Consider the following 45,068-nt stretch of genomic DNA (forward strand, 5'->3'; position numbering starts at 1 on the left):
ACGCCCGCGGGCAGCATGTGATTGACGTGTTTCTGATAGAAGCACTGATGTGCGGAGCCTTCCGGACAACGCACGAGGCTTAACGGACGGTCTGCAATATGCGGCAACATCTCTTCCGAAACGGCCCGTAGGTAATCCATGAGTTCTCGTTTGGTGACGCCGCTTTCGGGGTCAACGACTTTGTCAGGATGCGTTAGCCGCAGGTTCGGCGCGGTGTTTGTCGCGTGATCTGTCGTGCGCTTGGCTCGCTTGGAATCGATGGAGACCACCTTTGCGGATTTTGCTTTTGCCTTTACGTCTTCCTCAGGTTCGAGCAGTGTCTGTACGTCTTTCTTCGTGTCCGTGGTCGACGCAGATTTGTGTTTTGCGGACGGCGGTCCCATTTCGCGATGGACTTCTTTCGCGGGTTTGTCTTCGCGAAGCCCCTGGAAGGCGGCCTGTCGCACGAGATTGTCAGCGGTCCATGTGGCGAAGCGAACCTGCGCTACGAGTTGAGGCTTGACCCAATGCGCGTCCTTGCGACCTGCGGCATCAATGGCAACGAAGGGATTGGACTTGGTTTCGATGGCGTCGAGCTTGTCACGGAGTAGTTTGTGCGTCTTATGCGTGAAACCAGTGCCCGTGCGGCCTGCGTAGATGAGTTTGCCATTGTCGTCGTAGTAGCCGAGGAGTAGGGAGCCGACGCCGCGGCTGCCGTTGGATAAATCCACCCAGCCGCCGATGACAAATTCCTGTTCTAACACGCACTTTGATTTGAGCCAGAGAGCATTGCGACCGGAGTGATAGGCTGCGTCTGCTTTCTTCGAGATGATGCCTTCCGCGTGAAGTTCGCAGGCGGAGCGGAAGATCTTTGCTCCGTCGCCTGCGATGTCTTCGCTCAAATGCAAGGTGTCATCGCTATCCGAAAGCATGGAGCGGAGAAGGCGTTTGCGTTCCTTCAGCGGGAGTTCTCGCGTGTTGTGGCCGTTGAGGTGGAGCAAGTCAAAGACGAAGTATGTGAGTGGATGTTTCTCATTGTTTTCGAAGGAGGCCTGAAGATGCGCGAAGCTGGAGATGCCCTTTGCATCAAGGACAACTACTTCACCATCGAGGATGGCGTCCTGCACCGGCAGCGCCTGAATCGCTTCCGCAACCGCTTTCATGCGATGTGTCCAATCGAGGCCACTGCGGGTGAATAACTGTACATGCGTTCCTTGTTTGCGGGCTTGCATGCGATAGCCGTCGAGCTTAATTTCATGCAGCCATTCGGTGCCGGACGGTGGTGCGGTGGCCTCTTGTGCGAGTTGCGGCTTGATGAAGTCTGGCAGTTTTTCTTTGGGTAGTTTTGCTAAAGAACTGTTATTGAATGGTGCTGCTTTCTTGGCAGATGAGGTTTTTGTTGTGCCGCGTGATGCTGCGTCTGCATCATGCGCACGTTGGCGATACCACGCCTGTCCTTCGGTAGCGGTTTCCTTCGAGTTCCAAACATGAGTGCTCGCTTCTGCGATCTGCTGGAGGGAACGGCCCGTCACGGCTGAGTCTGGCATCTCTTCGGTGATGGCGGGGTCATTGGTCGTGCGCTCGTATTCGTCGTGTTCCTTGATCAGCAGCCAGTTTGGTTTTGATTCCTGTGCAGCCTTGCCACCCATGCGAACGAGCGTCCAGTTGCCGTGCATCTTCGTGCCGTTCAGAGCGAATTTCAATGAGCCTTTGCGCAGACCCTCGTCCACGTCGACGTGCGGCTCCCATGTGCCCTGATCCCACACCATGACGGTGCCGCCGCCGTACTGGCCGCGTGGGATGATGCCTTCGAAGCCGCCATATTCCATGGGGTGATCTTCCACTTGCACGGCGAGACGTTTATCGGCGACGACGTAGCTGGGGCCTTTGGCGACGGCCCAGCTTTTTAGTACTCCATTCCATCCGAGGCGAAAGTCGTAATGCAGGCGTGTGGCGGCGTGCTTCTGGATAACGAAAGGGAGTGAGGCTACAGAAGTCGATTTCTGCTTGCCGCTTGGTTCCTCGGTTACGGAAAAGTCGCGCATGGAACGGTAGCGCGCAAGCTGTTCATCAACGGCATCGCCTGCGGTTGGCTTTGCCTGTTTCTTCGAAGCGGTTTTCTTGGCTGCCTTCTTTGTCGCCATGCCTCACGTCCTTCTGCAAAGAACAGATGCCTGCAAGCGGCGAAGGCGCGGCCTGATTCGCCGCGCCTTTTCGCATTTCTGTTTCCCAATTGGCTAAGCCGACTTGCGCCGCGCTGTCTTCGCCGGTTTTGCACTTGCAGAGGCCTTCTTGCGATGCGTTTCGGTCGCCTGTTCGCGTTTCGGCATTTCTGCGACGTTGGAACGCTTCTTGGCGGGTTCTTTCTTCGAAGACTTCTTGCCCGGAGGCGGCGTGTTTTCGCCCTCGTCGGTGGCTTTGCCTGAGAGGGAACTGCGCAGAGCGTCCATCAGGTTGATAACCTTCGCGCGTTTGGGCTGTGGTTCTTCCACTGGGATGGGCTCATTGTGAATCTTCGCGTCAACCAGCTCCTTCAACGCGCCTTCGTACCCGTCTTTGTACTTCTTCGGATCGAACTTTGCGGTCTTCTTCTTGATCAATTGCTCTGCAAGTTCGAGCTGATCCTCATCTACAGCTACTTTCGGAATGTCCGAGAAGTATTCCTTTGCATCGCGCAGTTCTTCGGAGTAACGCATGGTGTAGGCCATCAGTCCGCGGCCTTCATCGTCCTTGCTGGCCATGAGGGCGACGATGTGTTCGCGACCACCGAATGCGATCTTGCCAAGAGCAACTTTGCCTGCCTTCTGCATCGCCTCGCGTACTACCGCGAAGGCTTCTGCCTGTGCATCGCCGTCAGGTGCAACGAAGTATGGTTTTTCAAAGAAGGCGGGGTCAATTTCGCTTTCGTCTACGAACTGTTCCACGGCAATGTTGTGTTTGGAAGGCACCCGCAGGTTGGCGATTTCGCTGGGCTCAATGAGGACGTACTTGCCCTTGGTGTATTCGTAGCCCTTGACGATGTCGTCCTTGCCCACGGTGGCGGCTTGTTCGGACATCTCTTCGTCGCCATTTTCCATGGTGGATTCCAGCACCTTCTGGTGGCGTACACGCTCGCCTGTGGAGCGGCTGACCTGGTGAAAGCGGATCTGGCTTTTGGCTTCGGTGGCGACGAAGAACTTTACCGCAAACTGCACCAGCGAAATCTGTATGGTTCCTGACCAGTAGGGACGCGCCATTGCGAAAGACTCCTCAGTTGTCTGATTCCGTTCGGGCACAGGCAGGATGTCTCTTTACTGCATCAATGTCAATGCAGTTATGGATTGATGATTAACCGAAAAGTTAATGCGTGCTAGAGAATCACGCGTTCGAACTGGAGGCCTACGGTGCCTGCGTTGTTGAAACGGACGACGACTTCGGCACCTTCTGAGGTCCAGGTGACGCCGGTCCAACTGCCTGTAGTGATCCAGTCGCCTGCTTTAAGGCCGCCCGTGCGCGCCGCACCTTCATTTGCCAAATAGACCAGCAGGCGGACGAGGTCCGTGCCGCCGGGGTTGGAGCCGGTATTTTCAATGCGTACCACTCCATCCGCCGTGACGACGACATGTTCCTGCGACCAGTCAATCTCCTGCCAGCCGGAAATGCGGGGACCGGCGACAAATCCGCCGTGGATGGCCAGGTCCGCCAGCATCTGTTCGCGAGGCAGGGCGAGCGGGTCAACGTAAGAGGATTCAAGCACTTCAATGGCTGGGTAGGCACCGTCCATGGCGGCAATGACTTCTTCCCGCGTGTAAGGCGTGGAACGCGGCGGAAGTGCGGTACCCACGCGGAAGGCGATTTCCGCCTCAATGCCGCGCAGGCGATGCGTCATGCCACGAAAGACTGTGCCGTTTGTACCCATCCACGCTGCGGGCAGCGGGCAAAAGAACGGGACACCTTCCGGCGATGCCGCGCCGACCTTCCATCCGCCGATGGGCGCGAAGGCTGCAGCCAGGATGTCCTGAATGGCGAAGGATTCTTCCTCGGTGGCGGGTACGACGACCTCGGGAAGGGCGGGGATGGGGGTGGCTGTGCGCCGCGCTGTCAGGAGATAGTCTGCTGCCTGTCGTAACACTGCCTCGCGCGCTGCCGATATTGCCATTCCCTTAACCACCTTTCATGCCATACGGTTTGTTCTTTCAGTCTTTCGCACGAATATCTTTCGTGCAAACGAATTGAGATGCATTCCAGTGATTACAGCGTCATATGATGGGGGCTGCATTGTGGTGAGCCGTATCGGAAGGGGACGCTATGCTGATTGGCAAAGCACCGGAATTCAAGTCGTCTGACATTACGCCGCGTGAGAAGTTCCTCAATCGCCGCAACCTCATCTTTGGAGGATTGGCTGCGGCGGGCGTTGCCTACGAGTGGCATAAGAAGATGCCACCGCTCTATACGCCTGCTGTGGAAGCGTCGAGCAAGCTGGTCACAGTCCCCGGCAAGTTCCCGCCCGTAAGCGATGCGGTTACTCCTGCAGGCAAGGCGACCAGCTACAACAACTTCTACGAGTTTGGTACGGACAAGGGCGATCCCAAGGCGAACGCCGGCAAGCTGCGTGTGCGGCCATGGACCATCAAGATTGAGGGGCTTTGCAATAATCCGAAGACTGTAGACATCGATTCGTTGTTGAAGTTCAAGCCCCTGGAAGACCGCACGTATCGCTTCCGCTGTGTGGAGGCGTGGAGCATGATCATTCCGTGGGTGGGTTATCCGCTGGCAGAGCTGATCAAGTTTGCCGACCCCAAGCCACAGGCGAAGTTTGTGGAGTTCACATCGCTGGCGGATCGCTCGCAGATGGAATTGCCTGGTGGTTTCGACTGGCCGTACAAGGAAGGTTTGCGGATGGATGAGGCGATGCATCCGTTGGCATTGTTGACGTTTGGTTCTTACGGACAGACGTTGGAGAATCAGCAGGGCGCACCCGTTCGCGTGATTGTGCCGTGGAAGTATGGGTTCAAGTCTGCGAAGTCGATTGTGAAGATTCGCTTTACGGATAAGCAGCCAGAGACCACGTGGAATGACATGGCTTCAAACGAATACGGGTTCTATTCGAATGTGAATCCAACTCACAACCATCCGCGTTGGAGCCAGGCACATGAACGACGCATTGATACCAGCGTCTTTCCCAAAACGATTGCGACGCTGCCGTTTAATGGTTATGGCAACGAAGTCGCCAGCCTGTATAACGGCATGGATCTGAACCGGTATTTCTGACGCATGTCCAATCGCACGATTCGCATTCTGAAAGTACTTGTGTTTCTCGCTGCGCTGGTGCCGGTGGCGGGAATCATCTGGCAGTTCCAGACGAACAATCTAGGCGCCGATCCGGTGAATACGCTCACGCATGAGACGGGTGACTGGACCGTGTACATGCTGTTGGCTTCGTTGGCGGTAACGCCATTGCGCAGACTTTCGCCGACGCTGGCATGGCTGATCCGTTTTCGTCGAATGCTGGGGCTATGGGCTTTTTTCTGGGCGACGTTGCACCTGCTGACATATGTGCTGCTGTTCTCAGGCTTTGATCTTCCGGGCGCATTCACGGCGCTGCGCGCAGGCGATCTACACACCATTGTCGCGGACTGGAAGGCTGTGTGGCCGACGATGGTGGAGGACATTCAGAAGCGTCGCTTCATCCAGGTGGGCATGCTCGCGTATGTGATCTTGCTGTCGCTCGCAGTGACGTCGCCGCAGTGGGTGTTGCGCAAGATGGGCGGCAAGTCCTGGCAGACGCTGCATCGCACGGTGTATGGCGCAGCGGTGCTTGGCATCGTTCATTACTGGTGGCTGGTGAAGGCAGGGAATCGTGCGCCGATGAAAGATACGGTGGTGCTTGCGGTAATGCTGCTGGCTCGGCCTGCTACGAAGTGGTTGCAGGAACGGCTAGCTACGCGGCGAAAGCTTGCTGCGGCATGATTCTTCGCTTGTCATTCTGAGAGAAGCGAAGAATCCCGATGCTTTCTGGTTGCCGATTCTGCGGAAGGGTTCTTTGCTAGAAAGCTTTGGAGTGCATCAGTGCCGTCAGCATCGTAGAGATTCTTCGTCGCTTTGCTACTCAGAATGACGGCTGAGGTTCGTATGGATTGTTTAGTTGATGCCTTCGATCAGGCTGTGCGTAATCGTCGCAGCTTGCGGATCGTTTGCGGCGGCTAGAGTGTATAGCTCGCGATGACCATGTTTTTCCCAGAAGGGACGCACCTTCTCCAGAACAGGGAGTTGCGAGGTGTGCTGCTCAAAGGCTTCGTACTTGCGTTGCTTTACGGATGAGACATCAAGCTCTACTGTCCATGGCGCAGGCTGCTGTGGTTCGCGGTCTGGAAGTGTGAAGTCCGTGCTTTGGTGATAGAGACGCTGCGCCACCCATGGTTCCAGGCCAAGTTCTGGAAAGCGCTTGGAGCGCGCTGACCAATGGAAAGCAGCAGAGGTGAAAGCGCAGACGGCTGTGTGGTCTGCGTGGACGTTCAATGAGCCGTCGAGGCCGAAGGTAAGTACTACGTTCGGCTTCCATGTGCGCATGCGTTCTACGAGACGCTTTGCCGCGTCGATCAACGGAACGGTTTCGAGTTTGCCGTCGTGATAGTCCATCAGTTCGTGCTTTGTTACGCCAAGGACATCGCAGCTGCGCGCAAATTCATCGCGACGCATGCGGCCAAGATCAGTACCGTTGCTGGAGGCACCGCGATTCGTCGCAGCCTGCCCGTCAGTGAGGCAGATAACGTAGGTTTCCCAGCCTGCGTTTGCGGCAAGTGCAAGAGCGCCTCCAAAGGCGAAGCATTCATCGTCTGGGTGTGCGATCACGCACATCAGGCGCTTTGGCATGGTTCCATCTCCTCTGCAAATTCGGCGTCGTCAAAGAGCAGGCCGGTGGTGGCAATGGCGCCTTCCAGCGCGTCGTCGCCGAAAAACTTCGCGACGGGCGCAAAGGAGCGGCGATGCCACTTGGTGGGGCCATGTTCTTCGAGAGCGCGGCGGTGTTCCGGTGTGGCGTATCCCTTGTGCGAGTCCAGGCCATACTGCGGATGGTCAAGGTGCATTGCGCACATCAAAGCGTCGCGATGTACTTTGGCAAGGACGCTGGCAGCGGCAATGGAAATAGAGAGGGAATCGCCGTAGATGAGTTTGGTTTGCGCGCTGGGATGGTCAATGCGCATGGCGTCGATGAGTAGATGATCTGGCGAGCATCCGAGTGCATCCACTGCGAGTCGCATCGCCAGGCGCGACGCCTGATAGATGTTGATGCGGTCAATGGTTTCGGCATCGACTTCCGCGACGGCGTAAGCGATGGCACACTTCACGATTTCCTTGCGCAGCTTCTCGCGCTCTTCGCGGGTAAGTTGTTTTGAGTCGCGGAGACCGAGTTTCTGCAGGCGCGTGGTGCGTTCTGGGAGGACAACCGCACCGGCGACGACGGGGCCGAAAAGTGCGCCGCGACCTACTTCATCCACCCCAGCGATGCAGACGAAACCGTGGTAACGGAGCGCCTGTTCCGGCGCGTCCGAACAGACCAGCGTGCGTAGCATCTGCTCCTTGGTCTGGCCTTCGGCGATGAAGGACCGTTTGCGGCGAAAAAGGGGATCTGTCCGTTCCATCTGGCGCGATTCCAGTGTAACGGTTTTCGCTTGGTGGCTAAATGGCATGAAAGAAGCCGATGGCAACGCCACCGGCTCCGGCGAACAGAAAGAAGGGCTTACGAGACGATGCCGCTCAAAGTGGTCGGCTGGTGATCGTCAATGCGGGTTCCGGGGCGGACGGTGGTATTGTCCGCAAACGTGAGTGTGTAGCCCCGCTCAAATACAACGTCGCGATAAAAGCGAACGTTTGTGCCAAGGCCTGCAAAGATGTGGTGGCCCAGCATGGAGCGGAAGCGGAGACCCAGCCACAGATTCTGCCCCAGCACGGTGCGGTCAAATCCTCGCCAGAACCAGATGAGCGGCTTGATGGGGTTGAAACGAACGCGATCCAGATCGTCTTCCATTTCGGCGGGCAGCGTTACGTTGCGCGGATCAATGGATTCGGCGAGCACGGACATGGGAAGTTCGCTGATGAGGGCAGCATTCATACGGCCGCCGTGGGGTCGACCGAGGATGAGCATGTGCAATTCGTCCCGGACGATTTCGCTGCGGCGTACACAGTTGGTATTGCGTGAGAATTCCGCGTTTAAATGAGCCAGCCAACGTCGATAGATGGCTTCGGCCTCAGGCATGGGGCGGGGAATCTCTGGGTGGGCCTGTGTGTCTTGTTGTGGTTCCTGCACTGTGGCGGTGGTCATCGGCTGGCTCCCTGTGCTGCGCTCAACCGTTATACGCCTTTGTCCGGTTCTGTTTCATCTGCTGATTTCGCAACGATAAGATGGTGACGTTTGAGGATGGAGACTAGAAGCGGGATGAATCGACGCGAATTCGTATCCGGTTTGGGCGCGGCTGTAGGCGCCGCAAGTGTTGGGGCACACGGCGCTCCGCTGGCCAAGGGGCCGCGGAAGCCGAACCTGATCTACGTATTTGCCGACCAGTTGCGGTATCAGTCCTGCGGCTATGCTGGCGATGAGTATGCGCGTACGCCGAACATGGACAAACTTGCCGCAGAAAGCTGCAACGTGCATCAGGCAGTGGCCTCCACACCGGTATGCGCACCCTACCGTGCTTCGTTGATGACCGGGAAGTATCAGTCGAGCACGGGCATGGTCATCAATGAGATTCGGCTTAGTCCCGAACATAAGTGCTTTGGTCATGTGTTGACGCAGGGCGGTTATAAGACTGGCTATATCGGTAAGTGGCACTTATGGGCCAACCAGCTTGGGCATCACAACCTGATAAAGAACGGATTCACGCCGCCAGGGCCGTATCGTCTGGGTTTTGATGGCGAATGGGCGGCTTATAACTTCAATCATTATTATTTCCACTCGCCGTATTTTCTGAATAACGCGGAGCCACATATCCGGCAGGGATATGAGCCGGATGGGCAGACGGATATGGCGATTGATTATGTGAAGCGACACGCGCACGGCGATGAGCCGTTTGCGCTGTTTCTTTCGTGGGGGCCACCACATTATCCGTGGGGTTTGGATAATGTTGATCCAAAGTGGAGCGAGCAGTTCCGCGATGTAAATATTCCGCTGTCACCGAATTACTCGACGAAAGAAGATCCGTACTGCGATGCGTGGCAGAAGTTGCCGAAGGATTTCGAAAAGAACGTTCATGACTGGATGCGCACCTACTATGCGCAGACGGCGAGTCTGGATGCTAATCTCGGACGACTGATACGAGCGGTAGAGGCGGCTGGTATCGCAGACGATACTATTTTCGTCTTTACCTCTGACCACGGTGAGATGTTCGGTTCGCATGGGCGTCAGGCGAAGCTGATTTTTTATGAAGAGGCTGCGCGTATTCCGTTTCTGGTGCGATGGCCGAAGAAAATCGCGAAGAAGTCTGTGACGGATGTGCCGTTGTGTACGCCAGACATTATGCCGACTCTACTGTCGATGATGGGCTTGCCCATTCCCGAAACGGTTGAAGGTCAGGATTTGAGTGCGGCTTTATTGCAAGGCAAATCTGGCGTGAAGGACGTTGCGCATATGCAGGGCATGGGAGCGACTGCTGCGTGGACTGATGGTTCGGAATGGCGGGCGCTTCGCGATAACGAATACACCTATGCGGTCTACCGCAAAGACGGCAAGGAACTGCTGTTCAACAATCGCCGTGATCCTTATCAGATGGTGAATTTGGCAGAGGATCGAGCGGCAGATGCGACACTGCAGCACTATCGTGGTGTTTCGCAGACGTGGCGGAAAGAACAGAACGATACGTTTGAAGCGTGTAGTTGGTATGAGCGGTGGACGAAGGATCGCAACATTATCAACACAGCAAAAGGCGTAACGCAGGACCTGGACGCGTTGCATCGCATCACGGCGAAGTACATACCGGAAGCCGTTGGGGATAAGCCCGTAAGTCGGTGGCCGGTTGGTTAAATCGGTGTGCAAATAAGAAGCCCCGGAGTTGCTCCGGGGCTTCTTATTTTTGTGTGGTTCTATTCGATTGCGAAGATCGCGAACACAGTAGAGGAACGCTCTACGCGACGATTGGAGATGCTGAGCGGACGCACGTCTTTGGCCATCGGTGCAGCCATGGCACGCATTGCCATCACGGGGCGTACCACCGTTTCCTGCGGCTGGTTGGAGGCGTAGAGCAGCGTGCCGACTTTGATATGCAGACCTTCTGCCATGCGTGCGGCGATGGCTTGTGCATGAGCGAGGGCCTTGGCCGACGCTGCGGCTTCAAGTGTTGCCGGATCCTTCATCTCCCAGCCGATGCTGCCGCTCTGGTTGGCGCCAGCCTTCACTGCGACGTCGAGCACGTGGGCAGCGTCGTTCGGTGTGGTGCGGACGGTCCAGCTCTGCGTAATGCGGAACTTCATGTTCTTCAGCGACGCGGGAAGGTTCTTCAACTCATATTCATTGAGCGGCTGCAGGTTCTGGTCCTGGCTTTCAATGGTGTCGGCAGGAATATGCGCTGCAGCCAGCGCATCGCTGATGGCATTGGAGCGGCGCGAGCCTTCGGCATAGGCGCTTTGCTCATCTTCGCCATAGGCCTGATAGCCAATGTTGACGACGGCTTGATCGGCCATGGCATAGGCGCTGTCGGTGGCGCTGACGGTGATGCTGCGGTTGTCCTTGTTGATGGACAGCGTCTGGCTGACCTGCGCAAAAGACGTAGCGGCAAACAGGGTTACGGCAACGGCGGCAATCATGGTCGATCTCATGCTTCTTCCTCCCGCTGCAGAAGCTTCTGCAGCGTTTCTTTGTGCTTGGACGTACGTCGCTGGGAGCGCGTCTTGTCGTCGGGCAGAACTATTTCCGGTGGCGGCGTACCAACGCGTTCACGCGCATTTGCCTTGACCGCTTTCGTGGTGGAGAAAACTTCTTTCTTGGCCTTACTCATCGATGTCTCTCATAACAAAGATGCACTCTGCAGGATGAAAGGATTATGCTCCTTCATGGTGAATCGATTTTTTATTCGCCGTAGGGGAGGACCGCATGGAAGAGCGCGATTTTTTTGATGAACGAACGGAGCCGCGGACACATACGCTGGTTTGCTCGAAGTGCGGAGTTGCCGGGGAATACCAGTTGAACTGGTTGGTTCGGAGAAAAAAGCGACAGTTATCAGGACGTGCCGATGATCGGGACCGCGCCCGCTTTGCCAAGGCCCAGAACTACATGGTGCTGAGGGATGACACGGCAAACTGTACGAATCCGCGCTGCCGGAAGCGGTTTGAAATCGCCGGGATCAAGACCATGGCGTTTATCGACTAGGTAATAGCAGTTTTGCAAGACGCATTGCACCGGATGTGGTGTAATAACCATGTAGATTTCCGCAGGAGAACCAAGTTCCGATGAGCCACGCACCTGTTGTCGTTTCCGAGCGCCACCTGACCACGGAAGAAGTTGAAGCGCTGGACCGCCGCCGCCGCCGCGGTCACCTGCTGCTGATCATCGGTCTGCAGACGGCAATTGTGACGGCTCTGGTGAGCGTTCTGTGGGTTGGACAGGATCTGGCGCAGTCGCCAGGATGGTCGCACCCGATCTTTTACTGGGCCTGCATTACCGGCACCGTGTCGATTGTGTGCCTGCTGAGGGGAATCAGCCTGCGCCGTGGATTCCACGAGTTCACCAGCTACTAGGCTGTTTCCTCCAATGACTTTGGCGGCCCGTGCTTCGGCACGGGTTTGCTTTTTGAATGAAGTTTCCTAGTCGGGATAAATCCACCGTGGCCGTAGCGCAGATCATTCCGGAGATAGCGACAGTGCCCCCGCCTTTGGGTGCAGAAGGGCGTTTGCGCGACAGCTTCGGAAGAGCCATCACCGATCTGCGAGTCGCGGTAACGGACCGTTGCAACTATCGCTGTGTTTACTGTCGGACAGGGGATTTCGTCGGTGGCTATTCGGAACTGCAGCTAGCGGATTACGCGCACATGGTGCAGGTGCTGGTTGGGCTGGGAGTGGAGAAGATCCGGCTGACGGGCGGTGAACCGCTGTTACGAACGGATCTGCCAGAACTTATCCGCAGCATACGTTCGATGCGTCGAGCCTTCGATGATAAGGGGCTGCCGACCGGCGATGGCGGTCCGCTGGATATTGCATTGACAACCAACGGTCACTCGTTGGCGCCGATCGCGAAAGACCTGAAGCAGGCTGGACTCGACCGCATTACGGTGAGCATGGATGCGGTGGATGAGGCGACATTCGCACGAGTGACACGGGTGCCGCGTGCCTTTGGGCGCGTTCTTGACGGCATTCATGCGGCGCAGGATGCCGGACTGGCGCCGGTAAAAGTGAATTGCGTTTTGCTGCGCGGTTGGAACGACGATCAGGTGGAAGCGTTCGGTGAGTTCGCACGCCGCGAGAATGTGGTTCTGCGATTTATTGAGTTCATGCCGCTGGAAGAAGATCGTACGTGGTCTCGCGATGCAGTGGTGACTGAGGCTGAAATCCTGGAGCGGCTGGGTGCAGTGTGGCCCCTGATTCCGTTGTCTCCCAATAGCGCCAGCGAGACAGCGCGCCGTTATGGATTTGCTGATGGTCGCGGAGAGATCGGGATTATTGCGCCGGTGTCACGGCCGTTCTGCGGACACTGTTCGCGACTGCGTTTGACCAGTGATGGCAAGCTGAGAACGTGCCTGTTCTCACAGGTAGATCACGATCTCCACGAGAAGATACAAGACGGAGTCGCGGGCGCGGAATTAGAGGCGTACATTCGAAGTGTGGTGCGAGGAAAAGAAGAGCGACACCATATTGGCGAATCAGGATTTGCAAAACCATCACGTTCCATGGTGCAGATCGGCGGATGATCTGCAGTGCGCAGTGAGTTTTCCAATTCATGTCATTTCACTGAGACGGTGGTGCGTGTTTTACTCATTGAACAATTGTGTTGCGCGGTGAAACGCGGCTAAGGGAAATCCATAGAGCAGTACACCCAGGCCCAGGATGATACGAAGAAAATCTCAGAAAGACCTCGAACTCGAGTTTGCGCAGGCATGGCAGCAGGACTATACGCGGCTGTTCCATGATGTAGCGCGGGCGCTGACGTCCACGCTTGAGTTGGAGATTGTCCTTACCACCGTCATGACCAAGATGGCCCAGGTCTTCCAGCCTGAGCGATGGTCCATGATGTTGGTGGATAAAGAAAAGAATGACCTGTTTTATGCCATCGCGGCGGGTGAAGATTCAAACAGTCTGCGCGGTTTGCGCGTTCCTATGGGAGAAGGCGTTGCCGGGTGGGTGGCGTCGACGGGAAACCCGATTGTGGTTCCCGACACGACGATCGATCCGCAATGGCAGGACTTTTCGAAACGCAATCCTTCATTGAACATTCAGTCGATCGCCTGCGTTCCGGTACGCTCTTCTGAAGGTGTGCTGGGCGTGATCCAATTGCTGAACAGCAAGGTGGATCTGCTGAGTGACTTTTCCATTCAGTTCTTGCGTGTGTTGTGCGATTTCAGCGCTATTGCGATTCGTAACGCTGCCGACATGAAGCGCATTCATCTGCTGTCCATTACGGATGATTGCACTGGTCTATTCAATGCGCGTCATTTGTACACGCTGTTGGAAGAACAGCTTTCCCGAACAGACAAAGCACCGTTCAGTCTGCTGTTCATGGATCTGGACCACTTCAAGAGCGTCAACGATACACACGGGCATCTGGTGGGTAGCCGTCTGCTGGCCGAGATGGGCGAGATGATTCGTGGCGTGATCGGACCGGATATGCCAGCGTTTCGCTACGGTGGCGACGAGTTTGTCGTGCTGCTTCCCAACCACGATCGGCTGCAGGGACGTGAGATGGCGATGCGGCTCTTCCGCGCACTGCGTGAGCGGTCGTTCCTGGAAGACAAAGGGCTTTCGTTGCGCCTTCGTGGGTCGTTCGGTATGGCAACGTATCCAGACGATGCGCTTACCGTGGAGGGCATCATCAAGGCTGCAGACGACATGATGTATCACGTGAAGGGAACGACGCGTGACAATCTTGCTATCGCGGGCCTGGGTTCCATCATGAAGGACGGCGAACTGAATCTACGAGAATCTAAGGTAAGGAGCGTCGCGGCGCCAGCACGGGAGCACGTCGCGCTTCCGGCAGGATCGCATCGCGATTAGCCGGCGCCATGGGATGCACGCCAAAGTCCCATACACCGGTGTTCACGGTCTTCTCGTCGATCACTTCCATCAGAGCGTATTCGCCCATGCGAAGCGGCTGCTTCGCGACGATCTTCAGCCAGTGACCTCCGGGCAGCAGTGACGTAGTAGTTTCCACGATGTCTGCCTGCTGTTTCGCGCTTCCGAGAAGGCCGATGGAGAAGCTGGTGACCACACGAACGTCGCGGCGCACATCAACGGCCACGATGACGTACTGGCTCTTGGGTGACGGTGTATCCACCTTGCGGCCACCGTTGTTTTCGGTGTCCACGTGGAAGGCTCCGCCTCCGTTGTACGTCGGGTCATCGTCATCCATACGGACGTAAAACTCGGGATCATTCACATGGAGTTGCACCGGTGCACTCTGGCCTTTGATCTCGATGAGCTGATGCGCGTGTGAGAGAGGATTGATGGTCTGGCGCAGGATGTTGTGCGCTGTCTGCCGGTTCAATTCGCCATCGGTCTGCTGCAGGATGGCGAGTTGCGGCTGGCCATGATACGTGTCCAGCGCGAGAACGGAATCGGACTCTGGCAGATGCAGGTCTTTGGCGACTTCCGGTGTGCGTGCGGCGCGGTCTGCTTCTTCTTTGGCTAACTCAGGATCAATCTGCACGGCGGGAACGCCATTGCGTTGAGCGTCAGCACGCTGTTCCCATTGGTGTGTTGCGTCCAGGTCGACTAAGCGAACGGGAATGGCTTCCTGTTGGGCTCCACGCTCCGCCGAGAGGTAATACACGTAGTCGCCCTTGATCGTGTATGAGAGCACTACCTGAAAGGTGCCGTCCTTCAGGTAAAGACGTGTGCGATGCAATCCTTCACCGGGCGAGGTTTCACGCTGCAATGGCGCGGAACCCTGCGCATACAGTTGCGCGCGAGGCAATAGCGACAGGGCAATCAGCGTGCAGATGGAAACGTACTTCATCTCAGTGAGTTAGACGCTTAAAAAGCGTACAGGCTGCATCGATAGGATGCAGCCTGTAATTGCTATGTGAACAGATTAAATCTGCGAGCTTGCTAGCGGGTTCAAATAGAGGTTCGTGATGTTGCTGACGATCTCCGGATCGGTGTAACCGGGCTTGTGCGATAGCACCTTCCAGTCAGGATCTTTGCCGAAGACGGACCAGTGCTCATTCAATTCCGCTACGTCGGTAAAGGTGAGCATATAAGTCAGGCTGGGCAGACGTTCGCCGGTCAGGTCATGCGCAAAGAAGACGGGAGTGAGTCCGGTACGCTGGAAGATGCCGATTTCCGCTGTTTCAAACATCTCCACTTTCTTCATGTGAGCCGCCATGCTGGGGCTCTCGTACGTGCGGAGCTGGAACATGCGCTTGCCGGGCTTGGGCGCGACGAGCTTTGGAAAGCCGCCAAAAGCAGACAGCATACGTACTTCTGAACGCTGGAAAGCGGGTGCCGTAGCAGGAGCAGTCCAGAATGCAGTCGCAGCCTTTGCAAACTCGGCATCATCCGCCAGCAGCAAATCCAGGGTCAGCAGTTGCTCTGCGGAAGTGGATGGGATGAGCGCGTAGTAGGTAGGGGTCTCAGGGCCGATGGAGAGAGCGAATGTTCCCACCTTCGCGATGCCCATGCGGTTCAATGCCGGAATCAGGGCGTGCTGAAGGTAATCCTGCATCAGCATGGGCTGTGGACCATTGCGAAGGCCGTAGCGGCGCAATTGGTAGAACTCGGTGGGAGCCTTTACGGTTTCCGCCGCTGCGTGAAGGGATTCAGATGTCATGGATGCCATGCCTGCGGCTGCTGCCGCACTTGCAATAAAGTTGCGCCGGTTCAATGGAATTTGCCTCCGGGAATCGTTTCCGAATTCCTGCACTGCTCACCTTAGCAGGTCTGAGACGTCCGTGCGGTCATCGACTTTTCATGTTCCCCGGGGGTGACAAATACGTCCTTCAGGCATCAAAATGCGTGTGCTCAGGAACTGCCTGCGGGTGGTCACCGGGGCAGGAGGTAAAAAAGTAGTGGCAAAGGCAAAAGCAACATTTGCAGCAGGTTGTTTCTGGGGCGTAGAAGCCCGTTTGGCAGAGATTTCCGGGGTTTTGGAAACGGCCGTTGGATATGAGGGTGGCACTTTAGACAACCCAACTTATAAGGACGTCTGTACCGATCAGACGGGCCATGCGGAGGTGGTAGAGGTCACCTTCGATCCCAGCCGCGTGAGTTATGACGCGTTGCTCGATCATTTTTTTGCGCTGCACGACCCCACGCAGCTCAACCGGCAGGGTCCGGATTGGGGTACGCAATATCGCAGCGTCATTTTCACCCACAATGAAGAACAACATCGTGAAGCGATTGCCAAGATTGCCGAACTGAATGCCGCTGGTGTCTTTCGCGGTCCGATTGTCACCGCGGTGGAACCTGCCTCCAGCTTCTGGAAAGCGGAAGAGTACCACCAGCGGTACCTGGAGAAACGCGGCATGGTTGCCTGTCACATTTAACAGGGATTGTTGTTTCACCCGCATTGCGTCCCGTGGCTGATATCCTCATCCACGGGACGCGATGAACTATCTGCTGAAGTCAGAACCTGACAAGTATTCCTACGACGACCTGCTGCGCGATGGCGAAACCGTTTGGGACGGCATCAAGAATCCGCAGGCGCTCATGACGCTTCGCAACATGAAAAAGGGCGAACACTGCGTCATTTACCACTCCAACGTTGGCAAAGAAGCTGTGGGAACGGCTATTGTGCAAAGCGTGGATGCGACCGATCCGAAAAATCCAATCGTAAAGCTGAAGGCAGGCAAGCGACTGAAGCGCCCCAAGCCACTTGCGGAGATTCGTGATGCCGGCGTGTTTCAGGGCAGCATTATGTTCCGGCAGTTTCGGCTGAGTGTGGTGCCGCTGACGGATGAGCAGTATGACTGGCTGATTGCGTAGCTATTAGCTCTTGGCTTTTAGCAGGACGATTGAAGATTTGAACACACGTCGATGAGACGAAACCAAGCCAATAGCCAAAAGCTAACAGCTGAGGGAAAGAAATGATTGATCTACAGGGTAAGACCGCGGTTGTATTCGGACTGGCGAACAAACGTTCCATTGCATGGGCTATTGCGCAGAAGCTGAGCGATGCTGGTGCGAAGGTGGCTATCTGCTATCAGAACGAGCGTCTGAAGAAGGAAGCCGATGGACTGATTCCGGAATTGAAGGATGCGAAGAGCTTCCAGTGCGATGTGTCCATTGATGCTGAGATTGATCGTGTTGCGGAAGAGTTGAAGGCGGCTTACGGAACAGTGGATATCATCGTGCACTCGGTTGCATTTGCGCCGCCGGATGCCATCAAGAGCGATTTCCTGCTGACGAAGCGTGAAGACTTCCGCATTGCGCTGGATGTGAGCGCGTACTCGCTTGTAGCTGTTTCGCGTGCACTGGCGCCGATCATGAACGAGGGCGGCAGCATCCTGACGCTGACCTACTATGGCAGCGAGAAGGTCTTCCCGAACTACAACGTGATGGGCGTGGCCAAGGCTGCGTTGGAAGCCACCGTGCGTTACCTGGCGGCATCGCTGGGACCGAAAGGCATTCGCGTGAACGCGATTTCCGCTGGCCCCATTAAGACGCTGGCTGCGCGCGGCATTGGCGACTTCAACAAGATTCTGGATACCGTGACAGAGCGCGCCCCGTTGCACCGCAACGTCGAAACAGTAGAAGTGGGCAATACTGCCGCATTCCTTCTGTCGCCATTGGCCAGCGGCATCACTGGCGAAATCACGTATGTGGATTGCGGTTATAACGTTACCGGCATGTAAGGCAGAAGCTCGGGGACAATATGACCATCGCAGAAGTGTTGCTGACCGATTTTGCTTCGGAAGCGGCGAACACACGCCGCGTCCTGGAGCGTGTTCCTGCGGATAAAGCTGGCTGGAAGCCGCATGACAAATCCATGACACTTGGTACGCTGGCCGCGCATGTGGCGGGGTTGGCGCACTTCGGTCATGTGATTCTGACAACGCCGCAGATGAACATGCAGACGGACAAGTTCCCGAAGTATGTTTTCACCACTCCGGAAGAGGCCGTGCAGCTTGCCACGGACGCGTTCGAGAAGGTTCGCAGTGCTTTGGCTGGGCTATCAGACGAGCAATTTCAGGAACATTGGAAGCTGCTGTTTGGTGACATGTTGATTGCAGACGCGCCGAGGTTGCAGCTTTATCGTTCTATGTTCTTCAACCACCTGATTCACCATCGCGGACAGTTGACGGTGTATCTGCGGTTGTTGGATGTGAAGGTGCCGGGTATCTACGGGCCGTCTGCGGATGAACCCTTCGGCGGCTGACCTGGATTCATCCAAATGCAAGCAGCGAAGACGATCAGCAACGGAAAAAACTCCAGCGTATAGCGCTGCTCGGAGTTGTCGAGGGTAAGAAGAAGGAGGCATCGCAAAACGATGTATCCAGCCATCGATAACGCGAGCAGCGTTTCGCGTTTCAATGCGCCGCGGAAGCCAGCGATGGCTGCGAAGAAGTAAGCAAGATTTAGCGCTGCATAAAACAGGGAGAAGATCGTCTGCGCAGGATGCTGGCGAAATTGCCACCAGCGTTCGGCAACGGGCAACATCTCTGTGCGCGGATGAAACAGCATGTTCACCAGACGCGCGATCGGTAACAAGACGTAATAGCGCAGAGGATGCGCCGCAATGCGTTCCTGCGCCAGAGCCTCAAAGCCAGCTTCCACCTGCGGATTCAGCTTGCCTTCGTAGCCAGCCTGTTGGAGCAGCTTCTCGGTCTGCTCGTGCTGCAAAGGGGTATCAAAAGCACGCGCGGGGAGATCGGCAACGTTGATCGCATCTTCCGGGTAATTCCAATAGGCGTCCTGCGTGGCGGTGAAGTCGGCGCCCCAGGTGCGGAACCAACGCTCGAAGTGGAGCGGGGCGGGTTCGCCCGGATCAGTAGCCTGCTTGGGAGCGATGGGCTGGAAGACGTGGAAGATGCGGTAGTTGCGGATGGTCCACGGCACGAAGGGAAGAGCGGTCAGGGCAATGCAGAGGATTGCAGGCTGCAGACGCCGGCGCAGAGTTTTGTGCGTACCGCTTGCGAGAAGTACGGGCAGAATGGCGGCGGCTAGCAGCCCTTGATCGGGCCGCAGCAGCACGCTGCACGATATTGCGAATGCCAATGGAATAATCCAGCGTGCGCGACCGTCAGTAAGCCAATGCTGCAGTAAATAAAACGCCAACGCGAGGAAAAAGAGCGTGAAAGTCTCGGTAAGCGGGGCCACTGCGTAATTGGCAGTGAACGGGCAGAGGCAGGCCAGAGCCAGCGCCGCCAGACCGCAGGCGGTGCCACCGATCTTTCGCGCCATGATGGCCACGATGCAGCAGGTGGCAAGGTCGGCGGCAATCTGGAGCCAGAGCAGTGGCAGAAAGCTGCGTAGCGTGCCGGCGCTGGCATGGAGAAAACCGTCAAAGAGCCACGAAAGTGCGGCCAATATCGCGGGATAGCCGGGAAGACGGATCAGTGTGGCGCGTATCTGCCCGCCTTCGGTCAGGCCGTAGATGTGGTGATGCAGCCAGTTGAGCGCAATATCCTGATAAAGAACCGAGTCGGCGGCCAAGAACGCGTGTTTTTGCAGGAAATAGAGGCGCAGCAGGAACCCGCAGAGCAGTAGAAATGCGGCCAGGAGACCTCGGTGGCGCTGCTTGTCCGGAATGTCTGTCAGCGCGGCGTGCATCGCTTTGCATCATAACGGTTATCTTCTGCGGAAAGAGTCCATTACGGGCGCGCAGTTTTTCGCAAGGATGGATACCATAACGAATGGATATGGCAGAACCGGGTACGCGAGAACAGAAGCCGATTTTTTACGACGAGAAACGACGCAGATGGAAGCGGCTGCGACGGATTCTGGATATCTCTGCAGCGGTTGGCCTGCTGACATTCATCGTCTTTGTACTGGGTGTGCTGCGAATGCGGCCTTTGCCTGAGCTGTTGCTGGAGCCAGCGAAGCATAATTATCGGGCTCAAAATTCGCAAAACATTCTGTCCGATGAGAAGGCAAAGAAGGTACGTTCCGCGCATCGGCGGACGGATCGCAAGGCTTCGGATATTCCGTTAAACACGGATGAAGGCTTGCGTGCAGCGTTTTATGTTGAGTGGGATCCGGCCAGTTACAGCTCACTGAAGGCGCATGCCAAGCAGCTCGATATGGTGTTTGCGGATTGGCTGCATGTTGTTACTCCAGATGGCAACCTGACCGCTTACAACAGCGAATACCAAAAGTTTGACGTGGTGGATGGTGCGGGTGTGCATCCCGTGGACATTGACCGCAAGGTAGAACGGACCCTTACGGCTGCTGCATCGGGCACGGAACTGTTCCCCATGGTCAGCAATTCTGTGATCAATGCGGACTTTTCCGATACCGTTGGGCCGTTCCTTGAGAATCCGACGGCGCGTCAGCATTTTCTCAACCAGCTGATGCGATTTGTAACGTCGAACCCGCGCTATCGAGGTATCTCGTTCGACTTTGAAAGCATGCCTGCAGAGGCGCAGCCTGGCTATCGGCAACTAATCAGTGATGCGTATATCGCGCTTCACATGCGCGGCTTGAAGTTGTACATCAACACTCCTGTTGGCGACGATGACTGGGATCTAAAGTACATGGCTGCGCACTCCGACGGTTTGTTGCTGATGAACTATGACCAGCATCAATCGGAGAGCGAAGCTGGACCCATCGCAGCGCAGGATTGGTTTGTGAAGAACCTGCAGGATGTGATGAAGCAGGTGCCGAAGGACAAGATCATCGTCGACATTGGTAGCTATGGCTACGATTGGGTGACGACATTGCCACCGGTAGAGCAACCCACGAAGAAAGGCAAGCGAGTCAAGAGAACTGTAGCCGCAAAGCCACAGTTGATACGCGTCGATAACAAGTCGCTCCAAGAGGTATGGCAGACCGCGTCTGATTCTGGTTCATATGTTGACCTCGATGATGCGTCGTTAAATCCACATATTACCTACGACGATGAAGATCAGCATCAACGCCATCAAGTGTGGTTTTTGGATGGTGTGACCATCCTGAACGAGATGCGCGCGGCACGTCGACTTGGATTGCAGACGTTTTCACTGTGGCGGCTGGGATCGGAAGACCAGTCACTGTGGAAGGTCTGGGATCAGCCGATGCGGTCGAATCCGTTAGTGGATCTTGCCGACGTAGCGCCGGGATATGACCTTGACGTGGAAGGCAAGGGCGACATTATGCACGTCTCTGGCAAGCCGAAGAACGGGCGTCGCACCATGACCATCGATGACGATTCGAAGCTTGTCGACAGCGAGACGTTGACAAGCTATCCACTGTCGTATTCGGTGGACTACTTCGGCTATCACCCGAAGAAGCTTGTGATCTCCTTTGACGATGGTCCAGACCCGGTATGGACACCGCAAATTCTGGATGTACTGAAAAAGTATGGCGTGAAGGGTATCTTCTTCATGATTGGAGAAGAGGCTGATAACAATGTCGGTGTGATGCAACGCGTCTATCGCGAAGGTCACGAAATAGGGAATCACACCTTCACCCATCCGGACATCTCTGCCATCAGCAATCGCGAAGTGGATGTGCAGATGAACCTGACGGAACGATTGTTTGCTGCGAAGTTGGGTGTGCAGCCGCTGTACTTCCGTCCTCCTTACGACATCGATGAAGAGCCAGACACCAACGACCAGGCGGCTCCGATGGAGCGTGTGCAGGCTCGCGGCTACATCGTGGTGGGCAACAAGATTGACACCAACGACTGGCAGGAGACACCGAAGAAGACGCCGCAGGAGATCGTTGACAGTGTGCTGAAGCAACTGGACGATATGAAGGAGCGCCCGGACAAGGCTGGCTCCATCATCCTGATGCACGACGGCGGCGGCGACCGTTCTGTGACAGTGGCTACGCTACCGTTGCTGATTACGACACTGCGTGCGAAGGGCTATGAATTCGTCAGCGTAAGCGATCTTGTGGGTAAGAGCCGCGATCAGGTGATGCCACCTATTAAAGGCTGGCGCAACAAGTTCCTGGCGCAAGTGGATTCGCTGGCATTCTTTGGTCTGGCAACATTCAACCACTTTGTAGTTGCCGTGTTCTTCATTGGCGACATCCTGATGAGTGGACGTCTCATCATCATTGGTTTGTTTGCCATCATTGATCGCTTCCGTCGCAGGAAAAACTTTGCAGGGCCGGATTATCAGCCGCGCGTTGCCGTGTTGATTCCTGCATACAACGAAGAGAAGGTGATTGTCCGCACGATTCGTAGCGTGATGATGAGCACGTATAAGAACCTGCACATCATCGTGATTGATGACGGATCGAAAGATCGCACGGCAGAGGTAGCGCGCGAAGCGTATCCCGAGGACATTGCCAGCGGCCGTTTGACCGTGGTCAAGAAAGAAAACGCAGGCAAGGCCGAAGCGCTGAACTACGCGCTGCAGAACTATGTTCACGAAGAGATTTACGTGGGCATTGATGCAGACACGGTGATTGCGCATGACGCTATTGCGCGGCTTGTTCCGCACTTTGCCAATCCGGAGATTGGTGCGGTAGCGGGCAATGCGAAGGTTGGCAATCGCGTCAATCTGTGGACGCGTTGGCAGGCTCTGGAATACATCACCAGCCAGAACTTTGAGCGTCGTGCGCTGGATCTGTTTGATGTGGTTGTCGTGGTGCCGGGAGCCATCGGTGCATGGCGTACAGAAGCTGTCCACAAGGGCGGCGGCTATCACTCCAATACCGTTGCGGAAGACGCCGACCTGACGATGATCCTGCTGGAGCAAGGCCTGAGTGTGATTTATGAGGATCGGGCGCTGGCTTTTACTGAGGCCCCCATCAACATGAACGGCTTGATGCGGCAGCGTTTCCGCTGGTCATTCGGGATCATGCAGGCTGTGTTTAAGCATATCGGCGCGGTCACTAAGCGTCGTGCGATGGGGCTGTTTGCTTTGCCAAACATCATCGTGTTCCAAATTCTGTTACCCCTAGTGTCACCGCTGATTGACCTGATGTTTGTGGCCAGCTTCCTGAAGTTCCTCTACGACCACCACTTTCATCCGGAGTCGGCCTCGAGCGCGAATTTTGTGAAGCTGCTGTACTTCTTCCTCGCGTTCATGGTGATTGATTTCTCCGCGTCGGCACTGGCGTTCCTGCTGGAAAGAAAGCACCCTGCCAGCAAGGGCGATATGTGGCTGTTAATGCATATCTGGATTCAACGATTTACCTATCGGCAGGTATTCAGCGTGGTGTTGTTCAAGACGATCAAGCGCGTGATCGATGGCCGTCCGTTCAGTTGGGACAAACTGGAGCGCACGGCGCAGATGAGCAAATCGACGGACCAGATGCTGAACGGGGCGCCATCGCCAAAGTCGCCCGTATAACGGCTCTCTACAAAAGGAATAAACTGGACTTATGGCAACGAACGCAATTCCCACCGTACGCGAGCCTCAGGCTCCGCTGAAGACCTTCGTTAATGAGGCTTTCCAAAACTTCACAGACTCCGATGTGAAGGCGAACATGCATGAAGCTCTTCGCCTGGTGGAAAGTGAGTTGGGTAAGGAATATCCGCTCATTCTCGGTGGCGAACGTGTGTATGCGGCCGAGAAGATCGTCTCCACCAATCCTGCAAAGCCTGCGCAGAAGATTGGCGTGCATCAGGAAGCTGAACTCGCGCATGTGGAACAGGCTGTTGCCGCGGGCGAGAAGGCTTTCCAGACTTGGAGCCGCGTACCAGTACAGCAGCGCGTACAGTTGCTGCTGGATGTTTCAAAGCTGGTGCAGCAGCGCAAGAATGAGTTCTGCGCATGGCTGACGTACGAAGTCGGTAAGAACTGGGCTGAGGCGGATGCTGACGTTGCCGAGTGCATCGACTTTCTGGAGTTCTATGCGCGAGAGGCGCTGAAGCTCGATGGCGCAACGACTCCGATTCAGTTTCCGGGAGAAAAGAACACCCTGCGCTACATTCCGCTGGGTGTTGGCGCGGTGATTCCGCCGTGGAACTTCCCGCTGGCCATCATGGCCGGCATGACGATGGCTGCCGTCGTCAGCGGCAATACCGTAGTGCTGAAGCCTTCGCCTGATGCAGGCACCATTGCTTCGCGGTTCTTTGCGCTGCTGGAAGAAGCTGGCATGCCGGAGGGGGTTGTGAACCTGTGCCAGGGCACGGGAGACCGTGTGGGTGCTGCTCTGGTTGCGAATCCGAAAATTCGTTTCATCGCCTTCACCGGTTCCAAGAAGGTGGGCCTCATTGTGCATGAGACCGCCGCGAAGACCCAGCCCGGGCAGCATTTCATCAAGCGCACCATCCTTGAGATGGGCGGCAAAGACGCCATTCTGGTCGACGCGGATGCGGATATCGATGCAGCGGTAGAAGGCGTTGTGGCCAGTGCGTTCGGCTTTAGCGGCCAGAAGTGCTCGGCGTGTTCGCGTGCGATTGTGGATGCGCACATTTACGATGTCTTCTGCGATCGTCTGGTCGAGCGTGTAGAGAAGATCAAGGTCGGTGACCCAGTGGAGAACTTCTCCATGGGACCGGTCGTTAACAAGATCGCGTTTGACCGTGTTTTGAACGCCATTGAGACCGGTAAGTCAGAAGGTCGTTTGTTGATCGGTGGCGAGGCGTTTGCGAACGAAACAGGTGGCTATTACGTGAAGCCGACTGTCTTCGCAGATATTGCTCCGAATGCACGCATTGCTCAGGAAGAGATCTTCGGACCAGTGCTGGCGGTGATCAAGTCGCAGAACTTTGACGAGGCTCTGGATATCGTCAACGGCACGGAATACGGCCTGACCGGTGCGATCTATTCCATGTCGCGCGAGCGGTTGGACCGCGCTGCGAAGGAATTCCACGTTGGCAATCTGTACCTGAATCGCAAGTGCACAGGAGCCATGGTGGGAGCACATCCGTTTGGCGGCTTCAACATGAGCGGAACGGATTCCAAGGCGGGTGGCGGGGACTACCTCCTGCTATTTACGCAGGCGAAGTCGATTGCGGAGAAGCAGGGCGTCATTGACGAGTCGGACCAGATGACGAAGCCAAACGGAATCTAGACCTACTGCAAAGTCATGCATGGGGCATGGCGATTTTGCCATGCCCTTATTGCTTTCAAGAAAGAGTCGTAGCAAAGAAGAAGGCGAGCGCCCAAGCGCTCGCCTTCTTAAATTCCATTTGAGGAAGTGATTTACGCGTTGGTGCGTGCAACCTCACGCAGACGGGCAGCCTTGCCACGCAGACCACGCAGGTAGAACAGCTTGGCGCGACGTACTTCGTACGAACGAACCTTCTCAACCTTGTCGACAACCTTCGAGTTGAAGGGGAAGATACGCTCTACGCCCTGGCCGAAGCTCATCTTGCGTACGGTAAAGGACCCCTGAGGCCCGTTCTTGCGAGCGATGCACATGCCCTCAAACGCCTGAAGACGCTCTTTGTCGCCTTCCTTGATCTTGACCTGCACGCGAACGGTGTCACCCGGCGCGAACTCCGGAAGGTCTGTACGCTCCAGCTTGGCTGCGAGCTTCTGCATGATGGGATGAATGGACATGATGCCTGAATTCCTTACTTAGTAATCGTTGTTCAGTATACCGCAAATTCTGGAAAAGTTGGGCATAAATTGCACTTAGGCTGATGCATCCGCCCTGCAATTCTTGCTAATCCTTGCGCAACGTTGCAAGAAAACGCCTGTCTTCTGCGGATAAAGTTTCGGTTTGCAGCAAATCCGGTCGATTCGCGGCCGTTTTGCGCAGTGCTTGTTGTCGCCGCCATTTCCGAATAGCGGTATGGTCGCCCCCGGATAGAACATCGGGGATTGGAATACCCCGAAACTCCGCAGGACGTGTGTAGTGCGGATAGTCGAGCAGCCCCGCAGATGGCGACGTGGCCAGTGGAGGTGCGTCTTCGGCGCGCTCACTGTCATGCGCGTGACCGAAGCTTTCGTAATGCGCGGAATCGGGATTGCCGAGCACGCCCGGCAACAGGCGGACAACCGCATCCACAATGACCGCTGCACCCAGTTCGCCGCCGGAAAGGACGTAGTCGCCGATGGAGATTTCGCGGTCGCAGTGCAGCGCATTCACGCGTTCATCTACCCCCTCGTACCGCCCGCAGACCAATACGAGCCGTTCCAGCGATTTCAGCTCCTGAGCAATGGACTGTGTGAACGGGCGACCCTGTGCCGAAAGCAGCACGACGGATTCTTTCTGTGTGTCGCGGTTTCCTTTTGGTGCGATTCCCAGCGATTCGATGGCTTCGCTCAGCGGTTCCGGCTTCAGCACCATGCCTTCGCCACCGCCAAAGGGGCGGTCATCGACCGTGCGATGCCTGTCATGGGTAAAGCCGCGCAAGTCCACGCAGTTCACAGACGCAATACCTGCAGACAATGCCCGGGCCACCACGCCATAGCGTAGGGTGCTTTCCAGGAAAGCAGGGAAAATGGTCACGATGTCGACTTGCAGGGCCATGATGGAGTCGCTATTCCTCAGGGTAACCGGAGGATGCTAGCCGTTCATCTCCAGTAGCCCATCCGGCAGGTTCATTTCAATCTTTCGAGCCGCTGTGTCGATGCTGGCAACGAAGGCGTTGGCAAACGGAATGAGAACCTCGTCTCCGTTGGCGCGCTCCACCACGAAGAGGGCGGCGGCGTCTTCAATGCGCTTGCCTGCAGGGTCCTGCGGGAAGTGCATATCAACGACCGTACCTAACAGATCGCCATGATGCACCATCTGGCAGCCGATCAGATCGCTCACGTAATAGTTTCCATCTGTGAGGGTAAGTCGCTGATCTGATGGTATTTCAACCGTTGCGTTCAGTAGCTTTTCGGCGTCGGAAATGGAATCCACGCCACGCAGTTTAAGCACGATCCGTCCAGCACTTCGTCCGGTGGGAAGCCACGAGTCTTCCACCATGGTGGGCTGTGGTTCACCCTCTGGAAGGCGAAGGAAGATGTTTGGATATTGGCGAAAATGATCCGGAAAGTCCGTTTTCAGGTCGGCCAGAACTTCTCCTCGCCGTCCTTGCGGACGTACCACGCGCGCAAGCGTGATCCATTCCACTGCCATATGAGCCGCCTTTACTCCGACTGCACATCCAGGCTGAAGCGGTGCTGTACCTTGCTTCCGGCAGCGCTAAGAATGGTGCGCAGCGACCTTGCCGTGCGTCCTTGCTTGCCGATGACTTTGCCGAGGTCGTCGGGATGGACAAAAAGGCGAAGAACCGTTTCGGATTCAAAAGCTTCCGATTCCACGCGCAGGTTTTCCGGGTGGTCTACAAGTGCTTTTGCAATCCCGGTAAGAAGCTCAGAGATGTGATTCACAGATTCAGGGGAGGAATGGTCCGTCATACGTACCTTGGAAGGGAATGAGATTTCATACCCTGCTCAGCACCATACATGACACTGCGCAGAGAGACTCTTCCGAACTTAGATGATCCTGTACCGCCAGAAGTGACTGAAATAAAACAGCCGCGGAGCTATGCGAATCATAGAAGGCATAGGACCGCGGCCCGAGGTTGAACGTCCTGACAGTGGCTTAAGCAGCCACTGCTTCGGTCGCGGGCGCGTTCTTAACGAGCTTCGCAACAATATCCGACATCTGGGCGCCAACGCCAGTCCAGTAGTCGATGCGGTCACGTTTCAGGCTAACCGTTGCGGGTTCCGTACGCGGGTTGTAGGTACCAACCACTTCGATGGAGCGGCCGTTGCGGGCGCGGTCCTTTTCGATCACAACGATGCGGTAGTAGGGCTGCTTACGCGCTCCAACGCGCGCCAAACGAATCATGACCACTTGGTTACTTCCTCACTCACAAACAATGTCTTGGTGATGGCCGGTGCACAGGGCAGCGGAAATTGCGCAGTGCCTGTCACCGACGGCGGTGCGCGCAACACATTCCAACCTATCTATTGTGGGCTATTGAGACCAAAAATACAAGAAGGGAATCGTTAAGATCCTTCAGGAAACCGAACTTGGCATATTCCCGAATTGGTCTGTGCAGCTCTTCTTCCAGTGTATTGCGCCTGAAAGATCACTCAAGCAGTGATATCAGAAAGCGGAAAGGCACGCTGAGAGGTATAGAGGACGCCGTTGCTGTCATCCTCATCGGGTAAGATGCCTTCCAAGGAACCAGAAGCATTTGTCTATGCCGGGCGTAAGTGCGCCGGAACACGGCAGTCTGCGTCCATATCGATAGAGCATCGCATCCCACCTATTACCGGAGGGCCGCACCATGCACCGCGAATACCACGTCGATCAGTCAGAGGCACTGGGGCGCTCCATGGAGCACCTGGTCTTCGGTCAGGACGGCTTGCCGGTGATCGTTTTTCCCACCTCCCGAGGCCGCTTTTACGAGTTTGAAGATCAGGCTATGGTGGGGGCGCTGGAGAGCAAGATCAACCGCGGTCAGATTCAACTGTGGTGCGTTGATTCCGTAAATAACGAAAGCTGGTTTGCCGATGGCGCGGAGGGGAGTTGGTGTATCGCACGACATCTGCAATATGAGCGGTACATCCTGAACGAATTAGTGCCGTATATCCATACGCGCAACCGGAACAAAATGCTGGCTATGATGGGCTGTTCCTTCGGCGGCTTTCACAGCATGAGCATGGCGCTGCGCCATCCGGACAAGATCAATGCAGCTTTATCTATGGGCGGAGCGTTTGACGTTGGGCCTTTTCTCCACGGCTATTACTGCGACGACTTGTACTACACGCTGCCGATGGATTTCCTGCCGAATCTGCACGATCACTGGTATCTGGACCGCTATCGTCACAACACCTACATCCTGGCAACGGGACATCACGATCAGTACTGGAATGACAATGAACGGCTGGCAGCAATCATGCGTGCCAAGAATGTTCCGGTTCGGCTGGATGTGTGGGGAGACAACACCGGCCACGACTGGCCGTGGTGGCGGCGCATGGTGCAAACCTACGTTTAAGGCGTTGTTGGCGATGTGTGTTTCAATGTTCCACGCAAAGGAACGTTCATGCCGCGCGCTCTCAGATATCTTGCAGCTTTCATGGTTATGCCGCTACTGGCGCAGAAGCCTTCAACTGACACGCCTACCCTTAAGACTGCCGCGCGGCTTGTTCTGGTCGACGTTGTGGTTACCGATCACAATGGCAAGGCGGTCCATGGCCTGAAGGCAACCGACTTTCATCTGACGGAAGACAATGCGCCGCAGGTGCCACGTAATTTTGAAGAGCATACTGCGGCTGCATCTGCTCAGGCGAGTGCTATTCAGATGCCTCCCGGCATGTTTACGAATTTCACCACCACGCCGCCGGACAACGTAACCAACATCCTGCTGATTGACCGCTTAAATACAGATCAGCAAGATCAACTCAATTTGCACCGGCAGTTAGCGACGTTTTTGAAAGGCGCCACTCCCGGTACGCGCATCGGTATTTTTATCCTCGGCTCTCAACTCGCCATGTTGCAGGGGCCTACGACGGACCTGACAAAACTTCGTGCCGCGATGCAATCCGCTACAACACGCGAAGCAGTCCTGAAACCCGATCAGCTGCATGATTCCTTCGCGGACCAGATGGAGAATTTGGGTGCATCTCTGGCCGTAGTGGCATCACTTCGGCAGTTCGAAGCTCAGACAAATGCAAACCAGTTGGATCTTCGCGTGAAGTTGACGCTGGCAGCCATGAATCAGTTGGGCCGCTATCTCTCTGGCCTGCCTGGGCGTAAGAATCTGGTATGGCTTTCCGGTTCGTTCCCACTGAATGTCTTTCCGAACAGCATTCAATCCCCTGACAACCCGTTCGTTACCGTTGCGAATTACGAATCCGAACTTCGTAAGACAACCAGTCTGCTGGCACAGGCGCAGGTCGCGGTCTATCCAGTAGGTGCCGCTGGGCTGCGTGTGTCCCCGGTCTTTGAAGCAGAGAACAACAAGACCTATGCGAATCGCCTGCATGCCTCGCAGGCCAGCCGCGCCGCAAGCGACAATTCGGATTTTGAGACGACCGTTGTTGCCGAGAACGACACGATGAACAAGATGGCAGAGTCTACGGGAGGACGCGCCTTTCACGACACGAATGGCCTTGCGGAAGCGGTCGCGTCTGCACTGACGGACGGAGCTGATTACTACACACTTGCGTATACGCCGACGAACACAAAGACCGATGGAGGATATCGCAAGATCAAGTTGCAACTCGCGAATCCTGCATATGTGCTGCGCTATCGTCGAGGCTACTTTGCGTCGCCTACCAATGTTGCTGCACAGACCTCTGCGGCTATGCGTGGAGCAACTGCGCTTGGTACGCCTGCACCCACCGAAATATTTCTGAAGTCGGCGGTCTTCCCGGCCGTTGCAGGCAACCCAGAAGAAGCTGTTGCGGCTTCGCACAACCTGCTGGCAGCTAATGTAACTGGTCCATTTCAGCGCTACACGATCGATACCATTGTTAATCCGACAGACCTGACCTTTGAGCAAGGCAACGACGGTAAGGTTGTCACAAACTTTGATGTTGCAATACTTGTGTACAGTGCGCAGGGCATGTTGATGAATCATCTGATCAACCAGCTTCATGCATCTGCCACACCTCAAGAATTTCAGCAGGATATGCAGCAGGGGCTGCAATTTCACGAGGAGATCAGTGTGCCCGCAAAGGGAGACTATTTTCTGCGCATCGTGTTACATGACGTTGCCACAGATAAGCTCGGTGCGATTGAAGTACCAATCGATAGCGTCCGCACACTTGCTCCGCTACACGCTGCGACAAAATAAGAAATCGCCAGCAAGCAGTGCGCTTGCTGGCGATTCTTCTTCCTAGAACGAATTACTTCGCTGTCTTTAATACCACCACGCTTGCAATCGGATCGATGGCATTGGCGGGTAGTGTGACATCTACCGAGTCACCGCTCTGCTTGAAGGTGAGGGGCTTCTTTGTTGCCAGCAGATAAGCTCCAGTGACCTTGCGCGGCATCTTGTCGAGGTGCAGAGTAGTGCCGGGCCACTTGAAGATTTCTACGTAGACCTTGTCAGCCTTTGTGGTTGAGCGCCACTCCCACGACGGAATCCACTTGGGCTGCTTGGTCTTCTCGTTGATCTCTGTCTTGCTGAAGCTTCCTGCTTCTGGTCCGAAAAGTGTAGGCGAGGTGCCATAGATGGCTTCGCCATTCACGCTCATCCACTTGCCTACTTGCTGCAGACGTTCCACTTCTGCAGAGGGAACAACGCCGTGCGAATCAGGGCCAATGTTCAGCAGGTAATTGCCACCCTTGCTGGCGATGTCGATCAGGTTGCGCACCAGCGTTTCTGTGGACTTGAAGTTATTGTCATAGGACTTGTAGCCCCATGTGTCGTTCATGGTCATGCACGATTCCCAATCACGTCCGGGATATCCCTGCGGAGGAATGAATTGCTCGGGTGTTTCCGTGTCTCCCTGATACTTGCCGCCGAGGCGGTTATTCCAGATCAGATTTGGATACTTGTTAAGAAGCTTAACGATCTCCGCGGAACGCTCTGGTGTCATCGCCGTACCGGGAGTGTCGAACCAGACGACAACGGGATAGTCCTTGTAGTTCGTCAGCAACTCAGTTAGCTGCGGGATAGCCTTCTTATGCAGGTATTCGTCGAAGCTGCCATCCTGCGCCTTATCCCAGTGGTGTGTCTCCGGATCATGTCCAGGGCGCATCGCCGCGCCGCCACCCGGTGCTGTCCAATCCTGCGACTGCGAATAGTAGAAGCCGAGCTTCACGCCCTGTTTACGGCATTCTTCTGCAAGTTCCTTCAACGGGTCGCGATGGAACGGCGTGGCCGCAACGATATTGAAGGGATCAGCCTTAGAGTCGAACATGGCGAAGCCATCATGATGCTTCGATGTGATGACGATGTATTTCATGCCCGCGGCCTTTGCCAGCGCAACGATGTCATGTGCGTTGAAGCCCGTGGGATTGAATTGCGATGCGAGTGCCTTGTAATCGGCTACGGGGATGCTGGCGTTATTCATGATCCACTCGCCAATACCCGTAATCTGTTTGCCATTCCACGTGCCTGCCGGGATGGAGTAGAGGCCCCAGTGAATAAACATGCCGAAACGTGCTTCACGCCACCATGCCATGCGTGCGTCGCGCTGCGCTGGCGTTTCTGTGTCCTGAATCGCCTTTACGGGATGATTCACACTTGCGGTGTCGATTCGCGATCCCTCAAGCTGCGCCTGCGCGCACACGCTTAAAGCTGCTACGCATCCCGCTGCCACCACTGACTTCCAACGCATCATTCTGACTCTTCTCCCTGACACAAGCTTGAGGTTCGCAACGGCGATAGCCCGTGCGCATGCCCCGGAGGATTGTAATGCGCACCTGATGGAACTGACAGTTGTTTCAAAATGCAGGGCGCGGTCTGCTGTGGGGCAGAGGATTGGAGATGCATCGAGACGGATCATTGCCGAGCGAGAAGATGTTTGTAACGAATCTGCGTAAAGCAGTGCGTTATGGATTTCCTGCTGTTGTGTTGGCGATGCTGGCATTTGTGCCCTGCGTTCGCGCACAGCAGGTTGGCCATTACATCGGGGGCTTTACCGGCCTGGATAATGGCACGTCCGCGCCCCCAGGGTTTTATGCTGCGGGACTCGGTCTGGTAGAGCCTGTTGCCAGTATCAAAGGACCGAATGGCAACACCGTACTCCGGCCGGATATTAATGTCGGTGGGGCGATCGCGGCGTTCAGCTATACCTCGGAGAAGAAGATTCTGGGTGCTGAATATGGCCTGGCGTTCATGGTCCCGGTGTTGAATACGCGCTTCAACTCGAACTTATTCAACAAGTCGGCACAGTCGGCCGGCATCTCCGACATTTTGTTTGAACCGGTAAATCTTGGGTGGGCAAAGGGAGCAGCAAACTACACGCTGAACTATGCCTTCTACGCACCCACAGGGGACTTTGATCCGAATTCTCCTTTGAATCCCGGATTGGGTTTCTGGGAGCACCAGGTTTCGGGTGGTATGTCGCTGAGCTTGGATAAGAAGAAGCTCTGGAACGCTTCAGCGCTAACCACGTGGGAGTTCAATCACTCCAAGCTGGGAGAAGATTTGAAGGCTGGCCCGATTTTCAATGGCGAATACAGTTTCGGCCATCGCTTTTTCAAGTACCAGATGAATGCGGGATTCGTTGGTTATGCGTCGCAGAAGCTCTCAGCAGATACTGGCTCAGCGGTGAGTCCGCTCACACGGGGATATCTGGATCGCGGATTCGGTGCGGGCGGTGAATGGAAATTTACTGACATCAAGCACAAGCTTGCTTACGATGTCCGATTTGAACAGCAATACGGTGTGCAATTGCGAACGTCGGGTAAGGTAGTTGTCTTCAGCATTACGTATCTCAAGCTGACGCCTCCAAAACCATCCAAGTAGTCCATCGCAACGATCCTTGTTTGGGCTGCCTCCTGCATTTTGGCCATGCAGGAGGCAGCTTTGTTTTTGCAGCAAATAGGTAGCCGTTTCCGCAACGCGATAGAGTCGTACATGCATCCACATGTGTGGACGGAGAGTTGGAATTGAAGTTGTTTGCGATGATTGCGTTGGGAATGGTGACGCTGGCTCATGCACAGCAGCAGACGGGCGCTTCTGGAGGCATTGCCGTACCGCCTGTACCGCAATCTTCTACGGCTGTCCCTTCACCAGACAGTGATGGAATCGATTCGCATTCTTTCCGCATCCGGTTGCTTGATGGTCGCAACGGCAGTCCCGTTGCAGGCGGACATGTGAAGCTGTGGTACGACGAGCCTTCTGGCAACGGCTACATCCTGGCGACGAACGGACGCGGCATTGCGTTGATGCCTGCTCCCATCGGGCAGCCTGTCCGCATCCTTGTGCGTAGCGAGGGTGCAGTGGACTGCCGACACACGCAACGCTATAGTCCGCCCATTGGCTACAACCTCGCAGATATCGCCGCGAAGGGAATTGCGGCAGAGAACACCTGTGGTGATGTCGCCGTGCGCGTGACGCCGGGTGAACTGGTTCTGTTTGTTCGTGCGGAGAGATGGTACGAAAAACTGAATCAGAATCCGTCAGTGAATGTGCCCTGACAGAATTGCGTTTGCGCTGATTGCAGGAAATCCAATCTGGTGAGGCAACGCCATTCCGTCACTTTGAGATGGTTTGGATACCAAACTAATTTCTTTTGAAAAGCGGGTGCGATCAGTACGCGCAGATGGATTGTGCGCACTTCGGCATTTCGGCGCATCGCTTGACGCTGGATTTATGCAGTGAAATCAACTACATGCGCGATTTCTGCTACAGGAAAGTCGTGCTGGAATGTGTAGCGGGAGAGTGACAGGCTGGCGCGGAGCTGTGTGGCAGTTTGTAAGGAAAGTGAACTTTCCAGAAAATATTTTAGAAATCCCTCTCCACGAATCGCCAGATTCACGCTATTGTGATTACACATCGACATACAAATCAGCCGTCCTGTGTGTCGGAGTCCGCTTCAAACACAGGTTTCTTTGCAAACGCAGAGCCGCGTTGGCTTAGCCAGCGTGTACCTCCGATTCGAATACCGCAGTTCACTCTGAGGAGAGTCGTAATGGATTTGAAGAACTTCGCTTCCGCCCAGCAGTACTTTTCCCGTCGTTCGTTCATGCGTAACGCGGGTATCGCATCGGCTGCAGCAGCAGCGATGCCGTCGTTTGCAAAGGCCATGAGCCAGCAGGCTGCAGCACAGGCTCCGGTTGATGGCATGAACGGCCGTCAGCGCGGTGGCATGCGCATGCCCATGGCGGCTGACACCGTCATCATTTCCTCGAACGAAAACCCGCTTGGACCGGCTCCCGTCGCTCTGGAAGCGATTAGCTCGGCTGCCAAGAAGGGTGGTCGTTATGACCGCGAATATTCGTCTGCAATGACGAAGGCAATCAGCGATCAGTTCCAGCTCAAGCCTGGTTATGTTCGCGTTTATCCCGGTTCAGGTGGTCCGCTGGATCTCGCGCTGTACTCCAACATCGGTCCGGATAAGCCGCTCGTTGTGGGCGATCCTTCGTATGAGCAGGGCTTCCGCGCTGCGGCGACTTGTAAAGCCAAGTGTCATATGATCCCGCTCGACAAGACGACGTACAAGTATGACGTGAAGGCTATGTTGGCAGCCGACCCCAACCCCGGCGCCTACTACATCGTGAATCCCAACAATCCCACCGGTACCATCACTCCGAAGGAAGACATTGTCTGGCTGGTCAAGAACAAGCCGGCTGGTTCCGTCGTGATTGTGGATGAGGCCTACCACCACTTCTCCAATCAGGATTCCGTTCTGGATCTGGTCGCTCAGGATCAGGACATCATTGTGCTCCGCACGTTCTCCAAGATCTACGGCATGGCTGGCGTTCGCGCAGGCTTCGCCTTCGGTCGCCCGGACCTGCTGGCACGCTTCGAGAATGTCACCGTCAACAACCGTCAGATCGGTTCCATCTCGCTGACCTCTGCTGCTGCTGCTGCTGCCAGCCTCACGGATCCGAACCTGGTGCCGCTGCGCCGCAAGATCAATCGCGATGTGCTGGACGATACGCTGGCATTCCTCCAGAAGAACAACTACACCTTTGTACCGGGTGCCCAGGCGAACATGTTCATGGTGGACGTGAAGCGTCCAGGTATGGAAGTGCAGAAGATGATGATGCAGGAGAAGGTGGCGATCGGCCGTGTATGGCCCATCATGCCGACTTACGTTCGCGTCACTGTCGGCACACCGGACGAGATGAAGAAGTTCCAGGTGGCATTCCACAAGGTGATGAACGAACCCACTGTGGCGCACGCCATGCTGCACGAGTATGACATTCCGCACGAGTTGGATCGTGCGTAACCCTGCTACCAGCAGGCGATGAGAGAAGCCCCGACGATTGCAGCGTCGGGGCTTCTTCTTTTGTGACAGAACTAAGGGCCACCCGGTGGGTGGCCCTTGTCATTGGGGGAGAGTTGTCGGCGCTTCCGCCGTGTCAAGTGGTCCTGTGTTAGCGCACCTTGATGGAGGAGTTGAGGGTGAAGCTGACGACGCTTTCTGCGGGGATGGTGACGTCGCGGCTGCCTGTCATAGCACCGGCTGCTGTACCGGCACCGGCACCAGCGAGTCCGCCGATGAGGGCACCTTTGCCACCACCCGCCAGACCACCGATGAGTGCGCCAGCACCTGCGCCACCACCGATGAATCCGGCAGTGCGTTTACCGCGGCCCTTTGCCGTTGCCACGTATTCGCTGCTCTGTACGCTGTGGCTTCCGATGGCAGTCAGGGAAATGCCGAGATCACCCGCACCCTTGAAGCGTCCACGGCCCTTGGCGCTGGTAATTTCACCCTTCACTGCCGTGCCGCGCGGGAATACAGTGACGCCCTTGATGACGATGGCACTGTTCAGGGAGCCGCTGAAGGGAGTACCGACGCCACCACTGTGTTCTGCAGAAAGCGTTTCATTCGTGCGGATTGACACTCGCGTTCCGACGGGGACTACGAGCGGGGCTGGCTCCGGTGGGGGGGCGGGGGCTGCCGCGGGGATTGGTGCAGGTGCTGCCGTGGAGGCCGCCGGAGCTGCTGGCGTTGTGGCCGCCGGGGCAGGAGTTGGTGTGGTGGACGCTGCCGCACCGGTGGTGGGATTCACTGGCGTACCAGTTGCGGGGGAGATGGGAGCACTACCGTTGCCTACGGCCACAACCGTGGAGCCAACAGGAATCGGCTGTCCAGGGGCAATGACCTGCGTGGTGCCGTCCGGCATGCGGACGGTGGTTGCGCCAGTAGCACTGGCATCGTTCTTATGGCAGCCCGCAAGCAGGCCGATGGAAAGTGTGGCGCAGAGTGCAAGGGAACGGACAGACGCTCGCATCTGGAAGGACCTCCTGAACCAACCGCTTCGTGCTGGGGGATAGCGCGGTGTCACTACCGTGAGATGCAGAACGGCGGTATGTGTCGCCTCCATGGTGCAGTATTTCCTGTGATCGAGGACAACCTGTTCGTTCCAACAGGCATTGCAGTCTTGTTTCACGGTGTCCGGATGAAGGTGTTCGTGGTGGGCGTAGAAACACGAATGCCGCGAACCATTCGGTTTCGCGGCATCAGTCTCTTGGTACGAGTTGCGAAGTAGAGTTAGATCTTGGCTTCGCGGTAGGGAACGTGCTTGCGCACGACCGGATCGTACTTCTTGAACTCCAGCTTAGCGCTGGTGGTCTTGGGGTTCTTGCTGGTGGTGTAGAAGTGACCGGTGCCAGCGGAGGAGACGAGCTTGATGAGGGTACGCATGTCTGTGTGTTATCCCTTCGCCTGGAGCAGAGCGGCGTCTACGCCGATCTTGTTAATGGTGCGCAGACCACGCGCCGAAACACGCATACGCACAAACTTCTTCTCGGAAGGAACCCAAATGCGCTTCCACTGCAGGTTCGGCTCCCAGCGACGACGCGTCTTGTTGTTCGCGTGCGACACTTTGTTTCCGCTCATCGGACGCTTGCCGGTGATGGGGCATACCTTTGCCATGACGATCTCCTGATGCCGGGTCCGATGTTTCAGACCAACCCTACGATTATGTCAGATTTTGCCCTGAAATGCACAGAATTTTGCGATGAAATCTGTGGGATCTGTCGAGTACGGTGGTATACCCTCCCCCTCCCCCTGTTTTTCTAAAATCCTCTTTCTATTGGGCTTACGGTTTGAGTGGCTGTAAATTCTTCTTCCCATTGGGGTTAGAGGCAAAATCGTCTTTCTAAAGGTGTTAGCTGGGCGTGCCTGATTTGCGGAGGGTCATGTCCGAGGCTTAGTTCTATTGTAATAAGTTCGGCAAAATATCATGCCAGCTCTATTTGCTTTGATTTGTTGGGGTTGAGCCGTTAGGGACTTGACAGCGTTTTTGACTCCTATCGGGAAGGGGAGAACGTCGGACGAGGGGCTGAAGGGATGCTATCGGGCCCTGCGGTTTATCCCAATGAAAAGCCTGCAACAACTCCTTCCTTGTCTGTCCTGACTGAAAAAGGGATGGATACTCCCGGGCCGAACTGCATGACGTAGTCGTACCAGGTATCTCCGCTGACCTGGCGCGTCCTTTTGTAGACTGCCGCAGTTGCTGAGCCGTAGGGAGACAGCTCAGCAGTGAACTTCGATCCAGTGGATGCAAATTTCTCGCGCAGACGTGAACTGAACCGCGAGTAGTTTGTTCCAATCTGTAGCTCGTGAAACGCGTCCTGCACCATTCGCGTCACGACCTGATCTTCTCCGGGGGCAGCCTTCATTGCGTTTGCCGCTACCACCGGATTCAGATCGGCGAAAAGAATGTTGGTAATGGTCTCACCGGCTTCCGGTGATTTATCTCCAGAGTTGGTGAACGCGATGATTCGCATCCTCTGCGCCGGATAGTATTCGTCCGCGGTAGTGAAGCCCTGTGCTCCGCCTGTATGTCCAATCCGCGGCTGCCCATACATCGAGTCCACAAAGAGACCGAAACCATAGTCTGCGCTCCCGGACTTCGTCGTTATGAAGGCAGTGGACATTTCTCGGTAGCTGGCCGGGGACAGGACAATTCCTCCACGTAACGCTCTATCCCAACGGCTCAAATCATTGAGGTTCGAGATGAGGAATCCCGCAGACGAACCCCAGCTTGGATGAAGGAACGGGGCTACTTCGATTTTTCCCTGTTGGTACCGATACCCAACGGCCATGTTTGGGAGACGACCTTCATCCGCTGTAGTGAAGGTGTGCTTCATGTGTAGTGGCTTCAGGATGTGGTGCTGAAGATATTCCTTGTACCCCTCTTTTGAGACAACCTCGATCACTCGCCCAAGCAGAAGATAACCGGTGTTGGAGTAGGACCATTGGCTTCCAGGGGCAAAATCCAACGGCAGTGGCGCCACGCGAGCCATCAGATTTTGATATGCGATCGGATGCGCTGCGAGGTCGTCGAAATCGGTATCGGGCATATCGAAATAGTCATGCAGCCCACTGGTGTGAGTCAGCAGATTGCGAAGCGTTACTTCTTTTGCGTGCGGGGCGTCCGGCAGATAGACCGAAAGAGTGTCATCGAGCTTGAGCTTGCCCTGGTCTCTCAACTGCAGAATGCTGGCCGCCGTGAATTGCTTGGTAATGGAACCGATCTCGAACAGCGTGTCAGTTTTGACGGGCAGCCCACGTTGCAGGTCGCGATCACCGTATGCGTGCGTGAAGAGCACGCGACCATCTGCGATCACCATGACCGCCGCACCGGGTACATGAAAGCGACTCATCGCCCCACGTACGTCATGATCGATGCGAGCGAGATCGCTGGCGGATGGCTTCTGGGCGAACGCTCCGAAGCATCCTCCGAGGAACGACACACTCAGGAACCCGGCGCATAGTAACGACTTCATGACAACGACCTCATTCTGTTTCGAATAATTCAAAATTAGCATATATATTGAATTATTAAGATTCGCCGCTTATGCCGACAAAACACTTCCTGACAGACGCTCAGCTTGAAAGTCTTAATTCGCCGGTTCGGCTTGCAATCATTCAGAGGCTGGAACTGGATAAACAGGCGACTGTGCGCGAACTCGCACATCGCATGGGGAAAGCCGCGACTGCGCTGTATCACCACATCAGGGAACTGGAAGCGATTGGTCTGCTCCGCGTTGTAGGTGAAAAGAAGGGAACGCGGCGGCCTGAAGCGGTCTACGCGACGGTATCTCCTTATCTTTCGTCCGCTGAGGCTGTTAAGACAGAGAAAGGCCGTGAGATATATTCACGCGCGGGTGGGCGGGTTGCCGACGCAGCTGCTCGCGCCTTCTCCAGCGCCGTTCAATATGGTGACGCACGTTTCAATGGTCCGTATCGAAATGCCGCAGTCCGGTTTTATGTACTGCGAACGGACAAAAAGAAACTCGCCAGATTGAATCAGATTCTTCAGGAGCTTGAAGAGATTGCATGCCACTCCTGCGAAGAAGGCGAGGAGATCCAGCTGAGCGTTTTACTCTCGCCAATCAGTTCTCGAAAGAAGACTGGTGGCCAGGAGCGAGATGTGGGTTTGCGTGCCTCTGTGAGGAACTAGGCGCCGGGGAGGCGGATGATGAGTGCTACGAGGGTTGCTCCGGCGAGCATGCTCAGGAGTTGCAGGAAGACTCCTCCGAGAGTGGCTTCGCTGGCGAGTTCCGGCATGAGATTGACCAGAGCGATGTAGACGAAGCTGGCGGCGCTGATGGGGAGCAACCAGTCTGTGGCGGAGATGGCTCCACCGATCGACAGATGGCCTGCGGCGAGGACGAGTGCTACGCCGAGGAGTGCTGCGAGGCCGACGATGGTGATGAGGCGGATGGCGCGGGCACGGCCCACTTTGAGGTGGGTGAGCAGAGCGTAGTCGCCCATGCGGTGCGGGACTTCGTGCAACGTGATGGCGACTGCCGTGAGCCAACCGATGCGACGGCCTGTGTGGAATGCGGCTGCGACGGCAACTCCGTCGACGAAGCTGTGCAGTGTGCCGCCGAAGATGAGTGCGAGCGGACGAGAGCCGTGATGGTGGTGGGGTCCGCAGTCAGACTCTCCGGCGGCCGGTGTTTCTACGGGATGGCCGGTGACGGTGGCGAAGATCCGCTCGAAGCAGAACATGAAGAAGAGTGTGGCGACGAAGACGAGCCACAAGGTGGGCGTGTTGCCCAGGGCATTTACCGAGTCCGGCAGGATGTGGAGGAGTGCGGTGGCGAGGAGAACGCCGACGGCAAGCGAGACAAGGTAAGGCAGGCCGCGGTCCAGCAGACGATGGCGTGCGCTAAGCCACAGAGCTGCCGCGATGGCGAGAACCTGAATGGCTGCGACTGCGATGGCTGCTTCCAACGATCTTTCCTTTCGTGCCTTAACCGGAGCTAAAGCCTCTTTGTTTGAGTGGCTCTATCAGGGGCCTAAAGGCCCCTGCTCCCACCCTTGTTTTATGTTCCAGCAACGACTCGATTCAGGGGGGATCGCCCTTGCTTCTGTCTCTGTTTCACGTTTCCAACGGTGGTTCTACTTCGATAATTCTGTTTCTATTTTGTTGCTACTTGTTGCCCTTTTGGTTCTACCACGCGGTTAGCGTGGGGAGTTGATTTGCGGACGGCCAGTGGAACTTGTCGCCGCTGGGGAGTTGCAGTGATGTGACCGAAGCGACTCCGCGGAGCGCATTGCAGAGGGCTACGTGTGAGGCTTCGCGAAGGTCTGCAAGTGTCAGCGGCTTTTCTTCGATTGCGCCTGTTGCGAGAAGTTGTTCGCGATAGACACCGGGCAGTATGCCGCTACGCTGTGGCGGTGTGTACCAACGACCCGCAATGTGGACGAGGACGGTTGCGATGCAGGTTTCTGTGACCTGGCCTGCGGTGTTGCAGAAGAGCATGTCGTGGAAGCCTGCGGAGGTGGCCGCGAGATATGCCGCATGATACTCAGGCCGGAACGTGGTTTTGTGGCGCAGATGCGGGCTGCGTGCGTACGTGTGTTGCTGACTGAGCAGGAGGCTGACGTGTTGCGGCCATGATGCTGCTATTGAGAAGTCTTTCTCAATTATACCATCGCGATGCAGCAGAAGGCGCAGGCGTTGCGGATGTGCGCTGGGGTTGGTTGCTAATACGGCGGTGATGGCGGTTTCTGCGTCCTGCTTGTGGAAGGCGAAGCCGAGTGCTTCTGCGGAGGATTGCAGGCGTTGCAGATGATGTTGCAGCAACGGAATGTTGTTGCTTTCCGCGCGCATGGTTTCGATGAGTTGGATGGGGTGCGAGGCGCGTTGCACGAAGGAGGCTTTGAGCAACATCTCGCGGTATTCCGATGCTGCTGTGGAGTCGGCGACGATGCCTCCGCCTGCGCCGAGTGTGAGCGTGTTGTTTTCAAGAACAGCCGTACGGATAGCTATGTTGAAGCAGGCGCTGCGGTCGGGCGCGAAGTAGCCGATGGCACCGGTGTAGACACCGCGCGGGGATGCTTCGAGTTGCTGAATGAGTTCGACGGTGTGGCGCTTGGGCGCGCCAGTGATGGAGCCTCCGGGGAAGAGTGCGCGGAAGACTTCGTACCACGACGTGTTGGCGGGCAACTGGCCGCGGATGGTGGAGGTCATCTGGTGGACGGTGGGGAGGCTTTCGATGTCGAAGAGGCTTGCTGCGTGCACGCTGCCGATGCGGCAGATGCGGTTCATGTCGTTGCGCAGGAGGTCGACGATCATGACGTGTTCGGCACGGTTCTTCTCGTCGTGACGCAGGGCTTCTGCGAGTTTGTGATCTTCTGCGCTGTTGGTGCTGCGTGGCGACGTGCCCTTCATGGGGCGTGTGGCGATGTTGCCCGCGGCGTCGACGTGGAAGAAGAGTTCGGGCGAGAAGGAGAGGATGGTGCTGTCGTTGCGCAGGTTGAGGATAGCGCCGAAGCTGCATGGTTGTTGGGCGTGCAGAGCTTCATACACCTGCTGTGGTGTGTGTGTGCAGGGCGTGGTGAGTGGGGTGGTGAAGTTGACCTGGTAGGTGTCGCCGGCGGCGATCCATTGCTGGATGCGCTCGATGGCTGCGGTGTATTGCGTTGGCGTGATGGTAGGCATCAGCGCTAGTTGCAGCGGTGTTGTCTCTGACGTTGTGGATGGTTCGTGCTGCGCGGTGTGATCGAAGGTCTGTGGCTGGCGATAGATGCCGAAGATGGCTACAGGGTCTGCTGTGGCGCGTGTGGGGAGTTGGAGGAAGTGTGCGCCTGCTTCGTAGGCCATCCATCCGGCGATCCAGTGGCCTTGTTGCGATGCGGCTTCGATGGCGGCGAAGAGTTTGGGGAGATCGTCCGGCGTGTTGGCCGTGAGGATTTCTATGGGGTCTTCGAAGAGCAGGGAAGTGTGCTCGGTTGCCGAGGGCAACGACGATTCGAGGAGGATGCTGCCGGGATGGGTGAACGCGCGGGTACGCCATGCAGGCGGAAGCGGTGACCACGGCGCGGAAGTGGGTGAAGATGCGGACACCTCTTCAGTGTCTCGCAGATGCGGGCTAGTTGCGACGATGGCGAGTGATGAACATGGCGCGCGCGGTCTGGCCTGCGTCGCAGGTATAACGACGGCGTCGAACGCCGTCGAGCCATGCGACATCGCCGGTTTCGAGGGTACGTGTTTCGTTTTCGGAGACGAGGGTGAGGCGGCCTTCCATGACGAGTGTGAACTCGATGCCTTCGAAGAGGCGCGGCTGGAAGATGACTTCTTCTTCGGAGGCGCGGAAGTCTGCGATGCAGGGGTTCATGCTGGAGTCAGAGATAAGCGCAGAGAGGCTGTCGGTAACGAAATTTGCGCTGGCGTTGGCGTTGCGCTGCAGACGTACCCGTTCCTGGCGGCGAAGAATACGGAAGGTGATGGGAGCGTCGTCGCGGAAGAAGTAGGAGAGATCCTTCTGGAAGGCGATGGCGATGCGAGCGAGATTGCGTACGGTGGGAACTACGCGACCGGTTTCGAGCTGGGAGAGGAAGGATGCAGATAGATCCGTTTTTTTACCGAGTTCCACGAGCCCCATCGAACGCTTCATGCGGAGGCGACGGATGCGGTCGCCAAGGGCTTTGTGTTCGATGACTGCTTCTGCTTGCTCGGCGTCTACTACATCGAAATCAGTGTCGGATTGTTTGTCTTCGTCGACTTGCATGTAGTGTTCGATGTCGTGCAAACGACAGAAGCTGCCCGTAATATGGCAGCTTTTGTCGTTTGCAATTTGTGAGAGCAATTGCAATTAAAAATCGTCTTCGAAGGCAACCTCGCCGCCGACTGCGGTTTGGTATGCGGAGACGCGGCGCTCGAAGAAGTTGGTGAGTTCCTGCACGTCCTGCAGTTCCATGAAGGAGAAGGGGTTCTTCGTTTTGAAGTGCGGCTCGATGCCGAGGCGGACGAGGCGGGAGTCAGCTACGTAGCCAAGGTAAGCGCGCATGTCGCGAACGGAGAGGCCCGCAACACCACCGGAGAGAAGATCTTCTGCGAACTGGGCTTCTGCGTCGATAGCTTCAGCCATCATCTCGCGGATCTGGTCTTCGAGTTGGGCGTCCCAGAGGTCAGGTTCCTGTTCGCGGACAACGCGGACCACTTCGAAGGCAAATTCGATGTGGCAGCTTTCGTCGCGGAAGACCCAGTTGGTGCCGGATGCTAGGCCGTGCAGCAGGCCCTTGCTGCGGAAGAAGTAGACGTATGCGAATGCCGCGAAGAAGAAGAGGCCTTCAATGCAGGCGGCGAAGCAGATGAGGTTCAGCAGGAAGTTGCGGCGATCCGCCTTGGTCTGCAACGTCTCCAGTTGCTGGATGGAGTCCATCCACTTCATGCAGAAGTCGGCTTTTTTGTTGATGGACGGGATGTTCTCAACGGCGGCGAAGGCTTCGGCGCGCTCGTCGTGGTCCGGCACATAGTTGTCGAGCAGCGTGAGGTAGAACTGCACGTGCACGGCCTCTTCGTAGAGCTGACGCGAGAGATAGAGGCGCGCTTCCGGCGAGTTGATGTGCTTGTAGAGGTTGAGCACGAGGTTGTTTGACACGATGGAATCGCCGGTGGCGAAGAAGGCGACGAGGCGCTTGATGGTGTGAATTTCAGCCGGAGTAAGCTTGGCGCGCAGGTCAACCAGGTCCGTGGAGAAGTCGACTTCTTCCACGGTCCACGTGTTCTTGATGCCGTCGCGGAACATGTCGTAGAACTGCGGGTACTTCATGGGGCGCAGGGTGAGGCATAGGCCCGGATCGAGGATGGTGTCGGGGACGGCGACGGACGATCCGTGCGTGAGGGTTTCAGCGGTGGACATGGCTTCTCCTGGTAACTAAGTTGGTTCGCCGGCGGACAACGATAGTGCGTATGCGGTCAGAGCGGATCCCTTCGCCACGAGATCAAGATTTTGCTCTGCCGTGAAACCTGGTGATGCTTTCCATGAAAAACGAACGCTATGTTCGCGAGGTTTGCACAAGGAACGCGATGGATTCTGTGGAGTCCGATTGCATTACCGTTGCACGAGAGGAATGCAGGTCCTTCGACTTCGCTGCGCT

At 56.1% G+C, this 45,068-nt stretch carries 44 protein-coding genes; 19 read left to right on the forward strand and 25 right to left on the reverse strand.

The features are described 5' to 3' along the window. From ligD to JAO32_RS16950, 3 genes are all read right to left on the reverse strand, one after another. Nucleotides 1-2,123: DNA ligase D (ligD, locus tag JAO32_RS16940; protein ID WP_334242575.1), on the reverse strand; the 2,123-nt coding region annotated here is incomplete at its 3' end. Between the two features lie 93 nt (nucleotides 2,124-2,216). Continuing rightward, complete coding sequence (ku, locus tag JAO32_RS16945) at nucleotides 2,217-3,215, reverse strand: non-homologous end joining protein Ku (RefSeq protein ID WP_334242577.1); 999 nt, start codon at nucleotides 3,213-3,215, stop codon at nucleotides 2,217-2,219. A 113-nt stretch (nucleotides 3,216-3,328) separates the two neighbouring features. Next, the gene (locus JAO32_RS16950; protein WP_334242579.1) at nucleotides 3,329-4,117 is read right to left on the reverse strand and encodes a 2-keto-4-pentenoate hydratase; all 789 of its coding nucleotides are present in this window, start codon (nucleotides 4,115-4,117) and stop codon (nucleotides 3,329-3,331) included. Nucleotides 4,118-4,266: 149 nt separating this feature from the next. Here JAO32_RS16950 and msrP point away from each other — a divergent pair, with 149 nt between their 5' ends. Continuing rightward, nucleotides 4,267-5,229: a protein-methionine-sulfoxide reductase catalytic subunit MsrP gene (gene msrP, locus JAO32_RS16955; RefSeq protein ID WP_334242581.1), complete on the forward strand. Its 963-nt coding sequence runs from the start codon at nucleotides 4,267-4,269 to the stop codon at nucleotides 5,227-5,229. Between the two features lie 3 nt (nucleotides 5,230-5,232). After that, a complete protein-coding gene (locus JAO32_RS16960) occupies nucleotides 5,233-5,928 on the forward strand; it encodes a sulfite oxidase heme-binding subunit YedZ (RefSeq protein WP_334242583.1) in 696 nt (231 codons plus the stop codon). Nucleotides 5,929-6,099: 171 nt separating this feature from the next. Here the strand turns inward: JAO32_RS16960 and JAO32_RS16965 are convergent, their stop codons facing one another. The 3 genes from JAO32_RS16965 to JAO32_RS16975 all read right to left on the reverse strand — a co-directional run bounded on the left by JAO32_RS16965 (nucleotide 6,100) and on the right by JAO32_RS16975 (nucleotide 8,281). Continuing rightward, nucleotides 6,100-6,831, reverse strand: a complete 732-nt coding sequence (locus tag JAO32_RS16965) for a PIG-L deacetylase family protein (RefSeq protein ID WP_334242585.1) — start codon at nucleotides 6,829-6,831, stop codon at nucleotides 6,100-6,102. Continuing rightward, nucleotides 6,816-7,601, reverse strand: a complete 786-nt coding sequence (locus tag JAO32_RS16970) for a ribonuclease HII (protein WP_334242587.1) — start codon at nucleotides 7,599-7,601, stop codon at nucleotides 6,816-6,818. The genes JAO32_RS16965 and JAO32_RS16970 overlap by 16 nt, the downstream gene beginning before the upstream one ends. Before the next feature lie 98 nt (nucleotides 7,602-7,699). After that, nucleotides 7,700-8,281, reverse strand: a complete 582-nt coding sequence (locus tag JAO32_RS16975; RefSeq protein WP_334242588.1) for a hypothetical protein — start codon at nucleotides 8,279-8,281, stop codon at nucleotides 7,700-7,702. Between the two features lie 114 nt (nucleotides 8,282-8,395). Here JAO32_RS16975 and JAO32_RS16980 point away from each other — a divergent pair, with 114 nt between their 5' ends. Then, nucleotides 8,396-9,976, forward strand: coding sequence for a sulfatase family protein (locus JAO32_RS16980; protein WP_334242590.1), 1,581 nt, complete (start codon nucleotides 8,396-8,398; stop codon nucleotides 9,974-9,976). A gap of 59 nt (nucleotides 9,977-10,035) precedes the next feature. Here the strand turns inward: JAO32_RS16980 and JAO32_RS16985 are convergent, their stop codons facing one another. Both JAO32_RS16985 and JAO32_RS16990 read right to left on the reverse strand, forming a co-directional pair. Then, complete coding sequence (locus tag JAO32_RS16985; RefSeq protein ID WP_334242592.1) at nucleotides 10,036-10,767, reverse strand: SIMPL domain-containing protein; 732 nt, start codon at nucleotides 10,765-10,767, stop codon at nucleotides 10,036-10,038. Beyond that, nucleotides 10,764-10,946 (reverse strand): hypothetical protein, encoded by a 183-nt coding sequence (locus tag JAO32_RS16990; protein WP_334242594.1) that lies wholly within the window; start codon nucleotides 10,944-10,946, stop codon nucleotides 10,764-10,766. Before JAO32_RS16990 ends, JAO32_RS16985 begins: the two co-directional genes overlap by 4 nt. A 95-nt stretch (nucleotides 10,947-11,041) precedes the next feature. On the opposite strand from JAO32_RS16990, the gene JAO32_RS16995 reads away from it, so the two are divergent. The 4 genes from JAO32_RS16995 to JAO32_RS17010 all read left to right on the forward strand — a co-directional run bounded on the left by JAO32_RS16995 (nucleotide 11,042) and on the right by JAO32_RS17010 (nucleotide 14,151). Next, a complete protein-coding gene (locus JAO32_RS16995; protein ID WP_334242595.1) occupies nucleotides 11,042-11,317 on the forward strand; it encodes a hypothetical protein in 276 nt (91 codons plus the stop codon). An 80-nt stretch (nucleotides 11,318-11,397) separates the two neighbouring features. Beyond that, nucleotides 11,398-11,685, forward strand: coding sequence for a hypothetical protein (locus tag JAO32_RS17000; protein ID WP_334242597.1), 288 nt, complete (start codon nucleotides 11,398-11,400; stop codon nucleotides 11,683-11,685). 56 nt (nucleotides 11,686-11,741) lie between these two features. Beyond that, nucleotides 11,742-12,851, forward strand: coding sequence for a GTP 3',8-cyclase MoaA (gene moaA / locus JAO32_RS17005; protein ID WP_334242599.1), 1,110 nt, complete (start codon nucleotides 11,742-11,744; stop codon nucleotides 12,849-12,851). Nucleotides 12,852-12,987: 136 nt separating this feature from the next. Next, nucleotides 12,988-14,151, forward strand: a complete 1,164-nt coding sequence (locus tag JAO32_RS17010; RefSeq protein ID WP_334242601.1) for a GGDEF domain-containing protein — start codon at nucleotides 12,988-12,990, stop codon at nucleotides 14,149-14,151. Here JAO32_RS17010 and JAO32_RS17015 read toward each other — a convergent pair. Together JAO32_RS17015 and JAO32_RS17020 are read right to left on the reverse strand one after the other, a co-directional pair. Further along, complete coding sequence (locus JAO32_RS17015; protein ID WP_334242603.1) at nucleotides 14,081-15,112, reverse strand: hypothetical protein; 1,032 nt, start codon at nucleotides 15,110-15,112, stop codon at nucleotides 14,081-14,083. The two genes, JAO32_RS17010 and JAO32_RS17015, sit on opposite strands and share 71 nt — an antisense overlap. Nucleotides 15,113-15,187: 75 nt before the next feature. Further along, nucleotides 15,188-15,925 (reverse strand): NIPSNAP family protein, encoded by a 738-nt coding sequence (locus JAO32_RS17020; RefSeq protein ID WP_334242604.1) that lies wholly within the window; start codon nucleotides 15,923-15,925, stop codon nucleotides 15,188-15,190. Between the two features lie 238 nt (nucleotides 15,926-16,163). Here JAO32_RS17020 and msrA point away from each other — a divergent pair, with 238 nt between their 5' ends. The 4 genes from msrA (at nucleotide 16,164) to JAO32_RS17040 (ending at nucleotide 18,472) form a co-directional block, all read left to right on the forward strand. Beyond that, the gene (gene msrA, locus JAO32_RS17025) at nucleotides 16,164-16,640 is read left to right on the forward strand and encodes a peptide-methionine (S)-S-oxide reductase MsrA (protein ID WP_334242651.1); all 477 of its coding nucleotides are present in this window, start codon (nucleotides 16,164-16,166) and stop codon (nucleotides 16,638-16,640) included. A gap of 61 nt (nucleotides 16,641-16,701) precedes the next feature. Next, on the forward strand, nucleotides 16,702-17,079 hold the full coding sequence (locus JAO32_RS17030; protein ID WP_334242606.1) for an EVE domain-containing protein: 378 nt from the start codon (nucleotides 16,702-16,704) through the stop codon (nucleotides 17,077-17,079). A 101-nt stretch (nucleotides 17,080-17,180) separates the two neighbouring features. Further along, nucleotides 17,181-17,948 carry an enoyl-ACP reductase FabI gene (locus JAO32_RS17035; protein WP_156785078.1) on the forward strand — a complete coding sequence of 256 codons (768 nt, stop codon included), beginning with the start codon at nucleotides 17,181-17,183 and terminating at the stop codon, nucleotides 17,946-17,948. Between the two features lie 20 nt (nucleotides 17,949-17,968). After that, nucleotides 17,969-18,472: a DinB family protein gene (locus JAO32_RS17040; RefSeq protein ID WP_334242609.1), complete on the forward strand. Its 504-nt coding sequence runs from the start codon at nucleotides 17,969-17,971 to the stop codon at nucleotides 18,470-18,472. On the opposite strand, the gene JAO32_RS17045 is transcribed toward JAO32_RS17040, so the two are convergent. Then, nucleotides 18,436-19,866 carry a glycosyltransferase family 39 protein gene (locus tag JAO32_RS17045; RefSeq protein WP_334242611.1) on the reverse strand — a complete coding sequence of 477 codons (1,431 nt, stop codon included), beginning with the start codon at nucleotides 19,864-19,866 and terminating at the stop codon, nucleotides 18,436-18,438. The genes JAO32_RS17040 and JAO32_RS17045 overlap by 37 nt on opposite strands. Nucleotides 19,867-19,949: 83 nt before the next feature. Here JAO32_RS17045 and JAO32_RS17050 point away from each other — a divergent pair, with 83 nt between their 5' ends. Together JAO32_RS17050 and pruA are read left to right on the forward strand one after the other, a co-directional pair. Then, nucleotides 19,950-23,540 (forward strand): glycosyltransferase, encoded by a 3,591-nt coding sequence (locus JAO32_RS17050; protein WP_334242613.1) that lies wholly within the window; start codon nucleotides 19,950-19,952, stop codon nucleotides 23,538-23,540. A gap of 31 nt (nucleotides 23,541-23,571) precedes the next feature. Further along, the gene (gene pruA / locus JAO32_RS17055; RefSeq protein ID WP_334242615.1) at nucleotides 23,572-25,209 is read left to right on the forward strand and encodes an L-glutamate gamma-semialdehyde dehydrogenase; all 1,638 of its coding nucleotides are present in this window, start codon (nucleotides 23,572-23,574) and stop codon (nucleotides 25,207-25,209) included. 131 nt (nucleotides 25,210-25,340) lie between these two features. Here pruA and rplS read toward each other — a convergent pair whose 3' ends face one another. The 5 genes from rplS to rpsP form a co-directional block, all read right to left on the reverse strand. Then, on the reverse strand, nucleotides 25,341-25,700 hold the full coding sequence (gene rplS / locus JAO32_RS17060) for a 50S ribosomal protein L19 (protein WP_083345037.1): 360 nt from the start codon (nucleotides 25,698-25,700) through the stop codon (nucleotides 25,341-25,343). 106 nt (nucleotides 25,701-25,806) lie between these two features. Then, nucleotides 25,807-26,610: a tRNA (guanosine(37)-N1)-methyltransferase TrmD gene (trmD, locus tag JAO32_RS17065; protein ID WP_334242654.1), complete on the reverse strand. Its 804-nt coding sequence runs from the start codon at nucleotides 26,608-26,610 to the stop codon at nucleotides 25,807-25,809. 42 nt (nucleotides 26,611-26,652) lie between these two features. Beyond that, on the reverse strand, nucleotides 26,653-27,213 hold the full coding sequence (gene rimM / locus JAO32_RS17070) for a ribosome maturation factor RimM (RefSeq protein WP_334242617.1): 561 nt from the start codon (nucleotides 27,211-27,213) through the stop codon (nucleotides 26,653-26,655). Nucleotides 27,214-27,224: 11 nt separating this feature from the next. After that, nucleotides 27,225-27,494, reverse strand: coding sequence for a KH domain-containing protein (locus JAO32_RS17075; protein ID WP_334242619.1), 270 nt, complete (start codon nucleotides 27,492-27,494; stop codon nucleotides 27,225-27,227). 187 nt (nucleotides 27,495-27,681) lie between these two features. After that, nucleotides 27,682-27,930 carry a 30S ribosomal protein S16 gene (gene rpsP, locus JAO32_RS17080; protein WP_047488381.1) on the reverse strand — a complete coding sequence of 83 codons (249 nt, stop codon included), beginning with the start codon at nucleotides 27,928-27,930 and terminating at the stop codon, nucleotides 27,682-27,684. A gap of 445 nt (nucleotides 27,931-28,375) precedes the next feature. Here rpsP and JAO32_RS17085 point away from each other — a divergent pair, with 445 nt between their 5' ends. Further along, nucleotides 28,376-29,086, forward strand: coding sequence for an esterase family protein (locus tag JAO32_RS17085; protein WP_334242622.1), 711 nt, complete (start codon nucleotides 28,376-28,378; stop codon nucleotides 29,084-29,086). 48 nt (nucleotides 29,087-29,134) lie between these two features. Beyond that, the gene (locus JAO32_RS17090; protein ID WP_334242624.1) at nucleotides 29,135-30,889 is read left to right on the forward strand and encodes a VWA domain-containing protein; all 1,755 of its coding nucleotides are present in this window, start codon (nucleotides 29,135-29,137) and stop codon (nucleotides 30,887-30,889) included. Nucleotides 30,890-30,941: 52 nt separating this feature from the next. Here JAO32_RS17090 and JAO32_RS17095 read toward each other — a convergent pair whose 3' ends face one another. Next, nucleotides 30,942-32,384: an alpha-L-fucosidase gene (locus JAO32_RS17095; RefSeq protein ID WP_334242626.1), complete on the reverse strand. Its 1,443-nt coding sequence runs from the start codon at nucleotides 32,382-32,384 to the stop codon at nucleotides 30,942-30,944. A 146-nt stretch (nucleotides 32,385-32,530) separates the two neighbouring features. Between JAO32_RS17095 and JAO32_RS17100 the strand changes: the two genes are divergently transcribed. From JAO32_RS17100 to JAO32_RS17110, 3 genes are all read left to right on the forward strand, one after another. Then, nucleotides 32,531-33,514: a SphA family protein gene (locus JAO32_RS17100; RefSeq protein WP_334242628.1), complete on the forward strand. Its 984-nt coding sequence runs from the start codon at nucleotides 32,531-32,533 to the stop codon at nucleotides 33,512-33,514. Between the two features lie 143 nt (nucleotides 33,515-33,657). Continuing rightward, nucleotides 33,658-34,188, forward strand: coding sequence for a hypothetical protein (locus JAO32_RS17105; RefSeq protein ID WP_334242630.1), 531 nt, complete (start codon nucleotides 33,658-33,660; stop codon nucleotides 34,186-34,188). Between the two features lie 494 nt (nucleotides 34,189-34,682). Next, a complete protein-coding gene (locus tag JAO32_RS17110; RefSeq protein ID WP_334242632.1) occupies nucleotides 34,683-35,945 on the forward strand; it encodes a pyridoxal phosphate-dependent aminotransferase in 1,263 nt (420 codons plus the stop codon). Between the two features lie 148 nt (nucleotides 35,946-36,093). On the opposite strand, the gene JAO32_RS17115 is transcribed toward JAO32_RS17110, so the two are convergent. The 4 genes from JAO32_RS17115 to JAO32_RS17130 all read right to left on the reverse strand — a co-directional run bounded on the left by JAO32_RS17115 (nucleotide 36,094) and on the right by JAO32_RS17130 (nucleotide 39,457). Beyond that, nucleotides 36,094-36,954, reverse strand: a complete 861-nt coding sequence (locus JAO32_RS17115; protein WP_334242634.1) for a hypothetical protein — start codon at nucleotides 36,952-36,954, stop codon at nucleotides 36,094-36,096. A 260-nt stretch (nucleotides 36,955-37,214) separates the two neighbouring features. Next, complete coding sequence (gene rpmG / locus JAO32_RS17120; protein ID WP_083345029.1) at nucleotides 37,215-37,367, reverse strand: 50S ribosomal protein L33; 153 nt, start codon at nucleotides 37,365-37,367, stop codon at nucleotides 37,215-37,217. A 9-nt stretch (nucleotides 37,368-37,376) separates the two neighbouring features. Continuing rightward, complete coding sequence (rpmB, locus tag JAO32_RS17125) at nucleotides 37,377-37,598, reverse strand: 50S ribosomal protein L28 (RefSeq protein ID WP_334242636.1); 222 nt, start codon at nucleotides 37,596-37,598, stop codon at nucleotides 37,377-37,379. Nucleotides 37,599-38,035: 437 nt separating this feature from the next. Then, nucleotides 38,036-39,457 (reverse strand): serine hydrolase domain-containing protein, encoded by a 1,422-nt coding sequence (locus JAO32_RS17130; RefSeq protein WP_334242638.1) that lies wholly within the window; start codon nucleotides 39,455-39,457, stop codon nucleotides 38,036-38,038. A gap of 71 nt (nucleotides 39,458-39,528) precedes the next feature. On the opposite strand from JAO32_RS17130, the gene JAO32_RS17135 reads away from it, so the two are divergent. Further along, complete coding sequence (locus JAO32_RS17135; protein WP_334242640.1) at nucleotides 39,529-40,134, forward strand: helix-turn-helix domain-containing protein; 606 nt, start codon at nucleotides 39,529-39,531, stop codon at nucleotides 40,132-40,134. Here JAO32_RS17135 and JAO32_RS17140 read toward each other — a convergent pair. The 4 genes from JAO32_RS17140 to JAO32_RS17155 all read right to left on the reverse strand — a co-directional run bounded on the left by JAO32_RS17140 (nucleotide 40,131) and on the right by JAO32_RS17155 (nucleotide 44,830). Then, nucleotides 40,131-40,913 (reverse strand): ZIP family metal transporter, encoded by a 783-nt coding sequence (locus JAO32_RS17140; RefSeq protein ID WP_334242643.1) that lies wholly within the window; start codon nucleotides 40,911-40,913, stop codon nucleotides 40,131-40,133. The two genes, JAO32_RS17135 and JAO32_RS17140, sit on opposite strands and share 4 nt — an antisense overlap. A 220-nt stretch (nucleotides 40,914-41,133) precedes the next feature. Further along, nucleotides 41,134-43,032: an aminodeoxychorismate synthase component I gene (gene pabB, locus JAO32_RS17145; protein ID WP_334242645.1), complete on the reverse strand. Its 1,899-nt coding sequence runs from the start codon at nucleotides 43,030-43,032 to the stop codon at nucleotides 41,134-41,136. Nucleotides 43,033-43,057: 25 nt separating this feature from the next. Continuing rightward, nucleotides 43,058-43,717: a helix-turn-helix domain-containing protein gene (locus JAO32_RS17150; RefSeq protein ID WP_334242647.1), complete on the reverse strand. Its 660-nt coding sequence runs from the start codon at nucleotides 43,715-43,717 to the stop codon at nucleotides 43,058-43,060. Nucleotides 43,718-43,780: 63 nt separating this feature from the next. Next, the gene (locus tag JAO32_RS17155) at nucleotides 43,781-44,830 is read right to left on the reverse strand and encodes a ribonucleotide-diphosphate reductase subunit beta (RefSeq protein WP_334242649.1); all 1,050 of its coding nucleotides are present in this window, start codon (nucleotides 44,828-44,830) and stop codon (nucleotides 43,781-43,783) included. Between the last annotated feature and the right edge of the window lie 238 nt (nucleotides 44,831-45,068).

This window comes from Terriglobus sp. ADX1 (assembly GCF_036877645.1).
GTDB lineage: Bacteria > Acidobacteriota > Terriglobia > Terriglobales > Acidobacteriaceae > Terriglobus.

Excerpts from the sequence above, each read along its gene's own strand:
- JAO32_RS16985 (WP_334242592.1), bottom strand. The coding sequence starts at position 10,767 with ATGAGATCGACCATGATTGCCGCCGTTGCCGTAACCCTGTTTGCCGCT.
- JAO32_RS16970 (WP_334242587.1), bottom strand. The coding sequence starts at position 7,601 with ATGGAACGGACAGATCCCCTTTTTCGCCGCAAACGGTCCTTCATCGCC.
- JAO32_RS17015 (WP_334242603.1), bottom strand. The coding sequence starts at position 15,112 with ATGAAGTACGTTTCCATCTGCACGCTGATTGCCCTGTCGCTATTGCCT.
- JAO32_RS17040 (WP_334242609.1), top strand. The coding sequence starts at position 17,969 with ATGACCATCGCAGAAGTGTTGCTGACCGATTTTGCTTCGGAAGCGGCG.
- JAO32_RS17010 (WP_334242601.1), top strand. The coding sequence starts at position 12,988 with ATGATACGAAGAAAATCTCAGAAAGACCTCGAACTCGAGTTTGCGCAG.
- JAO32_RS16965 (WP_334242585.1), bottom strand. The coding sequence starts at position 6,831 with ATGCCAAAGCGCCTGATGTGCGTGATCGCACACCCAGACGATGAATGC.
- JAO32_RS17020 (WP_334242604.1), bottom strand. The coding sequence starts at position 15,925 with ATGACATCTGAATCCCTTCACGCAGCGGCGGAAACCGTAAAGGCTCCC.
- JAO32_RS16960 (WP_334242583.1), top strand. The coding sequence starts at position 5,233 with ATGTCCAATCGCACGATTCGCATTCTGAAAGTACTTGTGTTTCTCGCT.
- JAO32_RS17100 (WP_334242628.1), top strand. The coding sequence starts at position 32,531 with ATGCATCGAGACGGATCATTGCCGAGCGAGAAGATGTTTGTAACGAAT.
- JAO32_RS17030 (WP_334242606.1), top strand. The coding sequence starts at position 16,702 with ATGAACTATCTGCTGAAGTCAGAACCTGACAAGTATTCCTACGACGAC.
- JAO32_RS17000 (WP_334242597.1), top strand. The coding sequence starts at position 11,398 with ATGAGCCACGCACCTGTTGTCGTTTCCGAGCGCCACCTGACCACGGAA.
- JAO32_RS16995 (WP_334242595.1), top strand. The coding sequence starts at position 11,042 with ATGGAAGAGCGCGATTTTTTTGATGAACGAACGGAGCCGCGGACACAT.
- pruA (WP_334242615.1), top strand. The coding sequence starts at position 23,572 with ATGGCAACGAACGCAATTCCCACCGTACGCGAGCCTCAGGCTCCGCTG.
- JAO32_RS16980 (WP_334242590.1), top strand. The coding sequence starts at position 8,396 with ATGAATCGACGCGAATTCGTATCCGGTTTGGGCGCGGCTGTAGGCGCC.
- JAO32_RS16950 (WP_334242579.1), bottom strand. The coding sequence starts at position 4,117 with ATGGCAATATCGGCAGCGCGCGAGGCAGTGTTACGACAGGCAGCAGAC.
- msrP (WP_334242581.1), top strand. The coding sequence starts at position 4,267 with ATGCTGATTGGCAAAGCACCGGAATTCAAGTCGTCTGACATTACGCCG.
- rpmG (WP_083345029.1), bottom strand. The coding sequence starts at position 37,367 with ATGCGTACCCTCATCAAGCTCGTCTCCTCCGCTGGCACCGGTCACTTC.
- JAO32_RS16975 (WP_334242588.1), bottom strand. The coding sequence starts at position 8,281 with ATGACCACCGCCACAGTGCAGGAACCACAACAAGACACACAGGCCCAC.
- ku (WP_334242577.1), bottom strand. The coding sequence starts at position 3,215 with ATGGCGCGTCCCTACTGGTCAGGAACCATACAGATTTCGCTGGTGCAG.
- JAO32_RS17110 (WP_334242632.1), top strand. The coding sequence starts at position 34,683 with ATGGATTTGAAGAACTTCGCTTCCGCCCAGCAGTACTTTTCCCGTCGT.
- JAO32_RS17075 (WP_334242619.1), bottom strand. The coding sequence starts at position 27,494 with ATGACGGACCATTCCTCCCCTGAATCTGTGAATCACATCTCTGAGCTT.
- moaA (WP_334242599.1), top strand. The coding sequence starts at position 11,742 with ATGAAGTTTCCTAGTCGGGATAAATCCACCGTGGCCGTAGCGCAGATC.
- JAO32_RS17085 (WP_334242622.1), top strand. The coding sequence starts at position 28,376 with ATGCACCGCGAATACCACGTCGATCAGTCAGAGGCACTGGGGCGCTCC.
- JAO32_RS17050 (WP_334242613.1), top strand. The coding sequence starts at position 19,950 with ATGGATATGGCAGAACCGGGTACGCGAGAACAGAAGCCGATTTTTTAC.
- rpsP (WP_047488381.1), bottom strand. The coding sequence starts at position 27,930 with ATGATTCGTTTGGCGCGCGTTGGAGCGCGTAAGCAGCCCTACTACCGC.
- rpmB (WP_334242636.1), bottom strand. The coding sequence starts at position 37,598 with ATGGCAAAGGTATGCCCCATCACCGGCAAGCGTCCGATGAGCGGAAAC.
- JAO32_RS16990 (WP_334242594.1), bottom strand. The coding sequence starts at position 10,946 with ATGAGTAAGGCCAAGAAAGAAGTTTTCTCCACCACGAAAGCGGTCAAG.
- JAO32_RS17115 (WP_334242634.1), bottom strand. The coding sequence starts at position 36,954 with ATGCGAGCGTCTGTCCGTTCCCTTGCACTCTGCGCCACACTTTCCATC.
- JAO32_RS17095 (WP_334242626.1), bottom strand. The coding sequence starts at position 32,384 with ATGATGCGTTGGAAGTCAGTGGTGGCAGCGGGATGCGTAGCAGCTTTA.
- JAO32_RS17035 (WP_156785078.1), top strand. The coding sequence starts at position 17,181 with ATGATTGATCTACAGGGTAAGACCGCGGTTGTATTCGGACTGGCGAAC.
- rimM (WP_334242617.1), bottom strand. The coding sequence starts at position 27,213 with ATGGCAGTGGAATGGATCACGCTTGCGCGCGTGGTACGTCCGCAAGGA.
- JAO32_RS17130 (WP_334242638.1), bottom strand. The coding sequence starts at position 39,457 with ATGAAGTCGTTACTATGCGCCGGGTTCCTGAGTGTGTCGTTCCTCGGA.
- JAO32_RS17045 (WP_334242611.1), bottom strand. The coding sequence starts at position 19,866 with ATGCACGCCGCGCTGACAGACATTCCGGACAAGCAGCGCCACCGAGGT.
- JAO32_RS17155 (WP_334242649.1), bottom strand. The coding sequence starts at position 44,830 with ATGTCCACCGCTGAAACCCTCACGCACGGATCGTCCGTCGCCGTCCCC.
- JAO32_RS17135 (WP_334242640.1), top strand. The coding sequence starts at position 39,529 with ATGCCGACAAAACACTTCCTGACAGACGCTCAGCTTGAAAGTCTTAAT.
- rplS (WP_083345037.1), bottom strand. The coding sequence starts at position 25,700 with ATGTCCATTCATCCCATCATGCAGAAGCTCGCAGCCAAGCTGGAGCGT.
- JAO32_RS17090 (WP_334242624.1), top strand. The coding sequence starts at position 29,135 with ATGCCGCGCGCTCTCAGATATCTTGCAGCTTTCATGGTTATGCCGCTA.